Annotated in this window: 57 protein-coding genes and 1 other annotated feature (2 of these 58 running past the window's edge); of the genes, 7 read left to right on the top strand and 50 right to left on the bottom strand. The window is 36.5% G+C overall.

Annotation, left to right across the window (positions count from 1 at the left end):
• Nucleotides 1-614, top strand: partial view of a class I SAM-dependent methyltransferase gene (locus BMX40_RS10670; RefSeq protein WP_090869680.1) — the 3' portion only. It extends 151 nt beyond the left edge of the window; only the last 614 of its 765 coding nucleotides appear in the window; its start codon lies off the left edge, out of view; the stop codon is at nt 612-614.
• Between the two features lie 141 nt (nt 615-755).
• On the opposite strand, the gene pyrE is transcribed toward BMX40_RS10670, so the two are convergent.
• The 22 genes from pyrE to spoIIGA form a co-directional block, all read right to left on the bottom strand.
• A complete protein-coding gene (gene pyrE, locus BMX40_RS10665) occupies nt 756-1370 on the bottom strand; it encodes an orotate phosphoribosyltransferase (protein WP_090869678.1) in 615 nt (204 codons plus the stop codon).
• Nucleotides 1367-2074 (bottom strand): orotidine-5'-phosphate decarboxylase, encoded by a 708-nt coding sequence (gene pyrF / locus BMX40_RS10660; RefSeq protein ID WP_090869676.1) that lies wholly within the window; start codon nt 2072-2074, stop codon nt 1367-1369. The genes pyrE and pyrF overlap by 4 nt, the downstream gene beginning before the upstream one ends.
• The gene (locus BMX40_RS10655; protein WP_090869675.1) at nt 2071-2982 is read right to left on the bottom strand and encodes a dihydroorotate dehydrogenase; all 912 of its coding nucleotides are present in this window, start codon (nt 2980-2982) and stop codon (nt 2071-2073) included. Before BMX40_RS10655 ends, pyrF begins: the two co-directional genes overlap by 4 nt.
• Nucleotides 2982-3734, bottom strand: a complete 753-nt coding sequence (locus BMX40_RS10650; RefSeq protein ID WP_090869673.1) for a dihydroorotate dehydrogenase electron transfer subunit — start codon at nt 3732-3734, stop codon at nt 2982-2984. The genes BMX40_RS10655 and BMX40_RS10650 overlap by 1 nt, the downstream gene beginning before the upstream one ends.
• Entirely contained in the window at nt 3731-6931 is a 3201-nt protein-coding gene (gene carB / locus BMX40_RS10645; RefSeq protein WP_090869671.1) for a carbamoyl-phosphate synthase large subunit, read from the bottom strand. The genes BMX40_RS10650 and carB overlap by 4 nt, the downstream gene beginning before the upstream one ends.
• Nucleotides 6924-8024 carry a carbamoyl phosphate synthase small subunit gene (locus BMX40_RS10640; protein ID WP_090869669.1) on the bottom strand — a complete coding sequence of 367 codons (1101 nt, stop codon included), beginning with the start codon at nt 8022-8024 and terminating at the stop codon, nt 6924-6926. Before BMX40_RS10640 ends, carB begins: the two co-directional genes overlap by 8 nt.
• Entirely contained in the window at nt 8017-9306 is a 1290-nt protein-coding gene (locus tag BMX40_RS10635; protein ID WP_090869667.1) for a dihydroorotase, read from the bottom strand. Before BMX40_RS10635 ends, BMX40_RS10640 begins: the two co-directional genes overlap by 8 nt.
• Nucleotides 9306-10193 (bottom strand): aspartate carbamoyltransferase catalytic subunit, encoded by an 888-nt coding sequence (locus BMX40_RS10630; RefSeq protein WP_090869664.1) that lies wholly within the window; start codon nt 10191-10193, stop codon nt 9306-9308. The genes BMX40_RS10635 and BMX40_RS10630 overlap by 1 nt, the downstream gene beginning before the upstream one ends.
• 172 nt (nt 10194-10365) lie before the next feature.
• Nucleotides 10366-10908, bottom strand: a complete 543-nt coding sequence (gene pyrR, locus BMX40_RS10625; RefSeq protein WP_090869662.1) for a bifunctional pyr operon transcriptional regulator/uracil phosphoribosyltransferase PyrR — start codon at nt 10906-10908, stop codon at nt 10366-10368.
• A gap of 242 nt (nt 10909-11150) precedes the next feature.
• Complete coding sequence (locus BMX40_RS10620; RefSeq protein ID WP_090869660.1) at nt 11151-12059, bottom strand: RluA family pseudouridine synthase; 909 nt, start codon at nt 12057-12059, stop codon at nt 11151-11153.
• The gene (gene lspA / locus BMX40_RS10615; RefSeq protein WP_090869658.1) at nt 12060-12527 is read right to left on the bottom strand and encodes a signal peptidase II; all 468 of its coding nucleotides are present in this window, start codon (nt 12525-12527) and stop codon (nt 12060-12062) included.
• Between the two features lie 761 nt (nt 12528-13288).
• Nucleotides 13289-16045, bottom strand: coding sequence for an isoleucine--tRNA ligase (gene ileS / locus BMX40_RS10610; protein WP_090869656.1), 2757 nt, complete (start codon nt 16043-16045; stop codon nt 13289-13291).
• A gap of 127 nt (nt 16046-16172) precedes the next feature.
• Nucleotides 16173-16398: a binding site (T-box leader), on the bottom strand.
• 64 nt (nt 16399-16462) lie between these two features.
• Nucleotides 16463-16966, bottom strand: coding sequence for a DivIVA domain-containing protein (locus tag BMX40_RS10605; protein ID WP_090869654.1), 504 nt, complete (start codon nt 16964-16966; stop codon nt 16463-16465).
• Nucleotides 16967-17123: 157 nt separating this feature from the next.
• On the bottom strand, nt 17124-17903 hold the full coding sequence (locus BMX40_RS10600; protein ID WP_090869652.1) for a YlmH family RNA-binding protein: 780 nt from the start codon (nt 17901-17903) through the stop codon (nt 17124-17126).
• 12 nt (nt 17904-17915) lie between these two features.
• Entirely contained in the window at nt 17916-18182 is a 267-nt protein-coding gene (locus BMX40_RS10595; protein ID WP_090869650.1) for a YggT family protein, read from the bottom strand.
• 3 nt (nt 18183-18185) lie between these two features.
• Nucleotides 18186-18611 carry a cell division protein SepF gene (locus BMX40_RS10590; protein ID WP_090869648.1) on the bottom strand — a complete coding sequence of 142 codons (426 nt, stop codon included), beginning with the start codon at nt 18609-18611 and terminating at the stop codon, nt 18186-18188.
• 10 nt (nt 18612-18621) lie between these two features.
• Nucleotides 18622-19296 (bottom strand): YggS family pyridoxal phosphate-dependent enzyme, encoded by a 675-nt coding sequence (locus tag BMX40_RS10585; RefSeq protein ID WP_170840753.1) that lies wholly within the window; start codon nt 19294-19296, stop codon nt 18622-18624.
• A 21-nt stretch (nt 19297-19317) separates the two neighbouring features.
• Nucleotides 19318-20130, bottom strand: coding sequence for a peptidoglycan editing factor PgeF (gene pgeF / locus BMX40_RS10580; RefSeq protein WP_090869645.1), 813 nt, complete (start codon nt 20128-20130; stop codon nt 19318-19320).
• Nucleotides 20131-20196: 66 nt separating this feature from the next.
• Nucleotides 20197-20451 carry a YlmC/YmxH family sporulation protein gene (locus BMX40_RS10575; RefSeq protein ID WP_090869643.1) on the bottom strand — a complete coding sequence of 85 codons (255 nt, stop codon included), beginning with the start codon at nt 20449-20451 and terminating at the stop codon, nt 20197-20199.
• Nucleotides 20452-21187: 736 nt separating this feature from the next.
• Nucleotides 21188-21967 (bottom strand): RNA polymerase sporulation sigma factor SigG, encoded by a 780-nt coding sequence (gene sigG / locus BMX40_RS10570; protein WP_090869641.1) that lies wholly within the window; start codon nt 21965-21967, stop codon nt 21188-21190.
• Between the two features lie 120 nt (nt 21968-22087).
• Entirely contained in the window at nt 22088-22807 is a 720-nt protein-coding gene (gene sigE, locus BMX40_RS10565; protein ID WP_090869639.1) for an RNA polymerase sporulation sigma factor SigE, read from the bottom strand.
• Nucleotides 22808-22829: 22 nt separating this feature from the next.
• Nucleotides 22830-23750, bottom strand: coding sequence for a sigma-E processing peptidase SpoIIGA (spoIIGA, locus tag BMX40_RS10560; RefSeq protein WP_090869637.1), 921 nt, complete (start codon nt 23748-23750; stop codon nt 22830-22832).
• A 264-nt stretch (nt 23751-24014) separates the two neighbouring features.
• Here spoIIGA and BMX40_RS20250 point away from each other — a divergent pair, with 264 nt between their 5' ends.
• On the top strand, nt 24015-24170 hold the full coding sequence (locus BMX40_RS20250; protein WP_170840752.1) for a hypothetical protein: 156 nt from the start codon (nt 24015-24017) through the stop codon (nt 24168-24170).
• A gap of 81 nt (nt 24171-24251) precedes the next feature.
• Here BMX40_RS20250 and ftsZ read toward each other — a convergent pair whose 3' ends face one another.
• The 14 genes from ftsZ to bshC all read right to left on the bottom strand — a co-directional run bounded on the left by ftsZ (nt 24252) and on the right by bshC (nt 43041).
• Nucleotides 24252-25391 (bottom strand): cell division protein FtsZ, encoded by a 1140-nt coding sequence (gene ftsZ / locus BMX40_RS10555; protein ID WP_090869635.1) that lies wholly within the window; start codon nt 25389-25391, stop codon nt 24252-24254.
• A 69-nt stretch (nt 25392-25460) separates the two neighbouring features.
• Nucleotides 25461-26744 (bottom strand): cell division protein FtsA, encoded by a 1284-nt coding sequence (gene ftsA, locus BMX40_RS10550; RefSeq protein WP_090869633.1) that lies wholly within the window; start codon nt 26742-26744, stop codon nt 25461-25463.
• 223 nt (nt 26745-26967) lie between these two features.
• Entirely contained in the window at nt 26968-27759 is a 792-nt protein-coding gene (locus BMX40_RS10545; protein ID WP_090869631.1) for a cell division protein FtsQ/DivIB, read from the bottom strand.
• A gap of 319 nt (nt 27760-28078) precedes the next feature.
• Nucleotides 28079-29170 (bottom strand): stage V sporulation protein E, encoded by a 1092-nt coding sequence (gene spoVE, locus BMX40_RS10540; protein ID WP_090869696.1) that lies wholly within the window; start codon nt 29168-29170, stop codon nt 28079-28081.
• A gap of 98 nt (nt 29171-29268) precedes the next feature.
• Entirely contained in the window at nt 29269-30618 is a 1350-nt protein-coding gene (murD, locus tag BMX40_RS10535; protein ID WP_090869629.1) for a UDP-N-acetylmuramoyl-L-alanine--D-glutamate ligase, read from the bottom strand.
• A complete protein-coding gene (gene mraY, locus BMX40_RS10530) occupies nt 30615-31601 on the bottom strand; it encodes a phospho-N-acetylmuramoyl-pentapeptide-transferase (RefSeq protein ID WP_090869627.1) in 987 nt (328 codons plus the stop codon). The genes murD and mraY overlap by 4 nt, the downstream gene beginning before the upstream one ends.
• A 47-nt stretch (nt 31602-31648) precedes the next feature.
• Nucleotides 31649-33004, bottom strand: coding sequence for a UDP-N-acetylmuramoyl-tripeptide--D-alanyl-D-alanine ligase (locus tag BMX40_RS10525; protein ID WP_090869625.1), 1356 nt, complete (start codon nt 33002-33004; stop codon nt 31649-31651).
• Nucleotides 33005-33006: 2 nt separating this feature from the next.
• A complete protein-coding gene (locus tag BMX40_RS10520; RefSeq protein ID WP_090869623.1) occupies nt 33007-34482 on the bottom strand; it encodes a UDP-N-acetylmuramoyl-L-alanyl-D-glutamate--2,6-diaminopimelate ligase in 1476 nt (491 codons plus the stop codon).
• A gap of 115 nt (nt 34483-34597) precedes the next feature.
• Complete coding sequence (locus tag BMX40_RS10515) at nt 34598-36535, bottom strand: stage V sporulation protein D (protein ID WP_090869621.1); 1938 nt, start codon at nt 36533-36535, stop codon at nt 34598-34600.
• A 374-nt stretch (nt 36536-36909) separates the two neighbouring features.
• Nucleotides 36910-39132, bottom strand: coding sequence for a penicillin-binding protein (locus tag BMX40_RS10510; protein WP_090869619.1), 2223 nt, complete (start codon nt 39130-39132; stop codon nt 36910-36912).
• 15 nt (nt 39133-39147) lie between these two features.
• Nucleotides 39148-39525, bottom strand: a complete 378-nt coding sequence (ftsL, locus tag BMX40_RS10505; RefSeq protein ID WP_090869616.1) for a cell division protein FtsL — start codon at nt 39523-39525, stop codon at nt 39148-39150.
• Nucleotides 39525-40502, bottom strand: a complete 978-nt coding sequence (gene rsmH / locus BMX40_RS10500; protein WP_170840751.1) for a 16S rRNA (cytosine(1402)-N(4))-methyltransferase RsmH — start codon at nt 40500-40502, stop codon at nt 39525-39527. Before rsmH ends, ftsL begins: the two co-directional genes overlap by 1 nt.
• Before the next feature lie 33 nt (nt 40503-40535).
• Nucleotides 40536-40967, bottom strand: a complete 432-nt coding sequence (gene mraZ / locus BMX40_RS10495) for a division/cell wall cluster transcriptional repressor MraZ (RefSeq protein ID WP_090869611.1) — start codon at nt 40965-40967, stop codon at nt 40536-40538.
• A 451-nt stretch (nt 40968-41418) separates the two neighbouring features.
• The gene (gene bshC, locus BMX40_RS10490) at nt 41419-43041 is read right to left on the bottom strand and encodes a bacillithiol biosynthesis cysteine-adding enzyme BshC (RefSeq protein ID WP_090869609.1); all 1623 of its coding nucleotides are present in this window, start codon (nt 43039-43041) and stop codon (nt 41419-41421) included.
• 265 nt (nt 43042-43306) lie between these two features.
• On the opposite strand from bshC, the gene BMX40_RS10485 reads away from it, so the two are divergent.
• Nucleotides 43307-43789, top strand: a complete 483-nt coding sequence (locus tag BMX40_RS10485) for an N-acetyltransferase (RefSeq protein ID WP_090869606.1) — start codon at nt 43307-43309, stop codon at nt 43787-43789.
• A 115-nt stretch (nt 43790-43904) separates the two neighbouring features.
• On the opposite strand, the gene BMX40_RS10480 is transcribed toward BMX40_RS10485, so the two are convergent.
• From BMX40_RS10480 to BMX40_RS10465, 4 genes are all read right to left on the bottom strand, one after another.
• Nucleotides 43905-44396 carry an RsfA family transcriptional regulator gene (locus tag BMX40_RS10480; protein WP_090869604.1) on the bottom strand — a complete coding sequence of 164 codons (492 nt, stop codon included), beginning with the start codon at nt 44394-44396 and terminating at the stop codon, nt 43905-43907.
• Between the two features lie 112 nt (nt 44397-44508).
• Entirely contained in the window at nt 44509-45270 is a 762-nt protein-coding gene (locus BMX40_RS10475) for an enoyl-CoA hydratase/isomerase family protein (RefSeq protein WP_090869601.1), read from the bottom strand.
• 73 nt (nt 45271-45343) lie between these two features.
• Nucleotides 45344-45517 (bottom strand): 50S ribosomal protein L32, encoded by a 174-nt coding sequence (rpmF, locus tag BMX40_RS10470; protein ID WP_088050071.1) that lies wholly within the window; start codon nt 45515-45517, stop codon nt 45344-45346.
• Between the two features lie 47 nt (nt 45518-45564).
• A complete protein-coding gene (locus BMX40_RS10465) occupies nt 45565-46095 on the bottom strand; it encodes a YceD family protein (RefSeq protein WP_090869598.1) in 531 nt (176 codons plus the stop codon).
• Between the two features lie 220 nt (nt 46096-46315).
• Here BMX40_RS10465 and BMX40_RS10460 point away from each other — a divergent pair, with 220 nt between their 5' ends.
• Entirely contained in the window at nt 46316-47533 is a 1218-nt protein-coding gene (locus tag BMX40_RS10460) for a nucleotidyltransferase (RefSeq protein ID WP_090869596.1), read from the top strand.
• Between the two features lie 19 nt (nt 47534-47552).
• On the opposite strand, the gene BMX40_RS10455 is transcribed toward BMX40_RS10460, so the two are convergent.
• Nucleotides 47553-48569, bottom strand: a complete 1017-nt coding sequence (locus tag BMX40_RS10455) for a SepM family pheromone-processing serine protease (RefSeq protein WP_090869593.1) — start codon at nt 48567-48569, stop codon at nt 47553-47555.
• Between the two features lie 380 nt (nt 48570-48949).
• Between BMX40_RS10455 and ylbJ the strand changes: the two genes are divergently transcribed.
• On the top strand, nt 48950-50164 hold the full coding sequence (gene ylbJ / locus BMX40_RS10450; protein WP_170840750.1) for a sporulation integral membrane protein YlbJ: 1215 nt from the start codon (nt 48950-48952) through the stop codon (nt 50162-50164).
• Between the two features lie 427 nt (nt 50165-50591).
• Here the strand turns inward: ylbJ and coaD are convergent, their stop codons facing one another.
• From coaD to BMX40_RS10415, 7 genes are all read right to left on the bottom strand, one after another.
• A complete protein-coding gene (gene coaD / locus BMX40_RS10445; RefSeq protein ID WP_090869589.1) occupies nt 50592-51071 on the bottom strand; it encodes a pantetheine-phosphate adenylyltransferase in 480 nt (159 codons plus the stop codon).
• Between the two features lie 30 nt (nt 51072-51101).
• Nucleotides 51102-51656, bottom strand: coding sequence for a 16S rRNA (guanine(966)-N(2))-methyltransferase RsmD (gene rsmD / locus BMX40_RS10440; protein ID WP_090869586.1), 555 nt, complete (start codon nt 51654-51656; stop codon nt 51102-51104).
• A gap of 404 nt (nt 51657-52060) precedes the next feature.
• Nucleotides 52061-52336 (bottom strand): YlbG family protein, encoded by a 276-nt coding sequence (locus BMX40_RS10435; protein WP_090869584.1) that lies wholly within the window; start codon nt 52334-52336, stop codon nt 52061-52063.
• A gap of 67 nt (nt 52337-52403) precedes the next feature.
• Nucleotides 52404-52853, bottom strand: coding sequence for a YlbF/YmcA family competence regulator (locus tag BMX40_RS10430; RefSeq protein WP_090869581.1), 450 nt, complete (start codon nt 52851-52853; stop codon nt 52404-52406).
• A gap of 60 nt (nt 52854-52913) precedes the next feature.
• A complete protein-coding gene (locus tag BMX40_RS10425; protein WP_090869578.1) occupies nt 52914-53147 on the bottom strand; it encodes a YlbE-like family protein in 234 nt (77 codons plus the stop codon).
• 8 nt (nt 53148-53155) lie between these two features.
• Complete coding sequence (ylbD, locus tag BMX40_RS10420; protein WP_090869576.1) at nt 53156-53539, bottom strand: spore coat protein YlbD; 384 nt, start codon at nt 53537-53539, stop codon at nt 53156-53158.
• 147 nt (nt 53540-53686) lie between these two features.
• Complete coding sequence (locus BMX40_RS10415) at nt 53687-54757, bottom strand: CAP domain-containing protein (protein WP_244513487.1); 1071 nt, start codon at nt 54755-54757, stop codon at nt 53687-53689.
• Nucleotides 54758-54981: 224 nt separating this feature from the next.
• Between BMX40_RS10415 and BMX40_RS10410 the strand changes: the two genes are divergently transcribed.
• Together BMX40_RS10410 and ytvI are read left to right on the top strand one after the other, a co-directional pair.
• Nucleotides 54982-55347, top strand: a complete 366-nt coding sequence (locus tag BMX40_RS10410; RefSeq protein WP_090869574.1) for a YugN family protein — start codon at nt 54982-54984, stop codon at nt 55345-55347.
• A gap of 181 nt (nt 55348-55528) precedes the next feature.
• The gene (gene ytvI, locus BMX40_RS10405; RefSeq protein ID WP_090869571.1) at nt 55529-56596 is read left to right on the top strand and encodes a sporulation integral membrane protein YtvI; all 1068 of its coding nucleotides are present in this window, start codon (nt 55529-55531) and stop codon (nt 56594-56596) included.
• A 37-nt stretch (nt 56597-56633) separates the two neighbouring features.
• Here ytvI and BMX40_RS10400 read toward each other — a convergent pair whose 3' ends face one another.
• Nucleotides 56634-57089 carry a DUF420 domain-containing protein gene (locus tag BMX40_RS10400; protein ID WP_090869569.1) on the bottom strand — a complete coding sequence of 152 codons (456 nt, stop codon included), beginning with the start codon at nt 57087-57089 and terminating at the stop codon, nt 56634-56636.
• 100 nt (nt 57090-57189) lie between these two features.
• Nucleotides 57190-57671 carry the 3' portion of a cytochrome c oxidase assembly factor CtaG gene (ctaG, locus tag BMX40_RS10395; RefSeq protein WP_090869567.1) on the bottom strand. Its footprint extends 427 nt past the window's final position, so 482 of the gene's 909 nt are visible here — the last part of the coding sequence; its start codon lies beyond the right edge, outside the window — the gene reads right to left on this strand; it ends in the stop codon at nt 57190-57192.

Below are 57671 nucleotides of genomic sequence, written 5' to 3'. Positions count from 1 at the left end.
GGGCTGGTCATGTTGCTAAACAGTTATCTATGTACGTAGATACCGTTTATGCCACTGATATTACAAAGGAAATGCTTCAAACTGCATCTCATCATTTAGCGGATTACCAAAATATCCACTATATAATTGCCGATGCGGAAAATCTACCTTTTCTAGACCGATCATTTGACCTTGTTACATGCCGTATTGCAGCACATCATTTCCTAAACCCACAGGCATTTATCAAAGAAACGTCGCGTGTATTAAAGTCAGGCAGAAAATTTCTTCTTATTGATAATATATCACCCGAGAAGCCTAAATTTGAGGATTTCATTAATAATCTAGAAAAAATGCGTGATCGAAGCCACAATCGTTCCCTGCGAATATCGGAGTGGGAACAATTGTTTCAGGAAAATCAATTAACAATTTCTCGAAGTGAAACAAAGAAAAAAACACTCCCCTATGATGAATGGATAAATCGAACATTAGCTTCGACAAAAGAGAAGAATCAGGTAATGAACTACATTAAAAACGCCCCCAAAGATATCCAATTATATTATCAAGTTACTACGAATAAATCTTCAATCCACTCGATCTCTATTGATGAATGGATGGTTCTGTGCCAAAAGGATTAATTAGGTTGTTCTTTTCCCACATTAATGTACGAATTTACTATTAACGGCAACAGTTTCTTTCCCTGTACTTTTAGGGAATTAACTTACATGTTTATATGTAAAAAAATAACAGCTAAGTAATCAGAACTTAGCTGTTATTAATTATAAACTGTTTCTCCACAAAAGTAGTTTTGCCTTGGTAGCATCATCAATTTGCTTATTCTCTACTAAATTATCTACTAAAATATCAAAACTTGTAATCGTATCAAATGAAAAATCATTCTTGAAAAAGTTAGCCCTCGCCGTCTCTAAACCATATGTAAAAATTGCCATAACCCCCAACACTTCTGCCCCCTCTTCTTGTAAAGCTTGGGCAGCCTCTATGGAGGATCCTCCTGTTGATATAAGGTCTTCAATGACGATTACTTTTTGTCCAGGTTTTATACTCCCCTCAATTTGATTACCTTTTCCATGTCCTTTTGGTTTTGATCGAACATATACCATCGGTTTATTTAGTAAATCTGCCAACCACGCAGCATGGGGAATACCTGCTGTAGCACAACCTGCAATAACGTCCGGTTTTTCCGACATCGCTTCTATCTTTTTGGAAAATGCCTTTGTAATTTTTTTTCGTACATCTGGAAACGACATCGTTATACGGTTATCGCAATATATAGGGGCTTTCATTCCAGATGTCCAAGTAAAATAATTCTCTGGCTCAATTTGAACCGCCTCAATCCGCAATAGATCCTTCGAAATCTCCTTGTCTAATTTCATCGACCTTCCTCCCATTCTTTTACAACCTGTAAGTATGCCTGTCTTGGATTATCTGCCTGTGTCACACTTCTACCAATCACGATTATATCTGATCCATTTCCCCTTGCCTTTTTTGGAGTAGACGTTCTTTTTTGGTCATTGGAATATGATGAATTTAGACGAATACCTGGTGTTACAGTTAAGAATGATGGAGTACATACCTCTTTTATCGGCAAAACTTCATGAATAGAACAAACAACTCCATCCGCTCCATTGTTCTGTGCAACCCGAGCATAATGAACCACTTGATCCTCTACCTTACCTGGTATACCTAATTCTACATTCATCGTTTGCTGATCCATGGATGTTAATATCGTAACTGCAATTAATTTGGGTTGTTTGCTCTTTGCTCCTATTAACAATCCTTCTTTCGCAGATTGAATCATCTTCTTCCCACCTAAAGCATGAATATTAACGATATCAACATCTAAAGCAGCTATATTTTTCATGGCTTTCTTAACCGTTGTCGGTATATCATGTAATTTTAAATCTAAAAAGATTGGATGATTATTTTCTTTTAAGTGTTCGATAACTGCTGGTCCTTCACGATAAAATAACTCCATTCCTACTTTTACCGGTACGCCTTTAAGTTCGTTTTGTTTCAAGAATAGGTCTGACTGCTGCCATGTCGGAAAATCTAGAGCTAAGAAAATGGAATCATTCATATAGCTATCCCCTTTCCAATCGTATCTTGTAAAGAATTAAATCCATATTTATTTAACGTAGAAGGTAATGCTTCTATTAGCTCTGCACATATGAATGGGTTTTGAAAGTTTGCTGTCCCTACTGCTACTGCGCTTGCACCAGCTAACAGAAATTCTAAGACATCTTCAGCTGTGGAAATCCCTCCCATACCTATTATTGGTATGTTAACTTTTTGTTTCACTTCATAAATCATCCGGATCGCAATAGGCTTGATTGCTTGCCCAGATAACCCTCCAGTGCTATTGGCTAATAAAGGTTTACCAGTTGGTAGATGGATTTGCATCCCGGTTAGCGTATTAATCATGGATAGACCATCAGCTCCAGCAGATTCTACCGCTTTTGCCATCGAAACAATGTCTGAAATATTCGGTGATAACTTCACATAGACTGGAAGATTACTAGCCCGTTTGACAACCTCTGTTACGCGTGCAGCCATTGCTGGATCCGTGCCAAATTGAATGCCTCCTTCCTTGACGTTCGGACAAGAAATATTTAGTTCCAGGGCATCAACATTTGGTGAGTCATTAAAAGCTCTTGCCACAAATTCATATTCTTCCAACGTACTACCTGCTATATTTGCAATAATCGACGTATTGTATTTCGCCAAAAATGGAACTTCGTTTGTGATAACATTTTCAACACCAGGATTTTGTAAACCAATTGCATTTAGCATTCCTGCGTGTGTTTCCGCAACTCTTGGTGTAGGGTTTCCATAGCGTTCTTCTCTTGTTGCAGCCTTCATGATAACAGCTCCAAGTAAGCTTAAATCATAAAACTGACTGTATTCACGCCCAAACCCAAAGCATCCTGATGCTGGCATAATTGGGTTCTTTAAATGAAGACCTGGCATTTCAACCGATAAATCCATTATAGTTTTACCTCCTCGGCATTAAATACGGGTCCATCTTTACAAATTTTTCGATACCCGGATTCCTTTTTCGATGGCACAACACAAGCAAAACACGCACCAACACCACATCCCATACGTTCTTCCAAAGAAATATACCCTCTAGTGGTAGGAAGTGACTGAGTGACTGCTTGTAACATTTGTATCGGCCCACATGAGTAGTAACAATCGATATGGTCAATTGTATGAACAACATCTGTCACAAAGCCTTTTTCACCATATGATCCGTCATTTGTTACAATAAGGTTTTCACCTAATTCTTGGAATTCCCTCTCATAAAAAACGTACTCACTTGATTGAAAACCTAGTATAGAAATAATCTTCATCCCTTTTTCTATAAGTGACTTACCAAGATAGTAGAGTGGTGGAACACCGATACCGCCACCGATTAATAATATAGTTGAATTACCCGTATCCATTTGAAATCCATTACCACTTGGGCCTAGGACATCAAGAATCGTTCCTTCTGGGGAGCATGCAAGCTGTTCTGTTCCTGAACCCAATTGTTTAAACAAGATCGTTAGGGTATTCGCATCTTGATCGACATTAGCAATCGAAATTGGCCTTCGAAGCGTGTGACCGTCAACATAAATGTGTATAAATTGACCAGGTATGGCTATAGAACTGATGTATTTATTTTCTAGAACCATTTCAATGGTATCTTTTGCAATCTTTCTTTTCGTTTGAATACGTACACGTTCTTTTTTTATCATAGAATCACAGCCTCTTTATTTGTCATCGGTTTTGCACTGAATGTTGTCGAATCAATGACATTTAAAATCGCATTAGCCGTATCTAAATTTGTTAGACAAGCAATTCCATGTTCCACAGACAATCGACGAATCATAAAGCCATCTGAGCGTGGTTGTTTACCGGAAGTTATCGTATTAATAACAAATTGCACCTGTCCTGTTTCGATGATAGATAGTACATTTGGTTCAGCATCTCCTACTTTTGCTACTTCTGTAACAGGTATCCCTAATGTACGAACCTGCTTCGCTGTACCATGCGTCGCATAAAGCTGAAACCCTAATTGATGAAATCGTTCCGCAATTTCTAGCATCTCTTGTTTATCTTTATCCGCTACGGTAAGTAATACTGCTCCTTCATTAGGAATAGACAACCCCGAAGCGATTAACCCTTTATATAATGCCTTCTCAAGTGTTTTATCATAACCTATTGCTTCCCCAGTAGACTTCATTTCTGGGCCTAAAATTGTATCCACACTGCGAAGTTTTTCAAAAGAGAATACGGGCACTTTGACAGAAACTTGTTGGTTCTCTGGTAGAATTCCAGACTGGTAACCTAAATCTGCTAGTTTTTTCCCTAAGATGCACTGGGTAGCGATGTTTGCCATGGTCACCCCAGTAATCTTACTTAAGAATGGAATCGTTCTACTTGCTCGGGGATTTACTTCCAGAACATAAACATCTTCCTCACTAATAATGAATTGAATATTAATTAAACCCTTTACTTTTAGTGCATTCGCTATTTTTATTGAGGCATCCATGCATTTGCGCTTCACTGCATCTGAAAGTCGCTGTGGTGGATAAACAGCAATGGAATCACCAGAATGGACACCTGCACGTTCAATATGCTCCATTATACCTGGAATAATTGTTGTTTCTCCGTCGCTAATAGCATCTACTTCAACTTCGATCCCAGTAATATATTTATCTATTAGAATCGGGTGCTCATTTGTATTGTTCGTTGTTTTGGATAAATAGGTTTGTAATTCTCTATCACTATAAACGATTTCCATTCGGCTACCACCAATGACATAGGATGGACGAACTAATACAGGGTACCCAATGGTATTTGCCACCTCCATTGCATTATCAAGGTGTAGTACCGCTTTTCCTTTTGGTCGTAGTAGTTTGAGATCGTCCAGTAACACCTCAAACTTATCTCGATCTTCAGCACGGTCGATCGCTTCCAGGTTTGTTCCTAGAATAGTCACCCCACGCCGTTCTAAACCTGCTGCTAAGTTTATCGCCGTTTGACCACCAAATTGGACAACAACACCTTCAGGCTGTTCCAATTCAATCACGTGCATCACATCTTCTAATGTTAACGGTTCGAAGTAAAGTTTGTCTGAGATACTAAAGTCCGTTGAAACCGTCTCTGGATTGTTGTTCATTATGATTGCTTCGTATCCCATTTCTTTAATTGCCAATACAGAATGAACCGTTGCATAATCAAATTCAATCCCTTGCCCAATTCGAATCGGTCCAGACCCTAATACGAGTACTTTCTTCCGATCCGTACGCAGGGACTCATTTTCCTCTTCATACGTGCTATAAAAATAAGGTGTTTGTGATTCAAATTCAGCAGAACACGTATCAACCATTTTATAAACGGGCGTAATATTTTCCAGCAGGCGTAATGCATATACTTCATCTACATGAACATTCCATACCCGAGCAATTTGTACATCAGAAAATCCTAATTCTTTTGCCTGGGTTAATAATTCCATTGAAAACGGATTTTCTTGTAGTTTTCTTTCTAATGCAATTATTTTGTTAAGTTTGGTTAGGAAAAAACGATCGATTTTTGTTACTTCGACGATTTCATCAACCGATTTCCCACGTCTAAGTACTTCTGCCAAAACAAAAATTCGTTCGTCATCCGCTTTTTGTAGGCGATCCATTAATTCCGCTTCCTCTACGTCTAATAAGGATGCCAACCAAAAATCCTCCGTCTCCACATCTAGGGAGCGTATTCCTTTTAACAAGGATTCTTCAAATGAACGGCCAATCGCCATTACTTCACCGGTTGCCTTCATTTGCGTACCAAGTTTTCTGTCTCCTGTTACGAACTTATCAAAAGGAAATCGTGGGAGTTTGGAGACAACGTAGTCTAATGCAGGTTCGAACATAGCAAACGTTGTACCTGTGATCGGATTTTTAATTTCCTCTAGTGTTAACCCAACAGCGATTTTAGCTGCCATTTTAGCAATTGGATATCCAGTAGCCTTAGAAGCCAACGCAGATGAGCGACTCACCCGAGGGTTAACTTCGATAATGTAATACTCAAAACTTTGCGGATCTAGTGCTAATTGAACATTACAACCACCTTCGATTTTGAGTGCACGAATTATTTTTAGCGATGCATTCCTAAGTAATTGATACTCTCGATCACTCAATGTTTGGGATGGTGCTACTACGATAGAATCGCCTGTGTGTATCCCAACTGGATCGACATTTTCCATGTTACAAACAACGATCGCTTGGTCGTTGTGATCACGCATTACTTCATACTCGATTTCTTTATATCCAGCAATATTTCGTTCGACTAAACATTGTTGAACCGGTGATAAAGCTAATCCATTACGGGTGATTTCCTGTAATTGCTTCTCGTTATAACACATACCACCACCAGTTCCTCCAAGCGTATATGCTGGCCGTACGATTAGCGGGTAGCCGATTTCTTCTGCAAACGCTAATGCTTCGTCTACGGTGTGAACAATCTGACTTTCAGGAACAGGCTCATCAATTTCATGCATGAGGGTACGAAATTTTTCACGGTCTTCTGCTTGCTGGATAGCATCTAAAGATGTACCTAGTAACGACACGTTATATTCTGCTAAAATACCTGTTTCCTCTAAAGCAACTGCTAGATTTAATCCTGTTTGCCCTCCTAGTGTGGGTAAGAGTGCGTCAGGCTGTTCCTTACGAATAATCTTCGTTAAAAATTCAACGGTAAGCGGCTCCATATATACTTTATCTGCAACGGTATGATCGGTCATAATGGTTGCAGGATTTGAATTAGCGAGTATAACGGTATATCCTTCTTCACGAAGTGCTTGGCAAGCTTGGGTTCCCGAGTAATCAAATTCTGCTGCCTGACCAATTACAATTGGTCCTGATCCAATGACAAGTATCTTTTTAATATCATTCCGTTTAGGCATACGCTATCTCCTCACTTCGCTTTTGATTTTCTTTGACCATACGTAAAAAGTCATCAAATAAATAATTGGTATCTTCTGGTCCAGGTGAGCTTTCAGGATGATACTGTACCGAGAAAGCAGGATAATGGTTATGCTTGATTCCTTCCACTGTTTCATCATTTAAAGCAATTTGCGTTAACTTCAATCCAGTATTAACTAGAGAATCTTTTACTACTGCATAGCCATGATTTTGAGAAGTCAAGTATGTTCGATTATTCTCCAAATCTTTTACAGGATGATTACCGCCTCGATGACCGAATTTCATTTTTTTGGTTTCGGCACCACAGGCCAAGGCTAATAATTGATGCCCTAAACAAATCCCGAAAATCGGAACCTGTTTGATAACTCCCTTGATCATTTCAATGGATTCTGGTACATCTTTTGGATCCCCTGGGCCGTTCGTGAGCATAATTCCATCTGGCTTTAAACGTAGTATATTTTCAGCCCCGTAATTATAAGGAACAACAGTAACATGGCAATATCGTTTCGTTAGTTCGCGAAGTATTCCGTGTTTCATTCCAAAATCTACTAAAACGATTCGAAATCCTCTACCGGGTACAATATAAGGTTTAATAGTGGAAGTTTGTTTTACTTGATCATTCCGAAGTGATCGATTCGTCAAGCTCTCTAAAATGGAAGGAACAGATTCATCACAATCTGCGATAATGCCCTTCATTGTCCCGTGGTTACGAATGATTTTCGTTAATTTACGCGTATCAATACCAGCTATTCCAGGTATTTGATGTGCTTTTAGAAAATGATCAATCGTTTCATCACTTCTAAAATTCGATGGATAATCACTAGCTTCCCGTACAATAAGCCCATTAATAAAAGGGGCAACCGTTTCAAAATCATCGCGATTTATTCCATAGTTTCCTATTAACGGATAGGTAAGCGTAACAATCTGGCCACAATAAGAAGGGTCTGTAATGATTTCTTGATATCCTGTCATACTTGTATTAAATACGACTTCTCCACTAATTTGACGATCACTTCCAAATCCTTTTCCTCTAAAAACTGTTCCATCTTCTAAGACCAATTGACGATTATTCATGATGAAAACCCTCCCCATAAACAATTTTACCTTCACTTATTGTCAGTACTGGTGAACCGATCACTTCCCAATTATGAAAAGGCGTATTTTTACCTTTTGAATAAAATGTATCCTTGTCTATTTTTGACTCTTTGGTTAGATCTACTAAAGTTACGTCCGCAATTTCCCCTTCCGCTAATTTTCCATAAGGAAGATGAAATACAGTAGCTGGCACTACGGTTAACCAATCAACTAATTGATTAAACGTTACCTTGCCATTTTTCACAAGATAGGTATAGAGCAATGAAAAAGCCGTTTCTAAACCGACTATCCCAAAAGGGGCATCTTGTATTCCTAATGCTTTCTCTGCTTCTGAATGTGGGGCATGATCGGTTGCTATAAAATCAATCGTTCCATCGAGTAACCCTTCTAATAATGCTTCTTGATCGTCAGTGCTTCTAAGTGGTGGATTCATTTTATAGTTCGCATCATCCTCTGTGATCACGGATTCATTTAATAGAAGATGATGTGGCGTTACTTCTGCTGTTACATGAATCCCCGCCTTTTTTGCATCACGGATAACACGAACCGATTCCTTGGTACTAACATGACACACATGATAGTGACAGCCTGTAGCTTCAGCAAGCAGGACATCACGAGCAATTTGTACGGACTCACTTATCGAGGGGATCCCTGGTAAATCAAGACGTTGACTTACCTCTCCTTTATGTACCACCCCTTCATAAACGATAGAATTATCTTCACAGTGAGCGACAATTGGTTTCCCACATGCAGCAGCCTCTTTCATGGCACGGAGCATGAAATCAGCCGTTTGAATTCCTACCCCATCATCGGTGAATGCAAACACTTGATTTATTTTTGCAATCTCTCGAATCGAAGTTAGCTCCTCACCTGCTAATTCTTTCGTTATCGACGCGTAAGGTAATACGCGAACAACTGCATCATCCTTGATTTTGTCTAACAATTGCTGTACTTTCTCGGGTTGATCTGGAACTGGGTTGGTATTTGGCATGGCACATACAGTAGTAAATCCACCGCGTGCTGCTGCTTGGGTACCGGTTTTTATTGTTTCTTTATGTTCTCCTCCAGGCTCTCGTAAATGAATATGTACATCAATAAAACCAGGAAGTAATACATTGTTTTTACAATCAATCACTTGTTCAGCTTCTATTTCAATAGATGAATCAATTTTTTTAATCGTACGATGCTCAATAAGGACCTGACATGCTTCCATTTCTTCGTTTATATTCAATCGGTTAACATTTTTTAGTAGTAAACTCATTAAATTTTCCCCCATTCTTGTAATACGTGTGTCATGACAGCCATTCTTGCATAGACTCCATTTTCCATTTGCTTAAATATCCTTGAACGATTACACTCAACTAATTCAGAATCAATCTCCACGCCACGATTAACAGGTGCAGGATGAAGAATGATAGCATGAGGCTTCATTTTTTTCTCTCTATTTTTTGTTAATCCCGCCCGATTCAAATAATTCTCTGTTTTTGATTGGACGATATGCCTTTCATGTTGAACCCTTAGCAACATGATGACATCCATATGTTCTGTAGCTTCATCTATTGATAGATATGGAAGGTTTAGCGACTCGTCTTCAAAGCCTTCTGGTGCTGATAAATAAACCTTTGCTCCGAGTCTTTGTAGAGACAAAGCATTCGTTCGAGCAACTCTGCTATGTTTGAGATCACCAACAATTGCTATCTCCAAATCTTCAATTCTGCCAAACTCTTGATAGATCGTTAGCAAATCTAACATGCATTGAGTTGGATGCTCTGTTTTTCCAGAACCGGCATTAATTATAGGAATGGATAGTTTTTTGTCTAACTCGTTAAACCAATCATCAGATTCATGACGAATCACAAGTAAATTGGCTCCAATAGATTCAAAGGTCTTCGCGGTGTCATAAAGTGATTCCCCCTTCTTCATACTCGAAGTCTCCGTGTGAAAATCCAGTACATCCATCCCTAGTTTCCTTTGTGCAACTACAAAACTCATTTTCGTTCTCGTACTAGGTTCAAAAAATAAATTAGCAACAAACTGATTATCTAATTTTGGCCAGCTTGTTTTTCCTGTGCGATAAGCTTCTGCCGTTTCTAACCACTGATAAATTTCTTCTGTCGTTAGCTGGTTTGTTGAGAAAAAATGTCGCATGATAACCTCCCATGATACTGTTTTAAAATCACTCAGACTGCTGTTTAGATAAATGAAGGTAAAAAAATACCCCTTTGCTTTTGGTCGCAAAGAGGTATACGTGTAGTGATTGAGTACACGTAGTCTATACGACCTTGTAAACCTCTCTGGATTTACGTTAAAGGTCTTTTATTTACTTTTCATAAATAGCAACTTGATCTGACGCATCTATTTCATCAAGTTGAACCACTATAATCTCTTTTTCTGAAGTTGGGATATTTTTTCCAACGTAATCAGCACGTATCGGCAATTCACGGTGGCCACGATCAACTAAGACACCTAATTGAATTTGTGAAGGTCTTCCGATATCCATAACTGCATCCATTGCAGCACGAACCGTTCTACCTGTATATAGTACATCATCAATTAAGATAACTTTTTTATTTGTCACATCAACATCTATTTTTGTGTCTTTTAGCTCCGGTTCACTTGATTCAACTGCTTTTTGCAAATCATCACGATATAATGTGATGTCTAACTCACCAATCGGTACATCTATGTCTTCTATTTTTTTGATTTTTTCTTGTAACCTTTGAGCGAGAGGAATTCCTCTTGTCTTTATTCCAACGATGACTAAGTCTGCCCCGCCCTTGTTCTTCTCTAGAATCTCATGGGAAATACGTGTCAGTGCACGATTCATCGCTTTATCATCAAGTACGACATTTTTCTTTTTCACTTGCTCACCTCTTTTACATTGCTATGTCTTTTTACCGCTATCATTTAGTTGAGATTAGGAGCGGAATGAATCGCCCTAAATCACCTTTTCTAAAGAAATAAAAAACCCTTTCTTCCATGAGGAAAAAAAGGTTTTGAATACACTTATCTCGTGTAAATGTTTATTCCGCACCTTTTAGCCTCACGGGACTATGTTAAAGGATCTATTCATTTTATTTATTATTTCAAATATAACTTTCTCTGTCAATACATTTTTTCAATGTTCGCTAATAACTCCTCAAAGTAAGCTGGTAACTCCGCTTCAAATTGAAGCCATTGCCCAGTGCGTGGATGTTTAAACCCTAGGACTCTTGCATGCAGTACTTGGCCATTCGTGTCCCATGTTTTACGCGGGCCATATTTTGGATCACCTACAAGCGGAAAACCAATATAGCGCATATGTACACGAATTTGATGCGTTCTTCCGGTTTCTAATTGACATTCAATATGAGAATACTCTTTGTAGCGTTTTAATACTTGGAAGTGAGTGACAGCATTTTTTCCATTCTCAATAACTCCCATTTTTTGCCTATCCTTTGGATCCCTTCCAATTGGTGCATCAATCATTCCTGTGTCATGGTCAATAACCCCATGAACAACAGCTTCATATTTTCTTTCAATTTCCTTTGAAGCCAATTGTTCTGCTAGTCCTGTATGGGCTTGGTCATTCTTGGCAACAACCAATAGTCCGCTCGTGTCTTTATCAATCCGATGAACGATACCTGGCCGTTCTACACCGTTAATGCCAGATAAATCGTTACAGTGATGTAATAAAGCATTGACCAAGGTACCTTGTTGATGACCTGCTGATGGATGGACTACCATTCCTTTCGGTTTATTGACAACAAGTAAATCTTGATCCTCATACACGATATTTAACGGGATGTCTTCTGCTTTAATTTCGAGTGGTTTCACCTCTGGAATATCCCAACGAACAACATCTCCTACTTGGCATTTGTAATTTGCTTTGACGATTTGATTGTTCACCGTAACAAGATCTTCTGTAATCCATGCCTGTACTTGTGATCGAGACCTATCTGGATTGATCTTAGCCATTAACTTATCCAGTCTCGTTTTGCCTTCTGATTCTGTTACTACGTGCTCTAAAGTCATTTAAGCTTGCTCCTTCTTCTTCTTTTCATCTAATATCGTTGCAACTATCACAAGTCCAACTCCAACAACAAGTGCCGAATCTGCGATATTAAAAATTGGGAAATCATACCCAAAAATAATAAAATCAAAAAAATCCACTACTTCTTGATGTAGCACACGATCAATAAAGTTACCAATTGCACCACCTAAGATAAAACTCAATGCAACCGCAAAGAGTTTACTTTCTTTGGCAAATTTATGCATGTAATATATAACTCCTACTATTACAATGACCGTAATGATATAAAAGAATACCATTCTTCCTTGTAAAATTCCCCATGCTGCACCACTGTTACGATGTGAAGTTAAGTAAAAGAAGTTTTCCAATATCGTAATTTGTTCATATAGCTCCATATTTTTGACAACAAGCCACTTTGTAAATTGATCAATTCCAATAATTATTGCTGCGATTATGTAGTACCAATACATATTTATCCTCCGATTCCTCTTTAACATCCATTTATGTATAGTCAATCCTTCATTTATCTTATACCGATATCCTATATTTTTCAATATAAGTTATCAAAAGCACCTATATAGAAACCATGGAAGATCCAACATTCGCTCGAACTAGAATTTAAATTAGTTCAGTTTTTCTTTAAAGCATCTCGTCACTAGGGTGCAGATAAGATATATTATGTGACATAACTAAAAATGATTGTTGGTGCATATAACTCGCTACGGAAATACATTTCGCTTTCCACGGGCTCGCGCTGAGCCTCCTCACTCGCAAAGACCGCTCCCTACGGGGTCTCAGCGTCTTCGCTTTCCCGCAGGAGTCTCCATGTATTTCCTCCGCTGATATATTTTGTGATTTTTATTCAATCAATAATCATAGTTTCATGATGTATATTCTCGAAAAATAAGAAACACTTAAACAGCGGAGACAGAATGCGTAGACTCCTGTGGGAACAGCACGAGTCCGAAGACCCCGCAAGAAGTGGTTTTCTTCTGAGGAGGCTGAGGCCGTGCCCACGGAAAGCGAAGTATTCTGTTGTAGCGACATTTTAGCACTATTGAAAGATGAAGATGATAGGAATTTCACTAAATCATTATGTCACATAATACATCTTATGTGAAAAAAGTTCGATGAACTATAACATTTAAATTTGCTCTCAATCGTTTCGTTAAGTCCGAACACCTAGAAAATAAAGCCCTCTAAACTAATAGAGGGCTTTATGACAAAGGTTTTATCCTACATAATGTTCTTTTACTACATCCGCACAACGTGTACATAGTGTTGGATGCTCAGCATCTTCTCCTACAGAATCAGATGCAACCCAACAACGTTCACATTTTTCAGCCGAATGTTTTTCAACAGCAACATCGACTAGTTTGTATGTTTTTGCATTTTCATTACTTTCACCAACCACAGCTTCTGAAACAATAAACAATTGATGAACTTCTTCAATGGAAGTTAATACATTCTTCGTTTTTTCATCCTTTGGAATTACAGTGATTTTTGCTTCTAATGATTTTCCAATTACTTTTTCATTCCGAGCTTCTTCAAGCGCCTTATAGACGTCATCACGTACTGCCATGAAATGATTCCATTTTTCTTCTAAGCCTTTAAAGTTTGCGATTTCACGCGGATCTGGAATATCCGTTAATTGTACACTTTCCTCTTTAACTCCTGGAATGTATTCCCATACTTCGTCTGCTGTATGTGGGGTAATAGGAGTTAATAGCTTAACTAACGTTGTTAAGATTTCATAGTATCCTGTTTGAATACTTCTACGACGCGGATTATCTTTTGCTTCAATATATAAAATATCCTTTGCAAAATCCAAATAGAAAGAACTCAAATCATCCGCACAGAAATTATGGATACGATGAAATATTGGAGAAAACTCATATTTCTCATAGCTTTCTCGAACATCTTTTAGCAAGCTCTGCAAACGATGAAGCATGTATCGATCGACCTCTTGCATATCTGCTTCTTCTACACGATCTGTTTCTGGATTGAAATCAGAAAGATTTGCGAGAAGGAAGCGGAACGTATTTCTAATTTTGCGATATGCTTCTGATGTCTGTTTCAATATATCGTCAGAGATTCGTACATCTGCTTGGTAATCAACGGAAGATACCCATAATCTTAGAATATCAGCACCTAATTGTTTCAATACCTTAGAAGGTAACATAACATTCCCAAGAGATTTACTCATCTTACGTCCATTACCGTCCAAGACAAATCCGTGACTAATTACATTCTCGTATGGGGCCTTCCCTGTTACCGCAACGGAAGTAGATAAAGAAGAGTTAAACCATCCACGATATTGGTCACTACCTTCTAAGTAAACATCAGCTGGCCGTCTATGATCATCACGCTCCAAAAGTACTCCTGCATGAGAAGAACCGGAATCAAACCATACATCCATAATATCTGTTTCTTTTGTAAATTTACCATTCGGACTATGGTCAGATGTAAATCCTTCAGGTAGTAATTCATTTGCTTCTTTTTCAAACCAAATGTTTGAACCGTGCTTGGCAAATAGCTTAGACACATGTTCGATCGTTTCATCAGTAATGATAGCAGTACCATCTTCACCATAAAAAACAGGAATTGGAACTCCCCAAGTACGTTGACGTGAAATACACCAGTCTTCACGATCACGAACCATGTTATATAATCTCGTTTCTCCCCATGATGGATACCAATTTACTCGGTTAATTTCATCTAGGATGTCTTGACGAAAGTCCTTAATGGATGCAAACCACTGTGAGGTTGCCCGGAAAATGGTTGGCTTTTTCGTCCTCCAATCATGCGGATAGGAGTGAGTTATAAATGTCAGCTTTAATAAAGCACCTACTTCTTCCAATTTCTCTGTTATCGTTTTATTCGCTTTGTCATAGAACATACCTTCAAATCCAGGAGCTTGAGCTGTAAATACACCTTTTTCGTCTACTGGACACAACACATCAATACCGTATTGTTTAGAAATATAAAAGTCATCTTCCCCATGACCAGGAGCAGTGTGTACACAACCAGTACCTGCATCCGTTGTAACATGGTCACCTAATATAACAAGAGAATCTCGATCATAGAACGGATGTCTAGCAACTGCTCTTTCTACTTCTTGGCCTTTAAAGGTTTTGACAACTTGTGGGTTTTCCCATTCTAATTCCTCTGTAACAGACTCCAATAAATCTTCGGCGATAACAAAACGATCCCCTGCAACTTCAACAGCAACATAATTTAATGTGGGATGCACAGCAATTGCTAGGTTAGCTGGAATCGTCCATGGAGTTGTTGTCCAGATGATTATCTTATCACCTTGTTCTAGAACCCCTTTTCCATCGGCCACTTCAAAAGCAACATAAATAGAAGGAGAACGCTTATCTTGGTATTCAATCTCTGCTTCAGCAAGAGCTGATTCCGATGACGGAGACCAATATACGGGTTTTAATCCTTTATAAATATACCCTTTCTTTGCCATTTCTCCGAACACTTTAATTTGAGCTGCTTCATAATCTTTAGTTAAGGTGATATAAGGGTTATCCCACTCTCCTCGAACACCTAATTGCTTAAATTGAGTACGCTGATTATCCAATTGTCCCATTGCATATTCAGCACATTTCTGTCTAAATTCAGCAATACTCATTTTTTTGCGGTCTACCTTCTTCTTCTTCGTCAATGCCGTTTCAATTGGTAATCCATGAGTATCCCAACCTGGGACATACGGGGCATGATAACCTGTCATTGATTTATAACGTGTAATAAAATCCTTTAAGATTTTGTTTAGCGCGTGACCAATGTGGAGATCACCATTAGCGTACGGAGGTCCATCATGTAAAACAAATAACGGTCGATCCTTCGTACGTTCTTGGCCTTTTTCATATAGATTCATTTCTTCCCATTTTTCTTGTCTCTTTGGTTCCTTATTTGGTAAATTTCCACGCATCGGAAATTCTGTTTTCGGCATGAGCAGTGTCTCTTTATATTCCATACCAACTTTCCTCCTTATCGTTTCTTAAAATCAACGATTGCCTATCTTTTAGACAAACTTCGAATGAAACTAAATTAGATAGTAGCCTTATTTCTACCTAAAAAACAAAAAGAGCCCTCTTCATCCCAAAAGGGACGAGAAGGCTCGCGGTACCACCCTTATAAATTTAAAATCAACCATTTTAAATTCACTTGATATTCGTAACGTGAATAATCCGTCCATTTCTACTAGGAATCCGTTCGAATGGATACTCCGGAGTGATTTTCTAAAGCAGTACTATACCAGGCTTCCACCCACCCTGACTCGCTCTTACAGTTAAATCTACTTTATACTTTCTCCATCATCGTACTTTTACTTTTCTTTTCAACATATACTATGTGTATGAATTATATGTAAAAAAGCAATAAACGTCAAGGGTTATGACTCATTATTTACTAATTCGAGTTCTTCACCCATTTCTACATCAAACAGTTCATCCCAATCATCTGTGTCAATCAAATCGAGCTGCGCTTCTACTAACATCTTGAGACGAGTGCGGAAAACTTTCGCCTGTTTCTTAAGCTCCTCTACCTCTAAGGAAATCCGTCGAGATTTCGCTAATGCTTCATTTATAATACGATCAGCATTTTTTTCAGCTTCTTTAATAATAAGCTTGGATTCTTTTGTTGCGTTACTTTTTACTTCTTCTGCCGTTTCTTGAGCAACTAAAATTGACTTATTTAACGTGCCTTCAATATTTGTAAAATGACTTAACTTTTCATTCATTTGTTCTACTTTTTCATTTAGCTCTTTCTTTTCTCGAATTACAATTTCATAATCTTTAATAACCTGATCTAAAAATTCATTAACCTCATCTTCATCATACCCTCTAAAACCTCTGGTAAACTCTTTATTATGAATATCTAGCGGTGTTAATGGCACAAAGGCCACCTCCTTACATGTAATGGAATTTCTATGTTCGTTCAAATTATTATACTATTGTTATAACTACTTTTCGACATAAATTTCAAAAATCCTGCAAAAAGATATAATTATTTCGGAAAACTTGCTAACTTATCTTTTAAATTTAAGACTAATACTAATCACGCAATAGAGCTGTAGTTATCCTTATCTTTTCTTTCTTTGTATACCCGTTCACCTTTAACAACTTGCTTCTACCTTTTCCTCTTAACGAAATGAGGTCGTCCTCCTGAAGGATAAATTTCCCATCTTCGACCAATTTATAATTTACTTTCACATATTTTTTTTGAATAAATTCTTGGGCAACTTTCCTTGATATATTGTAGATCTCTTTGAGAACATTATCCAATCGTAGTGAAGAAACCGTTTGCTCTGTTTCCTTCCAGTCTGGCTTATTTTCAGTAAGGCTATCAAGAGGGATTTCTTCCAATTGTAAACTTGCTTTTTTGATAGAGGTTAAATTAGTGCTTACATAAAGAGCAATATCAGCAGAAGTAATTAGTTGTATGATTCCATCTTTAACTACAATATCCCCTAGTTTTTTTCGCTTCATTCCTAAAGAAAGAAAAGCACCCATTACATCTCGGTGGGATAAACGAATAAACTTCTCTGGATACGATGCTTGTAAAAGGCATAGTTGAAAGTCATCCTTCTCTATTTCCTCGTAATACGGAGCAATAATGACCCTTTTTCGTTCGGAATAACTACCACCTCCAAATTGCTTCACAATAACATCTTCATTAGATGTGCCAATAATCATTTCCACAATTTGCTGTTCACGAGGATCAAGGAAATCTGTGATTTTCCTTTGATAGGACCTCTCCACTTCCTCTTTCCATGAAAGCACTTGATCAATAAAATCATGTTCGTCTTTTCTAAAGTGTTGATATATATCCATAACCTTCAACCCTTAAAAAGCAATCATTCGATATAATTCCCAAAGTCCGCTTCTTGCTAGATGAATGACAAGAATCGCTACAATAGGAGATAAATCAATCATACCAAGTGGAGGGATTATTTTTCTAAACGGCTCCAAATAAGGCTCACAAATCTTCGTTAAAATTGTACCAAATGAAGATTCCCTTGCTCCCGGAAACCATGACATAAAAATATAAATGATTAATCCGAAGCTATATATATGTAATGCCGTATCTAATAAACTAAAAATTTGACCCATCTATTACCATCCTTTACTAAAATCTTGTTCTGCAATCGAATCGGATATTGATCCACTAATATCAACATTATTTGGAGCGCATAAAAAAGTCTGTGAACCAAGCTTTTGTATATTTCCATTTAACGCATATACCGTTCCACTTAGAAAATCGACAATTCTCATTGCCTCATAATGCTCCGCTCGCTGTAAATTTATGACAACAGCCCTTCGATTTACAATATTATCAGCTATTTCTTGTACTTCATCATAATTTCTCGGTTCACAAAGTACAACCTTGGATTCCGATTTTTCAATACTAGTTAGACTAATAACATTGTCACGCTTAACACTTCGTGGCTGATCGGATTGTAGCGTTTCCTCTTCAACATATTCATACTCATATTCTTCATCCATCGTGAAAAAGTTTTTAATCTTATTTCTAATACTCATTTTTACCCCCCTATTCCCTACCAACAAGCTTTGAACCTATTCGAATATGTGTTGCACCTTCTTCAATAGCTATTTTGTAATCGTTACTCATCCCCATTGATAAATAATTACAAGGCGCATGTTTATATTGTTCGCTTTTAACCTTATCCCTTAACAAAGATAAATTCTTAAAGATCTCTCGTAATTGACTTTCATCTTCGATATGTGGTGCCATTGTCATCAATCCTATAATTCGAACATTAGGATATCGTTCAACATCTTTAATAAATGATACTACTTCCTTTGGATCGACTCCATGTTTAGATGCTTCACCACTAACATTGACTTGTACAAAACAATCTATTGGTTCTATAGCACGCTTGTCTATCTCTTTTGCTAAAGAAATCCGGTCCAATGAATGAATAGCATCAACCTTATCGATAAGATCTTTCACCTTCCGAGATTGTAGGGTCCCAATAAAGTGCCAATTTGCACGATCTTGAAAATGATTAAACTTTTCTTGAAAACCCTCTAGACGGTTTTCGCCAAGATTTGTAATGCCTGCATCAATTGCTTCTTCTGTACGTTCTATTGTAACATATTTCGTCACACCGATTATGGTTATTTCTTCAGGATTACGATTTGCTTTTTGACAAGCCTCCAATATATCTGTTTTTATTTTTTCTAGATTTGTTGCTACATCCATTATTACCAATTCACCTCTCCCTTAGAATTTCCTATAGCCAATATACCCTAACATTCTCCCGGTTTGGCCTCGGTCCCGACGATGTGAATAAAATAGCGAATTTTCTTTGAAAGTACAATAATTTGTTACATCTATATTATTACGAAATACCCCACATTGTAAAAGGATTTCGACATTTAATTGCTTTAGATCCAATAAATAACGATCTCTTCCTGTTTGTATAACGGTATGATCCATAAAATTAGATTCTATTTTACTAACGACATGGTCGTTTACTTCGTAGTTTTCCTGGGAAATACATGGCCCAATAACTACCAATAGCTTTGAAGGATCTACTCCTTGTGACTCAAACTTTTCCACCATTTGTTCAGCAATTCGGTTAACCGTTCCCTTCCAACCTGCATGGGCTATACCTAAATAGCCAGTTTCTGGATCAAAGAAAAATAATGGTACACAATCTGCAAAGAAGGCCGTACACAGCAAGCCAGCTTCATTGGTAATTAATCCATCTGTACCTTTAATCGAAGTATTATAATCGGCTGAACCTTTTCCTTTATCAAGTTGTGTAACGAAATGTACATATGATTGATGAACCTGCTCACCAGAAACCCAATTCTCAAGTGGGAACTCTAACTTATCAGCCAGTGAACGCCTATTTGCTATAATATTGGACTGCTCATCGGAAACATGTAATCCTAAGTTAAGAGAATCGAATGGAGGGTTGCTTTCCCCTCCATTTCTTGTTGTAAAACCCGCAATTAGTGATGGATGCAATTCTTGCCATTTCTCTATCATAAGAAATGCGTCGTCTTGTTGCTTAAAAACTTCTGCCATGTCACAACCTCCTAAATGGTGTGCTTTATCCAATCTTATCATAACATAAGATTGATACAGAGGTTATTAATCAATAAGTAAACGCTGCCCATTTGCGTCTCGAACTAAAATAACATCAATTCCAATTGTAACAATTTGATCCCAATAAATAATTAATTCATCTGCTTTTCCAAATAGTCCATTCTTCTCTCGCAAATATACGATCAATGCGGTAATTCTTCCACGAATTGGGTCAATTTCTAAATCGGATATATGACCAACTCTTTTCCCATCACTGATTATGATTACCTCTTTTGTTTGAAGTTCCGACAATGTGACCATTTCAATCACCCACCTCATAATGATATATATGCACGTACTAGTCGAATTATCCCGTATGAGTAAGGTTGTTTCTTTTTTCTCTTCTTTCGTAGTAGATGGATGATGCGTCATAACTTTAGGTTGAGTTTATTTCAGCATCACCGACGTGATTTCCGATCCGGGCAGTCGCTTTCCGTGGGCACGGCCTCAGCTTCCTTGAAAATAAAAACCAATTTTCTGCGTGCGATGTATTGCTGACGAAGCCTTCCTTGTCCTCGGAAGCAAAACCACTTCCTGCGGGATCTTCGGACACGTGCTGTTCCCGCAGGAGTCGACTGCCCTTCTCTCCAATCACTGTATCTGTTTTTACCATCTAAACGATAAAAAATTCATATTAGCGAAGAAAATTCACTCCTGCGGGAAAGCGAAGACGATAAGACCCCATAGAGAGCGAGGGTACTACTTGAATATACTTCTTTGTTCCCTTGCGCCGAGGAAGCCTGCTACAAAGCGTTACTGGAAGACGCAGGCGCACTTGTTTTGCGAGCGAGGAGGCTTATCGCGAGCCCGCGGAAAGCGTAGTGAAATTTTCATAGCGGCGGTTTGATCTTTCAATTATTTTATCAATTACTGAAAGCAAATATAACAAATGATTACTTCGCATTATATGCATAATACGTAGTAACATGAAGGCAAAAGAAAAAATCCGAACGGGTTCGGATTTTTTATAAGTATATATTTATTTTTCAATGCTATGTTATTCAAACATTTGCTTATTCATTTGGCTAATAGCAGCTTTTTCTAATCGAGATACTTGAGCTTGGGATATCCCGATTTCATCAGCAACCTCCATTTGTGTTTTCCCCTGAAAAAACCGCTTATTTAAAATCATTTTTTCCCGTTCGTTTAATTGGTACATCCCCTCTTTTAAAGAGAGCTTGTCTACCCAGTTCTCATCTTTATCTTTATCATCACTAATTTGATCCATCACGTATATAGGATCCCCACCGTCATTGTAAATAGGTTCGAATAAGGACACCGGATCTTGAATTGCATCCATCGCAAAAACAATATCTGAATGAGGTACACCCATTTCCTCTGCAATTTCCATCGGAGTTGGTTCTTTTGATGTTTTGTTAATCAATTTTTCTCTAACTTGCAATGCCTTATAAGCAATATCCCTTAAAGACCTAGATACTCTAATTGGATTGTTATCTCTTAAGTACCTTCTGATTTCACCAATTATCATTGGCACGGCATACGTGGAAAATCGAACATTATGGCTTAAATCGAAATTATCAATTGATTTCATAAGTCCAATACAACCGACTTGGAACAAGTCATCAACATATTCTCCACGATTGTTAAAACGTTGTATAACACTCAATACTAGACGTAAGTTTCCATTTACAAGTTCCTCTCTAGCTGAAATGTCACCTTCTTGCATTTTTACAAATAACTCTCGCATTTCTTCGTTTGATAATACTGGTAATTTTGATGTATCTACACCACAAATTACAACTTTATGTCTAGTCATTCTGTACCCTCCCAGTTGGAGATGCTGTTCATGGACAGTATCTCCTCGAGGAGGGATTTTTATGCAAGGTGTTTTATACTAACCGAGGAAAAAAAGCGCTTTAATTCCTATAATGATAGGCTATACCATTTTATTAAATTCTTTTTTCAATCGACGAATAATTTTCTTTTCTAAGCGGGATATATACGATTGAGATATTCCTAACATATCTGCTACATCTTTCTGTGTTTTTTCTTCCTCACCAATTAATCCAAAACGAAGCTCCATTATTTGTTTTTCTCTTGGATTTAATTGCGATAGTGCATTTTTTAATAAATGCTTATCTACTTTTGTTTCAAGGTTTTTTGTTATGATATCTTCTTCTGTTCCTAAAACATCTGACAACAATAGTTCGTTGCCATCCCAGTCAATGTTCAATGGTTCATCAAATGAAATTTCAGACTTCAGTTTATTATTGCGACGCAAATACATTAAGATCTCATTCTCGATGCATCGAGATGCATATGTTGCAAGTTTAATTTTCTTCTCTGGATTAAACGTATTTACTGCCTTGATTAAACCAATCGTTCCAATACTAATTAAGTCTTCAATGTTAATACCAGTATTTTCAAATTTTCGAGCAATATATACTACTAAACGTAAATTACGCTCAATAAGCACAGCCCTTGCAGACTGGTCACCTTTAGGTAATAGCTCAAGCAATTCACTTTCTTCTTCTTTTGATAAGGGTGGGGGCAATGCTTCACTACCGCCAATATAGTAAATCTCTTCGGATTTAATTCCTAATTTAATAAGGATTTTATACCACCATAGACGCATCCTCAATTTAAGTAACCTCAATATTAATCGCTCCTTTTTGTTATCATGCTGTATGTACAGCGGATAATTTAAAAATTTGTGGATGAAGTAAACAATGATATCGATGATCTCTCGTTAACTCACCGAATTGAATTCCAACTAATACTTTGTTTATAACGATTTCATTTGCTTCGTCGTAGATGATTAGTTGATCGGGTTTAATGGCAAATAAAAAATTACTTTTACCCGCAACTCCTTGGTAAGGTATCAATTGAATAAATTTCTCCCAATTCTTTGGAATGTTCTCCACCTCTAAATGATCATGTGCTAATTTGAGACTTCTCCAGTCATCTTCACTAAACCATTGTTTTAAGAAGGATTCATCACAAATTATTACAGCTTTTTTCGTTATAGGATCAATAAGTTGATTGCCACTATCAATATAACCAGTTGTCGAAAAGCTTTTATTTTTTACAGAGATTGTTACTGGGTACATTTGATCGTAGCGTATTTTCTCAACAGCATGCTTGTCCATACGGATCTTCGTGTATATCCAAGCAAGAGGGAAACCAATAATAACAAACATCCAACTAACAGGATCTCCGTAACCACTATCAAACGTCAAAAAGCCTCCTTGTGATAAGCCAATTGGATTCTGAAAGAGATAATGCGCAGCTATTAAACCACCTCCTACAGAAAACGAAACAAAATAAAACAATAACAGTAACTTAACTGTTCGATAAATTGTATAAAAACGAAAACTACTTAAAATAATAATTATTGAATATAGTAGTTTTCCAAATACACTAGCAAAAAAAGACTCTGGATAAAATAGAGTAATAGGAACAAGCAAGGAAGCAACAAATGCCCCTATAAACAATCTATATCTTTTTGCATATTCCCTAGCTAATGCTTGGGTTAGTAATAAAAGCATAAAATCTAAGAAAAAATTTAAGATCCAGACAGCATCTAGATAAATAGTCAACCTGCTCTTCCTTTCTAGTCAGATAGAGTTGAATACTAGCTTTTCAGTTCCGCTAACATGTAGTGAAGACCTTTTGTTTTAAGTGCTTGGAAAAGTCAAGTTTCAAGGAAAAGGAAACCATAAAACTTATAACCATTTCTAAATTGGAAAGAGTTTAACTGTAGACAAAGTATAGCTTAATCAGTTAGCAAAGTCTGTCACTTCTTGTATGCAGATAATCGCTAATTTTAACTAGTTATTAGAAAGTTTGTCGGAGAGGAATAAATGCCTTATACAGTGGGGAAAGCTGGTACAAATCGTACAAAAGCGAAGGAAATCTTTTACCAGCGCTACCTCGGCACAAAGGCAATAAAGTTATTCATAGAAGTTCCTTCGTTAATCGCTGGAAGCTGGACGCGACTCTTCCTGCCAATAATTTAGCTACAAGGACTTAATTTTACAGTTTCTTGACAACAAAAAAACGTATAGATGAACTATACGCTTTCTTTTCAGTCTTTTCTTTTAGCGGTTTCGATCGCGATTACGGTTTCTTAGGAAAGTTGGAATATCAAGTGTATCTTCTTCTTGTTTTGTACGCTGAGGCTGTTGAACCGATTCTCTACTAGTAACATCATCATTTGCTTTTGCAGCTGCATGCTGTGGTTGATTTACAACTGGACGCTGTCTAGGAGCTGGCTCGACTTTTTTCGCTTCGTCAAAACCAGTAGCAATTACAGTAACAACGATTTCATCCTTAAGATCTTCATTGATTACCGAACCAAAAATGACATTAACCTCTTCATCCGCTGCATTTGTAACGAGGTCTGCAGCTTCCTGAACTTCATATAAGCTTAAGTTTGTTCCTCCAGTAATATTCATTAAAATACCGTGCGCACCATCAATAGACGTTTCTAATAATGGTGAGGAAATCGCCTTTTTAGCTGCCTCTGTTGCTCTACTTTCCCCAGTTGAAACACCAATTCCCATCAAGGCAGATCCTTTATCAAACATAATAGTTTTAACGTCAGCAAAGTCCACATTAATTAGACCTGGCTTAGCAATTAAATCCGAAATACCTTGAACACCTTGTCTTAACACATTATCCGCCTCACGGAAAGCTTCAAGCATAGGAGTGTTCTTATCAACAATTTCCAGTAAACGATCGTTTGGAATTACGATTAATGTATCCACATTATTCTTCAATGCATCAATTCCGGAAATAGCTTGGGTTGACCTTCTTCTACCTTCAAATGAAAACGGTCTTGTCACAACACCAACTGTTAATGCACCTAAATCTTTTGCGATTTGGGCAATAATAGGAGCTGCTCCAGTACCAGTTCCACCACCCATACCGGCAGTTACGAAAATCATATCGGCACCTTGTAATACCTCTTCAATTTGTTCTTTGCTTTCTTCTGCAGCCTTTTTACCAACTTCCGGATTAGCCCCCGCACCTAAGCCACGAGTAAGCTTACCACCAATTTGAAGCTTGATTTCGGCTTTTGATAAATTTAATGCTTGTGCATCTGTATTTACTGCGATAAATTCAACGCCTTCCACGCCGTGTTCAATCATTCGGTTAACAGCGTTATTACCGCCACCACCTACACCAATTACTTTTATGGAAGCTAATTGATCCATATTCGTATCAAACTCTAACATATTTCGTTCCTCCTAATATGCAAATTACAAGATTTCTAGAAGCTAATTTTTTTGTATGGGAACGCTTGTTTAATCAAAGAAATACTTAAATAAATTAGCTATTCCAGACTCTTTTTTCTTTTCGTCTTTTGGTTCATTTGTTTTCGTTTGTTGTTTTTTTATCCGCTTCGGTTTTGGTTCATCCATTGTACCTTGTACGGCAGGAAAAAGTTCTTTTCCTTGAATTTTTGCGTTATGATAAGCAAATTGTAATATACCTACTCCCGCAGCGTATTGCGATTCCCTAACACCTATGTAATCAGGTATGGCAATTCTTACATTTGATTGGAACAAGTGTTGTGCTAATTCCAATACACCGGGCATCTTCATTGTACCACCAGTTAATACATATCCTCCTGGTAATTCATGGTAGCCCATTTTTCTAATTTCTCTTTCTGCAAATGCGTAAATCTCTTCCAACCTTGCTTCAATCATATCAGAAATTTGCAATTGATTATAGACTTCTGTTTTATTACTCCCAATAATTGTTGCCTCAAAAGTTTCATCCTCCTGAGCATCATCATAGAAAGCATGTCCATAATTTAACTTGATCTCTTCAGCTTCCTCAGTTGTCGTACGAAGGCCAATAGATAAATCTTTTGTAATGTTGTCTCCGCCTAAAGGAATTACACTTGTAGAAACAAGGTGATCATTTTCAAAAATCGAAACAGTTGTACAACCCCCACCGACGTCGATAAGAGCTACACCAAGGTTTTTTTCATCTTTTGATAATGCGACTGTTCCTGCAGATAATGGCTGTAAACAAATGTCTGATACTTGTAAGTTAGCACGCTCCACACACTTTAAAATATTATGTAAAACAGTCTTTGAACAAGTGATGATCGTACCTTCCATTTCTAACCGTACTCCAATCATGCCACGAGGATCGTTAATTTCATCTAAGCCATCTACAATAAACTGCTTAGGAATAACATCAATAATTTCCCGTTCAGGTGGCATTGAAATAACCTGTGCACCATCGATAACTCTTTTAACATCCTCGTCACTTATCTCACGGTTTTCACTTTGAACAGCAACTACTCCATGACAAGGTTGTAATTGCACATGATTACCATTAATACCTACTACAACACTATCAATTTGCATCCCTACCATGCGTTCCGCTTGCTCAACAGCTGTTCGTATCGATTGAACAGTCTGATCAATATCCACAATGGCTCCTTTTTTCATGCCATTTGACTTGGCGGTACCAACACCGATAATGTTTAATGAGTCGTTTAATACCTCACCAATAATTACTTTAATTTTTGCTGTACCTATATCAAGACTAACTAGTATCTCATTGTTGTTCAACGAAAGGCACCTCCTAATTCAGAAGCATCTAAAAAACGCTATGTCTATCAGATGATATTCTTTAACTCTTTATTCTATTAATATACTATAATCTATTATTTTATAGGAAATAACACAAAAAAGAAATATATAATAGATAATTCAATAAAAAACTAGTAATTCCTCTATATAAATCCTACTTTTTTAAGATTTAGCATCTTTTTTTCAGAAAACTCAATAACTATCATTCGTTTTCTAATTGTTCTTTTGTTTCTTCTTTTTCCTCCATATGCTCCAACGATTCAAAGTAAGCACCCACACCGATATGTATGATTCCCATTTCATCCGAATCCAACTGAGAAACAATGGACGGGTATGCTTTCATTTTTTCAGAGAAATCACGAATTGTTCCATCAACAATATATCCATCATTCATGTACAGCATAATTTTATTGTTATTTTCGGCTGTAGGGATCCAGTGAACCTCAGATATTAAATTTAAAATTCTTGCTGGAAGTTCACTTAATTCTACTGACATTTTATGTAAGTATTCTTCGTCTGTAAACTGAACGAGTAATGGGGCGTCACCGTTTTGAGTCTTTTGTCCATACTCCCTTAAAATTGTTCCATTACTAAGTATGGGAAAATAACTGTCTTCTTCCTTCGTATAAGCCACCCGTTCGTGTTCTGTTACCGAAATATTTACTGTCCATGGTAACCTTCTTTCCACTGCAGCTACCTCGATTATTGGATTGGTTTCTAGAGAATCCACAACTTCTTCTTTATCTACAGACCAAATACTAGTTTGAACCTCAACATTACTTAGCTCAATAATGGCTTCATCGGTAAAAAAAACATTCCCATTAACTTCAATTGTTTTCACATGACTAAGTGGAGACTGAAGATAAACAATGATAGATATCAAGAAGAAAAAAAATGAAAGATATAACACTAAACGCCTATTTGCCTTTTTCTTACGGGCTTGTTTCAATTTAGGAATACGGTCCTCAATAGAAACAATCTTCTTTTCGCTCATTGCTACTTCTTCCTTTATGCAATTTTAACAATGAAACGGCATATTAATGCCGTTTCATTTGCTACATAAATTATAACATAATACAAGCCTAAACATATAGTAAACTTTCACTAGATTCTGATTAAAATTTTCCAGTAACATGATAGATACGTGATGAAAAATAGGAATCAAAAGAATGGAGGTCGTCTCCACCTCGGTATCGAGCCTAAAATTGATGTCCCAAGTGTCTAAATGCGAGAGTGTTTTACGTTAACTAGCAGACCATATTTAATTTTACTAGGCACCAGAGACATATTTTATGCGGATTTATTTGACCGATTTAAACTTTTGTATATCTGCTAATATTTAATAATACCCCTACTGAACATAAAGTAAGTGTTAATGAAGAACCACCATAACTTAAAAATGGTAAGGTTATTCCTGTTACAGGTATTAAACCAATTACTACACTTACATTTATCATTACTTGAATGGTTAGCATGGTGACAATACCTAGAGCTAAAAATCGACCGAATAGATCTGGAGCCTCCAATGAGATTTTTATACCTCTCCAGAATAATAGCGCAAATAGAATAATAACTACTGTTCCACCGATAAAGCCTAGTTCCTCTCCTAATATTGCAAAGATGAAATCAGTTTGGGGCTCCGGCAAGTAAAAATACTTTTGCAAACTTTCTCCCAAACCGACCCCCATTAATCCACCTGGTCCAATTGCATAAAGGGATTGTATAATTTGAAATCCATCACCCAAAGGATCCTCCCATGGATTTAAAAATGCTGTTATTCTACTTATTCGGTATGGTGCAGATAGTATTAAAAACACGAAACCAATTATACCTATTACAGCAAGTCCGATAAAATGGGAAATTCGTGCCCCTGCAACAAAGATCATAACCATAGATGTTAATACTAAAACCATTCCGGTTCCTAAGTCAGGTTGAAGCATGATTAAACCAAATGCTGTAAACACTAAGATTAAAGATGGAAAAAAACCCTTCTTAAAGGACGTAATATATTTTTGGTTTGCAGCCAAATAAGCTGATAAAAAGATAATCATACCTAGCTTCATAAATTCAGAGGGTTGAATGCTAAATGCACCGACACCAATCCAACTTTGCGCCCCTCCCCTAACCATTCCGATCCCTGGAATTAAAACAATCAGAAGTAAAAAGAAACAGGATAATAATATAATTTTTGCATACCTTCCCCATGTGTTATAAGGTGTGTACATTGTAAAGAACATAGCAACCACACCTGCTCCGGCAAACAACAATTGTCTCTTTAAAAAGTAGAAAGTATCGGAGTATTTATAGTCCGCCCAAATATAAGAAGAACTAAATACCATGACGACCCCTACAATTAACAGTAGGACAACAATACTTAACAGTGTATAATCTGGCTTATCTTTCATTTTAAATATTTTAGGAATCAAAAAAACACCCCTCATTTTCAAATAAACTTAGGGGCGAATCTTTTGGATTAAAGTAGTGACGTTCATAAAACAAGCCCCTACTTTAATGTATGCACAGCATGAATAAACATGTCTCCTCTTTCTTCAAACGTTCGATATTGATCCCAACTTGCGCATGCCGGAGATAACAAAATAATATCATCTGCTTCCGAGAGAGAATATGCTTCATGTACCGCTTCTTCTACATCCTTCACAGGTACAACCGTTTCAATTCCAGCTTTACTTGCTATATCTTGCAACTTCGATGCAGTTTCCCCAAATACAACCATGGTTTTGACGTTTTCCAATGCAGGAATTAATTCATCAAAATGGTTACCACGATCAAGTCCCCCAGCAAGTAAGATTATCGGTTGTTGAAAAGATGAAAGCGCCTTTTTAGTAGCTAACATATTCGTAGCTTTTGAGTCATTATAGAAAAATCGATTATTGATATTGTCTACAAACTGCAAACGGTGTTTGACTCCAGAAAAGGAGGACAATACTTGCTGAATACCTTCATTAGTAGCACCACTTAATTTAGCTGCACTTATAGAAGCTAAAATATTTTCTAAATTATGATCACCTACTAGCACAATATCTTTACGTTCCATAACCTTCTCGTCTTTAAAAAAGATAGCTTCTTCTGTTGCCCATGCACCATCAAACATTCTCTTTTTCACAGAAAAGGGGATCTTAACTGCTCGAGCGTTTTGTACAGCCTGAACAACATTTGGATCATCCGCATTATAGATTAAATAATCATCCTTTGTTTGATGTTTAAAGATATTGCTTTTTGCCTCAACATAATTAGCAAACGATTTATGATAATCCAGATGTGCTTCAAAAAGGTTTAGAAGTACAGCGATAGTTGGACGAAATGTTTGGATACCCATTAATTGAAAGGAAGATAGTTCTAGAATCATCTTTTCATTACTAGTTAACTGTTTCGCTACATCTGTTGCTACAATTCCTATGTTCCCAGCAACCTTTACCGGCTGTTCACTTTTTACAAGCATTTCATGAGTTAGCGTCGTTGTAGTTGTTTTTCCATTGGAACCAGTAATACCTATGATCATTCCATCTGTTAAACGACCTGCGAGTTCAATCTCTGTTATTATCGGAATATCCCGATTGCTAGCTTCAACCAAAATAGGGATCTCATATGGGATTCCAGGATTTTTAACGATCAATTCTACATTGTCCAATACAGACAATGGATGTTCCCCCAAAATCACTTCTGCACCTTTTGATTTTAATTCCACAACATCTTTATCATTATTATTTGCATTCCTATCATTTATCCGTACATGAACATCATTATCTAGTAATACTTCAGAAGCGGCTGTGCCACTTTTAGCGAGACCTAGAACAAGTACATTCTTATACGGAAAATTTACAAGTTTATTCAACCTAACCACACCTCAATATAAATACCTAATGCAGCAAAAATAATTCCGATCAACCAAAAAGTCGTAACTACTCTCCATTCTGACCAACCTAACAACTCATAATGATGATGCAAGGGACTCATTTTAAATACCCTTTTTCCAGTTGTTTTAAACGAGATAACTTGAATAATGACAGAAAGTGTTTCAATTACAAATACTCCGCCAATGATTACTAATAGTATCTCCATCTTTGTCAGAATAGCGATCGCAGCTATTGCGCCACCTAACGCTAGCGAACCTGTATCTCCCATAAATACTTTTGCAGGGTGTGCATTAAAGACTAGAAAACCTAACAGTGCTCCTACAACTGCCAAAGAAAAAATAGCAACTTCATTTTGGGGGAAACCATACCAAGCTAGGACTCCAAAAGCACCAAAAGCAATTGCAGCCGTACCAGCAAGTAAGCCATCAAGTCCATCCGTTAAGTTCACCGCATTTGATGCACCGACTAGCATAAATATAATCAGTAGGGCATAGAACCACCCTAACTCCCACTGAATATTTGTGCCAGGGATTTGTATATATGTTGGAAAGCCTTGATCCCGCAAAATAAAATAAAATACTAATGCAATTACAATTTGCCCCAACATCTTTTGTTTGGAAGTTAACCCAAGATTTCTTTTCATTGCTACCTTAATAAAATCGTCTAAAAAGCCTAACAGACCGTAACCAACAAGTACAAATAATAATAAATATAATTCATATCCTATGGAAGTAGCGTTTGATTTGTTAACCACAATTACAGAGGTAATAATGACACTAATGACAATCATTATTCCTCCCATAGTAGGTGTTCCAGTTTTCTTTTTATGAGATTTAGGTCCCTCTTCTCTAATGCTTTGTCCAAACTTTAAACGTCGTAGAAACGGAATAAAAATTGGTGACAAGAGGACGGTAATTAAAAATGATATAGCTATTGTTAATAATAATACGATAAGATTCACTACAATTTCCTCCTCAGCTTAACCGCCCGTACACAATAAAAATTCTATTACTTGATTTCCTTAATAATTGATTCGAATTCCATCCCTCTGGATGCTTTAAACAACAGTAAAGTATCTTTCTTCAAATATGATTTCAAATCATCTATTAACGATTCTTTCGTATGATAATGCTTGCTAACAATCTGCTTATTTTTTTCTTTAGCAGCATCTGAAATAAATTTCGAATCATTTCCTACTGTCAATATTGCTGAAATTTGCTCATCTATCACATCTGCTACCGAACGGTGCAATGCTTCAGAATGAGTTCCTAACTCAAAAATATCACCGAGAATCACTATTTTTTCTTGGTATTCATCCATTTGTTTAATCACCTCTATTGCAGCCTTCATAGAGGTTGGAGAAGCATTATATGCATCATTGATAATGGAGACATCATTTTTCCCGATAATCATTTCAAAACGCATGGATGTCATCTTTAAGTTATGTAAAGATTCTTTAATTGTTTCTGGGTCAATCTTCATTAGTTTCCCTAAGGTGATCGCGTACGATGCATTTTGAGCTTGATGACTTCCTAACAAAGGAATCGTATAGGTGTACTCATCTAGATTAAATTTCGTTTGATTTTCTCGTACTTCAGCATTTTTTATTGTAACATCGTTATGAGGTTGAAAGCCACATGTAATTACTTTTTCTCGCTCTTGTACATCCTGTAATAATCGCTCATCTCCATCAAGAATTAGCCTTCCATTATCTTTCAGTCCACTAACAATTTCAAGTTTTGCTTTTGCAATGCCTTCGCGAGAACCTAAGTGTTCGATATGAGATTCACCAATATTCGTAATCACTGCATAATCTGGTTCAGCAATATTTGAAAGGAGTTCAATTTCTCCAAAATGATTCATTCCCATTTCTAAAACTAACACTTCTGTCTCCCTACCCATACTTAATATCGTTCGTGGTACCCCTAAGTGATTATTCAAATTTCCCTGTGTAAAATGGGTTCGATACGTTGATTTTAATACAGTAGAAACCAAATCCTTAGTTGAAGTCTTGCCATTTGACCCTGTTATTCCAATAACGATCGGATTTATTTCATGACGATAGGCATTGGCTAGTTTCTGTAAAGCCACTACAGTATCCTCCACCATAAAAATCGGAAAATCTTTTGGTAGGAATTCTGGTAAGTCTCTTTCCACACTCCATAGAGTCGCTACAGCCCCATGTTTAATTGCTTGTTCCAAGAATTTATGACCATCAAATTTATCACCTATTATTGGGATGAACAGTGAATGATTAACTTTCTTCCGACTGTCCGTTGTTATCTCATCTATTGAAATTGTTTCTTGTGCATCGCCACGATAATTTGGAAAAATAGAGGTCATCCAATGAGTTGTAAATAACATCTTTAATTCTCCCTCTCTCTCATTACTTCCAACGCTACTTCTCGATCATCAAAATCATATTTCTTATGTCCAATTTGCTGATAGGTTTCATGTCCCTTACCAGCTATTAATATCACGTCTTTTTCTTCAGCACGTTGAATAGCATAACGAATTGCCTGTCTCCGATCTGCTATCACCTCATATTGTTTCGAGTCACTTGGTAATCCATCAGTCATATCTTTTAATATAGCTTCTGGATCTTCCGTACGTGGATTATCAGAAGTAAAGATCGGATAATCCGCATATTTATGTGCTATTTGTGCCATTAGTGGGCGCTTCGTTTTGTCTCGATCCCCACCACAACCGACAACAACATAAATATTCCGTTCTGCAATTTCTTGTATCGTTTGTAATACATTTTCTAGAGAATCTGGTGTATGTGCATAATCTACAATTACCGAATATTTATGATCAGGTATTACCGATTCAAACCTTCCTTTTACACCTTCAATACTTTCTAAAGATTCTTTAATATCTACAAGTGGTATATCCGAAGCAATTGCTACAGCAACAGATGCAAGCATATTATATACATTAAATTTTCCAATTAATTTACTATGTATCTCTGTAGTGCCTAGTATCGTTTTTAACGTAAATTTAGTTCCATTGGCAGCTAATTGTATGTTTTCTGCCATGACATCAGCAGTTGTATGACAACCGTATGTAATAACATGTTGTGCTGTACTTTTCATAAGTAATGTACTAGATGGATCATCTACATTAATAACAGCAGCTTTCTTGTTATTTTCTTGATACCCATTTCCTAACTGAGCAAATAATAGACTTTTTGCACGTAGATAATCCTCCATGGAATCATGGTAGTCGAGGTGGTCTTGTGACAGATTGGTGAATACTGCAATATCATAATCACAACCAAAGACCCGTCCCATATCAAGCGCATGGGAAGAAACCTCCATAATGACCTGATCAACATCTTGCTGAATCATTTCTGCAATTTTTCGTTGCAAAAACAATGCGTCTGGGGTCGTGTTTTGAATTGGAAAAGATTCTTCCCCTATCTTCATTTGGATGGTTCCAAAAATTCCTGTTTTTTTGTGATATCGATTAAATATTCGTTCAAGGAGATACGTTATCGTAGTCTTTCCATTTGTCCCTGTAATCCCAATCATAGGCACTTTTGATGTAGGATTGCCGTAAAACATTGCTGACGTCATTGCCAGTGCTCTTTTCGTATCTGAAACTTTAATCGTTGCTACCTCAGCCTGTACTTCTTTTTCAACCATTACTGCAACTGCCCCATTATTAATAGCATCATCAATAAAATCATGGCCATCGACCGTAAACCCTGATATAGCTACAAAGAGACTTCCTTTCTTAACCTTACGTGAATCTGTTTCAATTGAAGTTACTTCTATATTATCATCATAGGAAACATTATTTGAAACCGATATGAAAGATACAATATCTTTTAAATGCATTATAAACATCCTTCCTGCGACTAATTCATAACTCTATATTTATTCAATAGGACATTAAATTTTAAGAGGGTAAACCTACCCTCTTTTTTATAAATTATTATATCAAAAGCTAGCACTAATCTGTATCATTTTCCTCTGATAAGAAAATTCTTATTTTAGATCCTGCCTCAACCTTTGATCCCGCTTTTGGAGACTGATCTACAATATAATCTCCTTGACCACTAGCTTCAACTGTTAAATTGGTCATATATTTCGTTAATTCTCCCTTTTTCAGTCCTATTAAATCTGGAACTTCTACTGGTGGCTCATCTGGCCATTGATATTCCTTATCCATTCCACCTTCTCTAGGTTCCACGCCAAGTGCTCTTAAACTATCTCCAATAATAGAACCTACAATAGGGGCAGATACAACACTACCAAACTGCATCGTATCTTTTGGGTTATCAACCGCAACGTATACGACAATTTCCGGATCATCTGCCGGCGCAAATCCAATAAATGATACGATATGGTTATTTTCCAAATAACCACCATTTGGCCCAACTTTTTGTGCTGTTCCAGTTTTCCCACCAACACGATAGCCATCAACATAAGCAGGTCTACCAGAGCCTTGCGCAACAACACTCTCTAACGCTCGTCTTACTTCTTCTGAAGTCGATGTAGAAATGATCTGATCTTTTACGGTCGGTTCCACTTTAGAAACAACTTCTTTTGTTTGAGGATCAACCCATTCTTTAGCAACATGTGGTTCATACAAATAACCACCATTGATCGCAGCTGATACAGCCATAACTTGTTGTATTGGCGTAACAGAAACCCCTTGCCCAAATGCAGTGGTCGCTAATTCCACCGGACCGACGTTCTCTGGTTTAAATAAGATCCCATTCCCTTCTCCTTGAAGGTCAATTCCTGTTTTCTTTCCAAAGCCAAAACTATCAATGTAAGAAAATAGTTTTTCTTTTCCTAACTCCTGTCCCAAATGAACGAAACCAGGGTTACACGAGTTTTGAACAACTTCTAGAAAGGTTTGATGTCCATGCCCTCCATCTTTCCAGCAATGAAGGTTTGAACCATCGACTTCAATATGTCCAGGATCATGAAATTCATCTTCATCTAAATCGACTATATCTTCTTCCAAAGCTGCTGCTAAAGTTATTATTTTGAATGTTGATCCTGGTTCATAGGTGCTCCAAATTGGTAAATTACGATTATAGATATCAGGATTTGCTTCTTGATAGTTTTCAGGGTTAAACGTTGGACGAGATGTCATCCCTAACACTCCGCCCGTTTTCGGGTTTACCGCAATCGCTAATGCACCATCTGGGTTGTATTTTGCGACTGCTAAATCTAACTCCCTTTCCATAATGGTTTGTACGCGTGAATCAATTGTCGTTTTTAAATCTAATCCATCTTTTGGTGGTGTATAACTATCTGCAAGTTGTTCTAATCTTCCACCTTTAGCGTCAGAGTAAAAAGATAAGCTACCTTCGTCACCATTTAGCATTTCATCATAATATAGTTCCAACCCCATAAGTCCCTGGTTATCAATTCCCGTAAATCCCAGTACATGTGCCAAGTCATCTCCATATGGGTAATGCCTCTTAGAATCCTTCGCCAAATAGACACCATCTAAATTCAAAGTTCGCAATGCTCTTTCTTGTTCATTAGATATTTTTATTCCTTCTGGTCGGATATTTACCGAAGATGAATTTTCTGTCACTTTTTCAAGCGCCTTTTCATAGGTAATATCTAGAACTGATGCTATTTTTTCTGCTGTGTACTCCGGATCCTTTACTTGTCTAGGAACAATGACAACGGAAGGTGCCGTTACATTTTCAGCTAATACATCCCCATTAACATCTAAGATATACCCTCTTTCAGGCTGAAACTTGATATCTCTGCTCCATGACTCGTCAGCTAGGTCCATTAATTGATCGCCAATAATAAATTGGACATATCCCAATCGAAAATCAATGATCGCAAAGAAAACTAGTCCAATTAGAAAAACAGTGACTAAACGTTTTCTGACTGTTACAGTGGATACTCGTTTCATACTACATCCCCTCTTCATAGGTAGGCTTGTATCCACTATATGAGTTTAAAAAACTGAATAGTACACTGTTTTAAAATCAATACGTTATATCGTTTGGGATATCTGTTCATCTAAACCTTTATACATTAACATATAGTAAACTTAAGAGTGATATTCTTTCATAGACTTCGTGATTCACATAAACTTTTATCGCATCACTAATAACGTTTCATGTATATTATGCGACGTAACTTTATGTTGGAGGTTACTAACTTTTCACTTATTAGCGGTATAAAACTGCTACGACAGAATACTTCGCTTTCCGTAGCGGTAATACATTACGCCGCATAATAGATCCCAATTCATATACAGTCCTTCCTTAAATGGAAATTCTCCTACTCTTCCTCATCGTCCGATTCTTCTGCTTCACCTATTTCTGTTGGTGGTATAAGCTCTACATGTAACTTGTCATCTTGTGAAATTGAACTTCCTTCATCGATATTTTGCTTATAGACATAACCATGTCCACTAATATCCAATTCAATTCCTAATAAACCTGCAAGCTTCAAGACTTCTCGCATAGACCATCCTGTAACATCCGGCATGGTTGGCTCATTTGTAACTAAAATAACCCGTTCATTAGGTAGTATCGATTCACCAGTTTTTACATTGGATGCTGAAACCTGACCCCCCTCACCTACTACATTTACAGTTATCCCTTTACTTATTAAATCCTCTCGTAGAACAGAAACTTTTTTTCCAATGAGATCAGGAATTTCAATCTGCTGTAAATCAGTGGAATCATCCTTATCAGGCTCGATATCTAAGTAATGCAAACTATTCTCCATGACATGATTAAAAATAAAAGAAACAGGACTACTTCCTGACTCAATACCATTTTCTGTTTCTAAATCAGGCTGTTTAACAGAAACATACATCATTAGCTCAGGATCATCTGCAGGCGCCATCCCAAGAAACGAGTAGACATTATTACCAGTTCCAGTTAAGTATCCTCCACCTTCTGGATTCGGTATTTCTGCTGTACCAGTTTTTCCAGCTACAGAATAATCACGTAAATTGAATCTACTTCCGGTACCGTGTTCCGACTGAACTACTGATACAAGTAATTCTTTCACCTGTTGTGCGGTTTCTTTTGAGATTGGATTGCCCACTACTTTCGTCTCGTTCTCTTCTAGTAATTTGCCAGTTGTAGAATCAACAATTTGTTTTATAGTATAAGGTTGAACCATCTGACCATCATTAGCAATAGCTGTTGCAGCTTTCATTAGTTGAATTGGTGTAGCCGTACTACCTTGACCAAAAGAAGTTGTTAGCTTTTCGGCTGGCCAATTATATAGAATCTGCCCCCCCACTTCACCAGGTAAATCAATACCTGATAATTGATCAAAGTGAAAATCTTCTAGGTATTCTAGAAAACTATCTGGTCCAATTTTTTCCCATACTAGTTTTGAGGCAGCAACATTCGAAGAACGAGCAAACCCCTCATCGTAAGAAATCGTTCCCCAACCTTTACCATAATTATGGTCGTTAATCGCTTTTACGCGGTCATTTATTTTATAACTACCTGATTTAAATCCTTCAGATCCATTATATACCCCTTCTTCAATCGCAGCAGCCCAGGTGAACATTTTCATTGTTGACCCAAGTTCAAAAGGAGTTGAAATAGCATCATTATACCAATTCTCCACATTGGATGGGTTGTTTGGATTATAGCTCGGTCGGTTCCCCATCGCAACTATCTCACCAGTCTTCGGGTTCATTACGATTGCGGTTATCCTTTCAGGTGAATATTTGTCCTCAACTTGAGACATAACATCTTCTAACAACGTTTGAACCTTCTGATCGATCGTCAAGTAAACATTATCTCCATTTTCAGGTTCTTGAATCACTTCATTCGGATCTAGTAGTTTTTTATTATACAAATCACGTTGATATGATATGTAACCATCTTTTCCACCTAATAGGTCATTCATTTCGTTTTCAATACCAGCAATCCCTTTGACCTGTCGAACGATCGCTCCGTCTTCTGTTTCAACTTCCTCATCTCGGGCAAACCCTATGATATGAGAAGCAAACATACCGTTAGGGTAGTACCTAGAGGATTCACGGTAAAAATTAATCCCCGGTATATTCAAATCATCTATTGCTTCCATTTCACTTTGACTTAACGCTCTACCTGCATTCCCGAACTCTACTTGCGTCCTTTGCGTATCAATGCCTTTATTTATTTGGTCTAGAATATACTTTTCATCCACATCTAGTAATGGCGCCAATTTATTAGCAGCACTGACAGGATCATCAACATGCTTTGGGCTCTCTAAGTTTTCCGAAAATGCTGGATCAACAATGGCATACATTCGATATGTGGGCATATCATATGCTAGTGTCATACCATTATTGTCAAAGATTTTCCCTCGCTCTGATTCAAGCGTGTAGGAAGAAGTCCTTTTTTCTATTGCCCATTCTTCCAAGGAAACGTTTTGAACTTCGCCAGAGGCCTGTATATAAATAAACCTACCAGTAAGGATCAAAAAAATCGCTACAAAAAAGATGATAAAAATACCTGTCATAAAGTGGGTCGTTTGATTCTTTTTCATCTCTTATCACCTTATTTAATTATTAACGGAACTCGCTTGCTTGACTTTAGCATTTTGAATCGTTAAACCACTCTCTTTAGCTCGTTGGGTAATACGCTCTGGTCTACTCAATTCTTTAATTTCAAACATTAATGCTTCATTTGTCACTTCCTGAGTTTGTACCGTTTGTTCCAAAGATTGTAGATCTCTATTTAACGAATCGGTAGAAGACGAGAAAGATACAATATAAACACCAGCAACTAATAACAAAGCACCTACAAAAGAGTATAATACTTTCTCTCCCTTTGTTATCCAACTATGCTTTCGAACTACTACTTTCTTCTTTTCAGGTGTTGTTTGATGTGTAGGTTGTGACGTATATGTTTGCCATGTTCTAGCATGATTAGCTGCCATTATTTTTTCCACCCTTCTTCATAAATAAAGTCATCATTCCATTCATTGACCTTTTCAACAATTCTTAATTTCGCAGATCGTGAACGGCGATTTTCATCTAACTCATCTTCATTAGCTATTATCGGCTTACGTGTCAACAATTTGAATGGAGCCTCGTATTCTTTTGGGATTATAGGTAGGTTTCTTGGTGTTTCTTTTGCTGTACTCCACTTTTTAAAAGCTTGTTTACACAATCGATCTTCTAATGAATGAAAAGTAATCACCGCAACTCTCCCTCGAATCCCTACAACTCTCGCAGCTTGATGAAGCGCATCGTTAAAAGCATCTAGTTCATCGTTTACGGCAATACGGATTGCTTGAAAAATACGTTTTGCCGGATGCCCTCCCTTCCTTCGCGCTGGAGCAGGAATAGCTTCTTTAATAATTTCAACTAATTGATGTGTTGATTCAATGGGAGCATTCTCTCGATATTGTTCGATCTTTCTCGCTATCTGTTTCGAAAATTTTTCTTCCCCGTATTTAAAAAAGATAGAAACCAGCCTATTGTAAGGCCATTCATTTACAACTTCATACGCAGTTAACTCTTGCGTTTGATTCATCCGCATATCTAGTCTTGCATCATGCTGGTAGCTAAATCCTCTTTCCCCTCTATCCAACTGTGGGGAGGAAACACCTAAGTCAAATAAGACACCATCTACTTCATGTATATTGTTTTTCATTAGTTCAGACTCTATTTGCCTGAAGTTATTATGTATAAATAACATCCGATCGGCATATGGTGCTAACCTCTCCTTCGCTGCAGTTAACGCATCAATATCTTGATCAAACGCAACCAACAATCCGTCTTCGTCTAAATGAGAAGCAATCCTTTCAGAATGCCCTCCCCCGCCAACGGTACAATCCACGTATGTACCATTCGGTTTTATATCTAATCCTTTTACTGTTTCATCTTTTAGTACTGTAAAATGTTCAAACACGTTTACACCCACTTCATTGATTTGTTGTATTCGTTAAATGTCGAAATCCAATAGGTTCTCGGCAATTTCAGCAAAAGATTCCTCAGAATCATTAAAATAATCTTCCCAATTTTCACTAGCCCAGAACTCAATTCGATTCGATACACCGATCACAACACACTCTTTATCCAAAACAGCATAATTTCTAAGTGGTTGTGGAATATTTATTCTTCCCTGCTTATCCACTTCACATTCTACTGCTCCAGAAAAGAAAAAACGCGTAAAAGCTCTAGCGTCCTTTTTTGTTAATGGGAGTTTTTTTAACTTTTCTTCTAGTAATTTCCACTCTTCCATTGGGTATGCGAACAAACACTTATCTAATCCACGGGTGACTACAAAGCTTTCTCCAAGGTCTTCACGGAATTTGGAAGGGACAATAATTCTTCCTTTTGTATCAATGTTATGTTGAAATTCACCCATGAACATATAGTTCGCCCCACTTTCATGTAACTATCTTACCACATCCCCCCACTTTTCACCACTCTATTACACTAAAAATTATTCAAATGGTAAAATTGTTACTTTCGTCCCATGTAACTCACTTTAAAACCATCTCATTTTTATATGACCCAGTTATAATAAACACCATGAAATCAGCATTCACCCCACTTTTATATCGGTTATGAATACGAAAGTGGAGAAAAGTGGTGAATTAATTCTTACGTCTCATTTCATTGATAGCATCATGGGTTACTTATGTATTTGCCAAAAGCTAAGTCGCGATTAAACACCACACTGTAGAAGAAGCTCCTTTGTCCGAATCGACTTTCTCCTTACCATTTTGTAATAAATGAACAAATAAAAACGTCCTCTTCACCAAAGCCATGTTAGGTAAAGAGAACGAGAACGCATTAATTCATATTAAATTGCAAACAGATTAAAGCCGTACCAAATAATGGTCATGTTCATACGACCACGTTTCCTTAGTTAATTGCTTGATAAAAGATAGCCCATACTGGTTAATGAAAGGAATTGGATTCCAAATCCTCTCCTGCAATCCACCAAGCGGATGCAAGGTCTCATTTAGTAGGTCAAACCCACTTAACTCCTTTTCGTATTTTGCTTCTAACGTTTTTAGGATCCTTCCTTCCATAAATTCGATTTCTCGGTGTAAATAAAACAAATTCTTGTCTGCCAAATCACCCAGATCTGATTGAAGCTGCCCAGCTATTTCACGAAGCGGTTTATGCGCTTCCTCAATAATTCGCTTCACTTCATTTGCAACCTTTTCTACCGGCGGGTCACTTTTTGCCATTAGCCAATTTACCTTTTGCACATCCACTCCTTTATTGATCACATCAATGGATGGGATGTTATATCTCGATAACAACTTTTCTATTTTTCTATCGATGTATGTAAAAGATAACCTTGGAATTACGGGGGGCATTTTAATATTCAACACTTCAAATGCCGGTTTTAACACCGACCAATAACTGATCTCACCTGGCCCACCAACAAATCCTAATGTAGGAAATACTAAATCCTGCATAATTGGACGAGTAACTACATTATTACTCAAGTTCTCTGGTGTAGTTTCAGCGATTTTCCGAATAGCATCTGTGGTTAAACGAACTTCATTTTGTTTACCAACCCATTCTCCCGCTTCATTTCGTTTTAATAAAATTCGTTCACTATTATGATGGTAAAATAAATGTGCATCATCTCGCTCAACATCTAGTGAGATCGAATAGCCTTCTTGTCTAATAATTTCGGATGATTGGTATACACCTTCACTTAACTCATGTTGGTGATCAATCATTTTCATAAAATATTCACTTTCTAAGTTTCGAATCCTCGCATCACCAGAGTCGATTAAAACAATACCTTCATCATCGAATAATTGGAATATTACTCTTGCAAAAAAATCAATATATGTTTCAGATTTTCTTAAACAATTTTTGACCTTTACATACAAATCTTTTGTATAAGAAGTTTCTGTTAAAGATTCAAAAAGACTTTCAAGCCAGTCCATTACGGCTTCTTCATCTATTTCTATATTAGACACCGAACGTTTATCCGAAATGTAATGATTGATCGTATGTTTTTTCATTTTATTCTTATTAAGTAGGTACACATGGTTGATTTCAGCAAAATCATGGTCCTCACCCGCTATCCAAAACACAGGAATAACGGGGATATTTAATAGTCGTTCTTGCTCTCTTGCCAATTGTATTATGGAAATCACTTTATTTATAGTATATAAAGGGCCAGTAAGTAAACCAGCTTGTTGACCACCAATAACTACTACACTATTCGGGTCACGTAACATTTCTATTCTTGACAACGTATCGCTAGGAGCATCCCACTGCTTATTCATCTCATATAAGGTAGTCGCTAATTCTTCCCTTTGGTATTCTCGTTCCTTTAACTCAGAAACCCTTTCTTCCATCCCTTTAAATGATGCTGTGTAATCAAAATGCCGCATAACATTCTGCTCATTGTTTCGATAATCACGTATAAATTGATTTTTATTCTCTATATGTACTGGTTCTATCTGCATAGATTACATGCTCCTTTAAAGTTTGATCATTTATCTCGTTCACACTTCATTCCGATTCAATTCGTATTGTACCTAAAAACAAAAAGAATTTCATGCTTTCTGTTTTAAGACACAGCAATTTATCTTAACCCAAATAAATGTTCATGAAAATTCTTAACACTTATATGATTCCAACTATGTTATTTATTTCTACGGCCATTTATATTATAATAATATCAAAGATACAAAAACAATATATAATTCTGACATCGGGGAGGATGTTTGTATGCAAGAGGTAAAGGTTGAAAGACTTTTAATTAATTATAAAACTTTAGAAGAGTTTAAACGGTTTAAAGAATATGGCAATCAGGAATTATCTATGCTAGAAGACTTGGAGTCAAATATCGTAGAAAATAACAGTGAATCACCTTTTTATGGTATTTACTATGGAGATACACTCGTAGCAAGAATGAGTCTATATAAGGTTAACAAAAAGTATGACGCATATTTCGAACCACCACAAGATTATTTAGAGTTGTGGAAATTGGAAGTGCTTCCACATTACCGTAATAAAAAATATGGAAAGGAATTAGTCGATTTCGCCAAGAGTTTTAATCTTCCAATTAAAACGAATCCAAGAATTAACTCCCATGGATTCTGGGAGAGAATGGGCTTCCAAAAGGCAAAATACGAAATGGAAAGAGATCTAGGGGAAAATCCATTAATTTGGCTACCACAAGGTGTTAAAGAACAGAATCATTCCGAATGACATAAATAAAGAGGAAGACATGAATGGTTTTTCATCAACTCATTCATGTCTTTTTACTATTACATGGCTAATATAATGGCAATAAAATATATGAAATAAAGATATCAATTTTTAACTATTTTTGATCTTTTTCCCTAACCCAGTTCCACAAATTGCCCATTTCTTTCCATGCATTCTCATATCTCGTTAGCTTTTCCTTTAATTGCTCATTTTCTTCTTTTAACTGGTTTAATAATTTCTCATGCTTATTTATATCATGTTGAGTGGAATATTCGGACTTCATTTTTTCTAACAATAGAATCGCTGTCTCTAATGTGTCCTTCTCTTGAGAAGCTTTTTCAGCACCAGTCCAAAGTGTAGTTTGTTTAGGTGGTAGATTATTCCCTTTTTTCCTCTCTTCTTTGGCTTGTTGAATCGCTTCAGAGTATTCTTTACGAATTGTAGCATTCCACCGAAAGCCACAGGCAGCCGATGTTCTTGATAATCGTTTTGCAACTTCTTTAAATGCTTCTAGTTGCGTTTTCCCCTCTCTAATATAGCGAAGCACTGTCTCTGCTAATATAATATCTTCGTCTTCGGTCCAAGCATCCTGACGTGTCGCATTCATAACATCACTCCTTATCTATTTGCTATCAATGTATGCTAAAAGTAGGAGTGATAGAATCACACTTTAGTATTTAACCATGAAAATTTACTAATTATGCTTAATTTATTATAAATTACTTACGATTTAAAAAACGTTCAACAGCTTCGATATGCTCAACAGAATCCCATAGGTTAGCACATTTACGAACTTCTTCGTTCATCTTTTGATAAAGATCATCTAATTTCATCCTGTCATTGTACTGTCCCTTCAATGCTGTCATTTGTTCGTAAGACTTTGACAGGTATGGAGCTAATATTTCTTCGACTTTGTTCCAATCGCTATTTGAAATTACTTTATGTATCCACCCTTTTTGTTGTAAGAATTTATCAGAATAAACTTCCGCTTCCATTAACCACTGATATGCAAAACTAGGAAACAATTTTTCATATAATAAAGCTCCGCCTCCCCAGCCCGGGACTATACCTAATGTAGTTTGAACAAAACCAAAACTTGTATCTTCTTTTGCAATTCTAAAGTCACAAGCACTGGCTAATTCACAACCTCCACCTAATGCATTACCATTTAACAAACAAACTGTTGGAACTGGAAAAGATACAATTGAATATAAAATTTCCTTCATTTGGTTCAAGTGCTCGTAGGCAGCATCTGGTGTTAAATCACCGTGAAGTTCTCGTAAATCACCGCCAGAACAAAACATTTTCTCACCTGCACCCGTTACGATCAAAAATTTACATTTATCTTTTAAGGCACGTTGAATTGCTTGTTTCATATCCTGTGCAACTTGATTAGAAATTGCATTCCGTTTCTCTGCGCGATCAATAGTAATTACACTATACCCATCGCTTTTATATTGATAACGAACAGTTTCTTCCATATTTCCCTCCTGGTTTTAGAAATATTTTATATAAAAAAACAGATCACTTATTCTTGTGATCTGTTTCTCTCAACTAGTTGTTTACAACTTCTTTACCATCATAATGTCCACATGATTTACATACATGGTGTGGTTTTGTTAGTTCACCACAATTTGAACATTCTACCATGCCAGGTACGTGTAATTTTTTATGAGTACGACGTTGATTTTTTACTTTTTTAGAAGTTCTTCTTTTAGGTACTGCCATGACTTACACCTCCTTCAAATACGAAAGCAAAACATGAATCAAAATTCTTATTTTTCTTTCTCGTTATCTTTAAATAGATTCTCCAGTTTTTTCAAACGTGGGTCTATTTTCTTTTCTTTTGTATTTTCTGAAGTTACTTCCCAATCATTTCCTTTTTGAAGGAAGTTTTCTTGGACATCCGCTTCATCAGAAAACACTCGAAAAGGAACCTCCAATAAGATATTTTCCTTGATATACGGCGTTAAGTCAAGCACTTCTCCATCAATTAAATGAATTTCATCCTCTTGATCTCCATCTGCAAGATACGATGTCGTCGTAAATATCTCGCGAGCTCGAATATCAAATGGGTAAGTAACATCTACTAATGTTCTTGCACATGGTAAGATCATTTCTCCACGTATTGTAAATTGAAAAATAAATTGATCCCCATGTACCGTGCACTCACCTTGTACATCGACAGGTTTGATTTGTCGTATATCATTGTTCATTGTTTCAAGTTCAGAAACATCGACCTTATCAGCAAATGTGAAAGGCTCATTAAATGCTTTTTTCTTAATTTGTGCTACTGTAAATTTCATTGTTTTCACCTCAAGGCAACAAGAGTAATTGTAAAAGGAAAATAGCGTTTTGTCAATATATTTTCTTTACAGATTGTAAAAAGTACTCAAATTTAGGAATAGTATTCCCTTTTGATTATAATGTAATCATTATATTAAGCGTACCAAACACCAATACATCATGCACATATAATGTTTTTTTGGTACAATATACCATAATTAGATTGTAGGAGTGTTAATTATGAGAGCGTGTGGGCTAATTGTCGAATATAACCCTTTTCACAATGGACATGTTTACCACCTTCAAGAAGCTAAAAAAACTTCTGGAGCAGATTGCATGATCGCAGTGATGAGTGGGTCATTTTTACAACGGGGGGAGCCGGCTATAATGGATAAGTTTCACCGTACAAAAGCCGCTCTTCAAACAGGTATTGACATTATGTTAGAGTTGCCCTATCCGTTTGCTGTTCAAAGCAGTAAATTATTTGCTTCTGGAGCAGTACGAACACTTCACGAAGTTGGAGTTGATACAATTTGTTTTGGGAGCGAGACGGGAGAGATAACTCCATTTCTAACTAGTTATGAAACACTACATAAAGAGGACCATACCTATCGATACCAACTAAAAAAAGGATTGAACAAAGGCCTTTCCTATCCGGAAGCGAGTAAAGAAGCTTATCAAGCCATCGGTTTAACCGAACAGGAAATGGATCTGTCAAAACCAAACAACATTCTTGGCTTTAGTTATGTCCAAGCAATAAAAGACCATCAGCTATCTATCGAACCACTCACAATTAAACGAACAAGTAATAACTATCATGATGAAACCATTACCAGTGCTATATCGAGCGCAACAAGTATTCGTAGACAATTAATAGAACACGAACGCCCCATTAGTAATATTCATTATACAATGCCTGAAGCAACAATCAACCAGTTAGAAGAATATAAGCAGACGGCAACAGCTTGGCATGATTGGGAAAGGTACTTTCCTTATTTAATTTACCGAGTTCAAACGATGAGTATAGATGAGTTATCCGAAATCCAAGGTATGGATGAAGGGATCGAGCATCGTATAAAAAAGACTGCTCAAAAAGCAATATCGTTTAGAGATTGGGTCTCTAACATCAAAACAAAACGGTATACGTGGACAAGGATCCAACGTATATTCGTACATCTTCTAACGAATACAAAGAAGTATGAGATGGAACATATTGAGAATATAACAACGATACCCTACGTTAGGTTGTTAGGTTTAACTTCAAAAGGACAAGCTTATTTAAATGTACGTAAAAAAGAAATGAATGTCCCATTAGTAACACAGCTAAGTCGTAACACTAATGAAATGCTTATTATGGAGGAACGAGCAACCAACGCTTATTACAGCGTATTACCTATTAAAAATCGGCATCGTCTGTTTAAACAAGAAATAATCGGTCCAATTGTAACAAAAAAATAGACCTTACCAGGTCTATTTTTTATTCTAACTCCTCTAAATAAGTGAGTGCATCTTGAAATGTATCTACAGGCACAATTTTCATATCTGTCTCAATTTCTTTTGCCGTTTCCTTAGCAAGTTCATAATTCGAATCGCTTGCTCCATTTTCATTCGGAGCAAAGAAAATATCACAACCTTCTCGGTCTGCAGCAATTACTTTCTTATCAATACCACCAATTCGCATTACATTACCTTCGTAGTCAACTTCGCCAGTTCCTGCTATCTCATAGCCTTTCGTTAAGTCTTCTTCGACTAGTTGGTCATATATCTCTAAGGAGAACATCAAACCAGCACTCGGACCACCTATTCTACCACTGGAAAATTTTACTTCTGGGTCAACTTCTACATTTCTATCCGTTACTAAACTAATTCCAATTCCAACATTGTTATCAAGTTCTTCTAACTCACTAAGCAAAATGTCTTCCGTATGTATTTCACCATTTCGTTCAAACTCAACTGTTATGGTGTCGCCTGACTTTTTGTTTTCTACATAACTAATTAAATCCTCTGCACGCTGGATCTCAATTTCATCAATAGCCATTATTAAATCTCCCATTTGAAGAATTTCAGCAGCAGGAACCCCTTCCAAAACAGATACTACATATACTCCATTATCCTCAATTGATATATTACCATTCGCAGCTTCATAAGCTACTACGATGGCTTTTTCCTGTGAACTATCCATCATCTGCAATTGAGCCTGAATATATTCTTCCTCAGAAACTCCTTCTGGACGAACTTGATGAAGTGGTAAAACGTCTTGATAGGGTAAAAGTTTCGCAAACATATATTGAATTGGGCTAGCTTGTCCACCTCTGACTGTTACCAAATGCATATCCCCTTCACTTTCAAAACCATTTACAACTTCAACAATTGGGTTTAACTCATCTGCTCCCCCAGGCTTTTGAATATAAAAAGGTAACTTATATGAAGAAAGGAATAAAGCTACGGCAACGACAATCACTAAGAATATTATCTGCTTCTTGGAAAATTTCATCGTAAAACTCCCTTTAACTGTTGAATGACCTAATATACAACTTGTGGATCACATAAACTCTACAAAATTCTAATAGCTTGTAAAAAAGTGTATGGCATAAACCTAGGTTGTATGTGCGTATATTGATATAAACATGCAAACCTGTCTTAAAAATACGATAGCCTGTACATATTTTAAAACTCAATTCACTTTGTGATGAACGATTTTTGTTCAACGGATTTTAGATAACCAATATATTTGATTTAACTGTCCAGTAATTCATATAGGATATACCTCTTAAAAGGATTTTTCAAATGAATTGCATAAGGGACAAGCTAAAATTATTTTACTATTCCTATAAAAATAAGTACAGACAAGATTCACCTTTAGGAGGCAATATGTTGAAACAAATAATAAAAACCTTAATGCTAGCAGGATTCACCATCTTTTTTGCGTTTACTTTAATTAAATTCCCACAAGACGCTTTGGAAGCAAGTATCCGTGGACTCGATATGTGGTGGGAAATTGTTTTTCCATCTTTATTACCATTTTTTATTATAGCAGATTTATTGCTTAGTTTCGGAGTAGTTCGATTTGTTGGCGTATTATTTGAACCAATCATGCGTCCTTTATTTAATGTTCCAGGGGCTGGTAGCTTTGCATGGATTATGGGGATGGCAAGTGGTTACCCTACTGGAGCAAAGATTTCCGTTCGATTACGAGAAGAAAAGCAATTAACTCAAATTGAAGCAGAACGTCTTGTTTCCTTTACCAACGCTTCTAGTCCGCTATTTATATTCGGGGCAATCTCTGTAGGCTTCTTTCATGATCCCAAACTTGGTATTTTGCTAGCAATATGCCATTACGTAGGAAATGCCATGGTAGGTATTTGCATGCGTTTTTACGGGCGAAAAGCAGAAGCACCTAAACAACAGAACAATAGCAGAAGAAAAGTATCCTTAAAACGCGCCTTTAAAGAAATGCACGAGACACGATTGAAAGATTCACGCCCTCTCGGTGAAATAATGGGTGATGCTGTACTAAATTCCATTAAGACATTGGTGATGGTTGGAGGTTTCATTATCTTATTTTCCGTATTAACGAAACTGTTATTTTTAATAGATATAACACCAGTTATAGCTGTTGCATTTCAGACGATCTTTAGCTTGATAGGATTACCTGTAGAACTGGCATTACCTTTTATTTCTGGTCTATTTGAAATAACCATTGGAGCTAACTTAATTTCCAAAGAATCAATTGATCCTTTCCTTTCAAGTATGATCATCGTTAGCTTCATTCTTGGATTTAATGGATTTTCTGTTCAAGCACAAGTAGCCAGCATCATTTCCAAGACAGATATTCGATTTACTCCTTATTTTATGGCTAGAATTTTACACGGCTTCATTGCGGGTATGTTAGTAATTATTTTGTACAAACCTCTGTATATTAATCGTCAAGTAATTGAACTCGATCAAATACCTGTAAGCAAACCAGTTTACCAAGAAAATACGATGTATTATGTTTTAGAATTGTTCAATCAATTCGGACCAATAGTAACGATGGCATTCTTATTCATTTCTGCTATAATCATCTTCCGTCGATTAAAGAGATATTAAAGAATTTGCTGAAATAGAGTTGTGTTAATCGAAAATACTGTTACCGTAACAGCCTTTGGAAATTGCGAAAGGTCAGTAAAGGGATAAGTTTTTAGCAAGGAAATTGTAATGTAATGAAGGAGAAAGCGGAGCTGAAAGGTAAATATCAGATGGCTGGTTACTAAAAAAACATTATACCTTCTTCTGCAATTGGATCAGCTTACATGTAGCTGAAATCTATATTGAAAGATGGAGAATATGAAATCTCGCCAAACTAAAGAGTTACGACACATTAAAATACGTTATCTGCAATAAGACTTCAAATACGGAAGGAAAATCCAAACTGATTCCTTTACTAGTAAACGTATCAGCTATGGGATTTTCCTGAAATAGTCTTGGCACCAAAACCTATCCATCGTTCTATAGTGTTAAAGGTCCCCTCTGATAATTATTTAAATTTGTCCTGTAATGCTTTTTCAACTACCTCTGGCACTAAATCAGAAACATTTGCTTTATACTTTGCAACTTCTTTAACGATGCTTGAACTTAAAAAGGAATATTGATTGTTTGTCATCATAAATAAAGTTTCTATCTCTTCATTTAATTTCCGATTCATCGATGTAATTTGCATCTCATATTCAAAGTCACTTACTGCTCGTAACCCTCGCAGAACAGCTTGTGCATTCTTTTCTTTTGCATAGTTTATTAGTAGTCCAGCACTTGCATCAACTGAAACATTTGGTAAATCTTTTGTTGACTCTTCAATGAGATACATTCGTTCCTCAACAGAAAATAATGGATTTTTTGACTGGTTATTAAAAACCGCAACGATTACTTCGTCAAATATTGAAGCCCCTCGTCTTATAATATCCAAATGTCCATATGTTATCGGATCAAAACTTCCTGGACAAATCGCCAATCTACTCACTAGCTTAAACCTCCCTAACCAATATGTTCTTCAAGATTTTTTAATTATCGTTACCCCAATAGCGCCACCATAATCACCTTGCTTTAGTATTTGGTAATTATCCATAGGTATCTCAAATAATTCTTTTGGATCATGTTCACAGTAGACAATGCCATCATCAGTTAACAGTTGATTCTTTTCGATATCCTGCAATAAATTTGTGTAATTAACTTTCCCATACGGTGGATCTAAAAAAATCAAATTAAATTTAAGGTCTCTCTTGTCTACAGCTTTTAACGCACGAAATGCGTCTGTGCGATAAACTTCTGTAACATCTTCCAATTTAAAGTTTCGGATATTCTCATGGATTGTTTGTATAGCTTTTGGATGTTTATCAATAAAAATACCATTATCCATTCCTCTACTAATTGCTTCGATTCCTAATGAACCACTTCCTGCAAACAAATCTAAACAAGTACCTCCGTCAAAAAATGGACCCATCACTTGAAATATAGCCTCTTTCACTTTATCAGTAGTTGGCCGAGTTGACTTACCAGGTACAGCTTTCAATTGTCTTCCTTTATGTATACCTGCAACTATCCGCATCAAAGCACCTCATCCTGTGACATTATTCGACATTAATCCTATCATAAAACGGTTTAAATTTGTACTTACTCCACTTCTAAAAAAATATTAGAAAATAAGTATATATTTCTAATCCTTGTCCATAATAACACATGAGACAGCTAATGCGTAGCTTGGTTGTTTCAAAACACGGAGAAGAGACTTACACTTCCCCATAAGTTCTCCTCCGGTTTCTCCTCTCCCTTTGCCTTTTTGTTTTCTAACAAGAAAACAAAGGGACCTGCAGAATTATTTCTGCAGGTTTTTTTATTGCTTAGGAATTTTAACATTAAAGTTTACTATACTCATTCCAATCTAATAAAGAAGTGGATTCTAGTAAAAAATATAATACAAAAAAACTTTGCGGCTCGTATAACCGCAAAGTTTCATATACCCATTTTATAATCATACTGCTTTGCTTTATCAGGCTTCGCATTTTCAAAATCCGTACGAATATCAGGCTTGAAAGAACGATCTACACGTGAGACAAAAGAATGCTTCGATAGTTTTGCCTCAATTTCTTCAATTGCTGATTGGTCAACATATAGAACTGCATATTTGAGTTTTTTCGATGTATAAAGTAAGTGACCATATCGCTTAATTTGCTTAAGATTTTTCATATGCTGAAACCAAACAATGATACCTTGTCGCTTCGTTCTCATTATGCCTCCTCGCTTCCACCGTTAATATCAGTAATATTCCAAAAAGAGTGATGCCTTAATAAGTTGCTTAGGAAGCCTTACTCCCTCCACAGCCACAGCTACCTCCACTACCGCAGCCACACCCGCTATCGGATAATGCTGCTCCGTCCTTAGGAACTTTTATATCCTTACTTACACTATGTGCAATGTGCTCACTAATTTCATCCAGTAACCGCTGTAGATTTCGTTCAGCTATTTTATAGGTTGCAACCTTTTCATGCATATCCATCTCACGCTTGGTGGTACGGACCTTCTTCATAATCTCATTATAATCAGGATGGTATCTCCCAAAACGCTGTACATCCTCGTATTGTTCTTTTATATCATTAAAAGCTCGAATTAGCTTTTGTGCTTCTGGATCGGTATTAAGTTCATTACGTGCTTTTTGAAAAGCAACAACAACTTCCGATTGTATGATCATATTTCCTAGTAACTCAGCTCGATCTAGTATATCTACATATTCAAGTGTAGCTATCATACGTAGTATCACCTCCACCTATATCTTACCATTAATTTGATACGGTGAAAATGAAAACGGCTAATCTTTCATTGTTTCTGCGAATTGTAAAAACATCCCAACCATCTGTACTCCATTATTTATCTTTTCTACTTGCTGTGGAAAAGTTTTACCATAAAACCGTTTCGCTTCCTTTTCTATCTCATAAATCCTGTTAGGATCTCTAGTCAAATAACGGTACCACATCGGATTACTTCGTACAAATTGCAGCAATTCTGGTCGAGATTTTAAATAATTATAACATGAGCTATTCATAATACGGATCAATCCCTAAACCAGTGGTAAGGCTGGTTTTGTTGATACTGGTTTGATTTTTTCTTGTCTTGAAACTGCCCCAATAGTTCTTGTAAAGTAGCTACCGTACTACTTAATTCATGTACTTGCTTTTGAACTTTATCGACATCCACATTCTCTGTTAATTTCATTAACTGGGAAAAAAATTCTGATTTATTCCCTGATTTTTTCTCTGATTCATTACTATCTTTCTCAAACTTATCCCAAAGTGGATCATCTTCACCAAGTAATATCCACTTTTCATAATACTCCTGCCACGACCGACCACTTTTTCTAATTTCTTCCCTTAATTTTGGATGTTCATTAATAAACTTCTTAAAAGCAACGACTTTAGGATGCAAATCATTACTCACATCATTCACCCCATTTTTCTTTGCAGGTATCGCCTGAAATTACTAATTTATCCTTTAATTAGGGTATGCTTAGAAATATTAACTGTGCATCTATCCAATCGTTTCTGAAAGTATAATGAAATTTTAAACATACTTATTTGAAGATGTTTATGGCTTGGTTAAAAAGTTCTGTGTGTAATACAGTCGATACACCCCAACGCCTAAATGCGTATATTTATTGTTTAATAGCGCTTCCCGATGGCCTTCACTATTTAACCATCCTTGAACAGCTGCAGGTGCATCTACATATTGTGCGGCAATATTTTCACCAGCTGCAAAGTAATACACTTCATTTTCAGCAAGTCGTTCTTTTAATCCGTCACCACTTAAACCATAATGAGAGAAATAATTATTCTCAGCCATATCCCTACTGTGGCTATAAGCAACTTCACGTACCTTGTCGTCCCATTTCAGTTGTGACTTATTAAAATAATTTCGTATCACGTTTGATATTTCAAACACCTGTTGCTCCATCCCATGTTCAATATCCGCCCATTTCTCCTCACTTGGATTTGGAGAACTTGGTATCTCCCCTCGGTATTCCATAGCATATGGGTGGTGTTGTAGGAGAACATCCCCTTTCATAATTCGTATAGAAGATAATTGTTCCGTAAAAGAATCGAAATAAGTTTGAATAAATAAATCACTTGTTACTTTAGCTAAAGGTCGATGCTGTAAATCCTCGTCCGTAAGCTGAAAAGTATAGGATGATGGTCCACTCGTATAAGTCACTTCTTGTTCAAAAGGTAACTCCTTATCTACCAAATCATAGGAATCACCTATCGAGAATGGAGCGATTTCCAAGTCTAACCCAGTAGCATAAATTGTAATAATTTCACCTTCTGCAACTCCAAATTGAATGAAGTGAGTTTCTTCATTGGTGTAAACCCACCAATCATAGGTATAAGCACTAGGATCTATTCGAATTGGCTCCCCGTATTTTTCTACCAGTTCCTCTGGTTTTTTGCCAATCCAATCAAATAGATCTCCTTCTAATTTTTGATCTGCAATCCGCTTCTCCGGTAGCTTTTTTTGCTTCAAGTCAAGACTCTTATCTTGAAAGACTAGTGCAATATGATCTATAGCCTTTTCTGCTGATCCAGCCTCCTTCATAAAGCCAAGGATTGCTACAACCGTTAATAAAAATACGACAACCAATACGTGAACTAAAGTTCGCATGTTTCTTTCCCCTTCTCCTATTATGATATAACTACTATATGTATTAGAGTTCAATTACATTCTTAATAGTTATACTAAAATGGTTGAATTATACTAGAAAAGAGTTGTTTCAATTTCATGAACTCAATAGGAAATCGTAGGAAATGTTTTCCCTTTTCCGTTGCAACTTGGTGGAATTCGTACTATTATAGTTTTAGTGATGATAATTTTGTGAGGTGGAGAAAATGAAGCTAGAAAACTTAGGAATTGAAGATACAGTTATGGATTTAAAGCCACTTGATCATATTATGGGAAAACATGCATTTATCCGTGCTGGTCAATGGGATTATGAACGAGTTACATATGATTATAAAATAGGTTCAAAAGAAAAAAATGTTACATATTATATTCGAATTCAAGGATATGCTGTTGAAGGCGATGTTGATAGAGGAAATGCCGTTATTAAGTTATTAACACCATTACTAGGTAAACATTATTACCCTCATGGTGTTGAATATGGTGAAGAAGAAAACTTCCCTGAAAATCTTGTAGAACGTGCACATAAACTTGTTGCAAAGGTCAAAGAGGAACTTACTAATTACGAAAAGTAACTCTTAAAAGAATCAACTTATACCTTAGACACCAGCCAACAGCCAGTTACTAGCTGTTGGCTTTTCATATTGCAAATGTATAAAAGGAAAAAAATCTGTTCAAAATCGGGATTACGTGCTATATTTTGAATAGGAATGTATTCTGAAATTTAGTGTTTTTTGAAAGGAGACTTCACGTCTTTTGTCCTTAAAAATTACGAAACGTCAATGGAAATTTATCATTTTATCAGTAGTGCTTCTATTATTACTATTAGCGCTTTATTTTATTTTACCAATTGCCCTTCCATTGGTTATTGCTTTAATTACAGCTTTAGCGTTGAATCCAACTGTTAGGCTAGTCCAACGTAGGTTGAAATTTAGTCGAAAAAACTCTGTTCTCGTTGTATTTTTACTTTTCATATTGTTAATTGGATTCCTTGCTACATTTTTCGTTACAAAAGCAGTAGCTCAAGTTATAAATTTTGTTGAAACTGTACCAACTTATGTAAATCAAATCAACGTCATCATTCTAGAGTGGGAAGAAAAGTTAGAGATTTATACGCAAGATTTGCCACCAGAATTCTTTGAAGAGATCTCAGAAAGCATTCAAGGATACGTAAATGACTTAACAAATACGGCAAAAGATAAATTAACAATTGAAAATATTTCAAAAGCATTTGCGGCAATTCCTCAATACTTAATTAGTTTCATTGTATACTTAATCGCTTTATTTCTTTTTATGTTAGAATTGCCAAAACTCACTGCTCAAACGTATCAATTATTTACCGTACAAACAGCTGAAAAGGTTTCGTTTATGACGAACCGCATAAAAAGTGTAGTTGTTGGTTTTTTCAAAGCACAGTTTCTAGTAAGTATACCAATTTTAATTGTTACGCTAATCGGATTGTTCCTGATTGTGCCGGATATTGCTTTAGTCATGTCTATCATTATTTGGTTAGTAGACTTAATACCTATCATTGGCTCCATTATCATATTAGGTCCATGGGCTATTTTTATGTTCTTAGCTGGTGATATATCAATGGGAGTACAATTATCCGTACTGGCAATAATTCTACTCGCCATTCGTAGAACCGTTGAACCAAAGGTTATGGGAAAACATATTGGGTTATCCCCTCTAGCAACTCTAATAGCAATGTTTTTAGGGTTACAAATCTTAGGCTTATTCGGATTTATATTAGGTCCAATGGCTGTTATAATCTTTAACTCCGCTAAAGAAGCAGGAATTATCAAATGGAATTTAAAGATATAAATTAAAAAAAGGTGTGAGACCTCAGCCTCACACCTTTTTACGTTCCTAATATTGCTTTTATTAAACTCGTTGTCTCTCCACCATCAAACAATACGTATAATAGTAAATAAACAGCTACACCAGTGATCGCAGTGAAAAACCAGATAATACTTGTAATAGGACCGATCTTTCTATGCTTCGATATATTCCTTTTCAATGCTAGTGTTAAGGTTACAATACCAAACACAGCACCCGTTGTAGCTAGAATAATATGAAACACAAGGAAGATCGTATAATAAATCTTTATCTCATCTGGCCCACCAAAGCTTGTATTTCCAGTAAATATGGTACGAGATGCGTAAATGATGAAAAATATGATGGCACTTATCGCCGCTGATATCATAACCTTTTTATGGGCACTAGCTTTCCCTTTAGAAATGAGTCTCCATCCGATTGCCACAAGAATTGCACTGAGAACAATAAAAAATGTACTTATTGTCGGTAGTATATACATTACTAATTTTCCTTTCTACATAAAAGCTTCTAAATACGTTATGTAAAAGTGGAAAACATAAGCTTATCCTCGTTTTCCACTCTATTTAATTTATAACTACTTAATTAGAATCCGTAGCATTTGCTACCGGTAATGGATCTATCTTATGACTTTCTGCATTAAACCAACCATAAAAAATTTGAGCTAGTAACGTACCATAGGCTATTTCTTGGATGATTTTCATAATAATACCACCAAGTTGCTGATCTTCTAATGTACTCATCGGAGAGAACATTTCTGGTCCTGACAGCGTGAATGTTAAACCATTTAGTACGTCTCCCGGCACACATAATGCTAATGCCTGTAACCAAGCACCACTAGCACTGTACGCCTCAAATAATGGAACATTTGAAAAAATAATGAGTACACAAGCAGGAGTAATTAAGACACTATTACCAAATATATAAAAGATCTTTAATAAAGGTTTTAACTTATCCAATTCTTTAACCGGCGAAATCATTGGGAAAAACACAATAAAAGCAGCTATCAATAATATAATCGAAATTGATGTATGGGCTACTAGTGATGTCTTCGAAAAGTTAA

The sequence above is a fragment of the Oceanobacillus limi genome (assembly GCF_900111445.1).
Classification (GTDB): domain Bacteria; phylum Bacillota; class Bacilli; order Bacillales; family Amphibacillaceae; genus Ornithinibacillus; species Ornithinibacillus limi.
The sequence above is the reverse complement of the archived record's forward strand: the minus strand, read 5'-3'. Positions and strand labels throughout refer to the sequence as shown.

Bases quoted from the DNA above. Each gene is read 5' to 3' on its own strand.
- pyrE (WP_090869678.1), bottom strand. From the start codon at position 1,370: ATGAAATTAGACAAGGAGATTTCGAAGGATCTATTGCGGATTGAGGCG.
- pyrF (WP_090869676.1), bottom strand. From the start codon at position 2,074: ATGAATGATTCCATTTTCTTAGCTCTAGATTTTCCGACATGGCAGCAG.
- BMX40_RS10655 (WP_090869675.1), bottom strand. From the start codon at position 2,982: ATGGATTTATCGGTTGAAATGCCAGGTCTTCATTTAAAGAACCCAATT.
- BMX40_RS10650 (WP_090869673.1), bottom strand. From the start codon at position 3,734: ATGATAAAAAAAGAACGTGTACGTATTCAAACGAAAAGAAAGATTGCA.
- carB (WP_090869671.1), bottom strand. From the start codon at position 6,931: ATGCCTAAACGGAATGATATTAAAAAGATACTTGTCATTGGATCAGGA.
- BMX40_RS10640 (WP_090869669.1), bottom strand. From the start codon at position 8,024: ATGAATAATCGTCAATTGGTCTTAGAAGATGGAACAGTTTTTAGAGGA.
- BMX40_RS10635 (WP_090869667.1), bottom strand. From the start codon at position 9,306: ATGAGTTTACTACTAAAAAATGTTAACCGATTGAATATAAACGAAGAA.
- BMX40_RS10630 (WP_090869664.1), bottom strand. From the start codon at position 10,193: ATGCGACATTTTTTCTCAACAAACCAGCTAACGACAGAAGAAATTTAT.
- BMX40_RS10620 (WP_090869660.1), bottom strand. From the start codon at position 12,059: ATGACTTTAGAGCACGTAGTAACAGAATCAGAAGGCAAAACGAGACTG.
- lspA (WP_090869658.1), bottom strand. From the start codon at position 12,527: ATGTATTGGTACTACATAATCGCAGCAATAATTATTGGAATTGATCAA.
- ileS (WP_090869656.1), bottom strand. From the start codon at position 16,045: ATGGAATATAAAGAGACACTGCTCATGCCGAAAACAGAATTTCCGATG.
- BMX40_RS10600 (WP_090869652.1), bottom strand. From the start codon at position 17,903: ATGGATATATATCAACACTTTAGAAAAGACGAACATGATTTTATTGAT.
- BMX40_RS10595 (WP_090869650.1), bottom strand. From the start codon at position 18,182: ATGGGTCAAATTTTTAGTTTATTAGATACGGCATTACATATATATAGC.
- BMX40_RS10590 (WP_090869648.1), bottom strand. From the start codon at position 18,611: ATGAGTATTAGAAATAAGATTAAAAACTTTTTCACGATGGATGAAGAA.
- BMX40_RS10585 (WP_170840753.1), bottom strand. From the start codon at position 19,296: ATGGATGTAGCAACAAATCTAGAAAAAATAAAAACAGATATATTGGAG.
- pgeF (WP_090869645.1), bottom strand. From the start codon at position 20,130: ATGGCAGAAGTTTTTAAGCAACAAGACGACGCATTTCTTATGATAGAG.
- BMX40_RS10575 (WP_090869643.1), bottom strand. From the start codon at position 20,451: ATGGTCACATTGTCGGAACTTCAAACAAAAGAGGTAATCATAATCAGT.
- sigG (WP_090869641.1), bottom strand. From the start codon at position 21,967: ATGACTAGACATAAAGTTGTAATTTGTGGTGTAGATACATCAAAATTA.
- BMX40_RS20250 (WP_170840752.1), top strand. From the start codon at position 24,015: ATGCCTTATACAGTGGGGAAAGCTGGTACAAATCGTACAAAAGCGAAG.
- ftsZ (WP_090869635.1), bottom strand. From the start codon at position 25,391: ATGTTAGAGTTTGATACGAATATGGATCAATTAGCTTCCATAAAAGTA.
- BMX40_RS10545 (WP_090869631.1), bottom strand. From the start codon at position 27,759: ATGAGCGAAAAGAAGATTGTTTCTATTGAGGACCGTATTCCTAAATTG.
- spoVE (WP_090869696.1), bottom strand. From the start codon at position 29,170: ATGAAAGATAAGCCAGATTATACACTGTTAAGTATTGTTGTCCTACTG.
- BMX40_RS10525 (WP_090869625.1), bottom strand. From the start codon at position 33,004: ATGTTATTTACAACTCATTGGATGACCTCTATTTTTCCAAATTATCGT.
- BMX40_RS10520 (WP_090869623.1), bottom strand. From the start codon at position 34,482: ATGCATTTAAAAGATATTGTATCTTTCATATCGGTTTCAAATAATGTT.
- BMX40_RS10515 (WP_090869621.1), bottom strand. From the start codon at position 36,535: ATGAAACGAGTATCCACTGTAACAGTCAGAAAACGTTTAGTCACTGTT.
- BMX40_RS10510 (WP_090869619.1), bottom strand. From the start codon at position 39,132: ATGAAAAAGAATCAAACGACCCACTTTATGACAGGTATTTTTATCATC.
- ftsL (WP_090869616.1), bottom strand. From the start codon at position 39,525: ATGGCAGCTAATCATGCTAGAACATGGCAAACATATACGTCACAACCT.
- mraZ (WP_090869611.1), bottom strand. From the start codon at position 40,967: ATGTTCATGGGTGAATTTCAACATAACATTGATACAAAAGGAAGAATT.
- bshC (WP_090869609.1), bottom strand. From the start codon at position 43,041: ATGCAGATAGAACCAGTACATATAGAGAATAAAAATCAATTTATACGT.
- BMX40_RS10485 (WP_090869606.1), top strand. From the start codon at position 43,307: ATGCAAGAGGTAAAGGTTGAAAGACTTTTAATTAATTATAAAACTTTA.
- BMX40_RS10480 (WP_090869604.1), bottom strand. From the start codon at position 44,396: ATGAATGCGACACGTCAGGATGCTTGGACCGAAGACGAAGATATTATA.
- BMX40_RS10475 (WP_090869601.1), bottom strand. From the start codon at position 45,270: ATGGAAGAAACTGTTCGTTATCAATATAAAAGCGATGGGTATAGTGTA.
- rpmF (WP_088050071.1), bottom strand. From the start codon at position 45,517: ATGGCAGTACCTAAAAGAAGAACTTCTAAAAAAGTAAAAAATCAACGT.
- BMX40_RS10465 (WP_090869598.1), bottom strand. From the start codon at position 46,095: ATGAAATTTACAGTAGCACAAATTAAGAAAAAAGCATTTAATGAGCCT.
- BMX40_RS10460 (WP_090869596.1), top strand. From the start codon at position 46,316: ATGAGAGCGTGTGGGCTAATTGTCGAATATAACCCTTTTCACAATGGA.
- BMX40_RS10455 (WP_090869593.1), bottom strand. From the start codon at position 48,569: ATGAAATTTTCCAAGAAGCAGATAATATTCTTAGTGATTGTCGTTGCC.
- rsmD (WP_090869586.1), bottom strand. From the start codon at position 51,656: ATGCGGATAGTTGCAGGTATACATAAAGGAAGACAATTGAAAGCTGTA.
- BMX40_RS10435 (WP_090869584.1), bottom strand. From the start codon at position 52,336: ATGAGAACGAAGCGACAAGGTATCATTGTTTGGTTTCAGCATATGAAA.
- BMX40_RS10430 (WP_090869581.1), bottom strand. From the start codon at position 52,853: ATGATAGCTACACTTGAATATGTAGATATACTAGATCGAGCTGAGTTA.
- BMX40_RS10425 (WP_090869578.1), bottom strand. From the start codon at position 53,147: ATGAATAGCTCATGTTATAATTATTTAAAATCTCGACCAGAATTGCTG.
- BMX40_RS10415 (WP_244513487.1), bottom strand. From the start codon at position 54,757: ATGCGAACTTTAGTTCACGTATTGGTTGTCGTATTTTTATTAACGGTT.
- BMX40_RS10410 (WP_090869574.1), top strand. From the start codon at position 54,982: ATGAAGCTAGAAAACTTAGGAATTGAAGATACAGTTATGGATTTAAAG.
- BMX40_RS10400 (WP_090869569.1), bottom strand. From the start codon at position 57,089: ATGTATATACTACCGACAATAAGTACATTTTTTATTGTTCTCAGTGCA.